Origin of the sequence: Micromonospora sp. NPDC047670, from assembly GCF_043204915.1 — a bacterium.
In the GTDB taxonomy this organism is placed as follows: domain Bacteria; phylum Actinomycetota; class Actinomycetes; order Mycobacteriales; family Micromonosporaceae; genus Micromonospora.
On sequence record NZ_JBIDDA010000003.1, the window covers coordinates 371,296 to 427,364 of the forward strand.

The following is a 56,069-nucleotide window of genomic DNA, read 5'->3' on the forward strand; positions in this document are numbered from 1 at the left end:
ACCCGGCTCACCGGGCGGTCGAAGACGGCTCCGTCGGTGGCGTCGCGCCACTCGGTCCAGCCGCCCGTCCGCCAGCCCCGCACCTGGGCCTCCACGGTCGCGCCGGCGGCGGCCCGGGCGGTGATCTCGGCGCGGACCCGGGTGGCGGGCCGGGCCAGGGTGCGCGGCGCGGCGAGGAACGTCCCCTCGGTGGCCGCGCTGCGGGGCGGGCGGGCGGCCACCGGGCGGGGGTCGGCCAGGCGGAGCCCGGCTCGGGTGTGCCGGACGTTGACGTCGTCACCGTCGACGCGGGAGAGGTCGGTGGTCCACCGCTCGCCGCCTCCGGCGGCGAGCGCGGGGGCCGGGGCGGGCAGGACGGCGGCGGCGAGGACGGCGGTCAGGAGGGCGGCGGGGAAACGACGTCGCGGCATCTTCATGGGCATTCTCCTCAGAACTCCCTGATCCTGCTCTTGTCGGGAGATCAATGGGAACCTCACTACAAATAGCGACACATGCGAATACCGCTCGGGCGAGGGAGGATGGACGGGTGCCCGAAGGCGACACCGTCTGGAACACCGCCCGCGTCCTGCACCGCGCGCTGGCGGGCGCCCGCCTGACCGGCAGCGACTTCCGCGTGCCACAGCTCGCCGCGACCGACCTCGCCGGCTGGACGGTGCGGGAGTCGGCCAGCCGGGGCAAGCACCTGCTGCTCCGCCTCGTCGCCCCGCCGGGCCAGGCGCCGGGAAGCGGCGCACCGGCGACGGACGCCGCGCCGGGAAGCGGCGCACCGGCGACGGACGCCGCGCCGGGAAGCGGCCCACCGGCGACGGGCGGCCCGCCGGGAGGCGACGCCGACGGCCCGGACGGCGGCGGGGCGCGCTGGACGCTGCACTCGCACCTGCGGATGGAGGGCGCGTGGCGGGCGTACGCCCCGGGGGAACGCTGGACGGCCCGGCCGGCGCACCTGATCCGGGTGGTGCTGCGCACCCCCCAGGCGGTGGCCGTCGGCTACCACCTGCACGAGCTGGCGCTGGTGCCCACCGCCGAGGAGGACGCGCTGGTCGGCCACCTCGGCCCCGACCTGCTCGGCGCGGACTGGGACCCGGACGAGGCGGTGCGCCGGCTGACCGCCCACCCGGACGCCACCATCGGCGAGGCACTGCTGGACCAGCGCAACCTGGCCGGCGTCGGCAACCTCTACAAGTGCGAGATCCTCTTCCTGCGCGGCGTCTCGCCGTGGACGCCGGTGCGCGCGGTGCCGGACCTCGCCGGCGTGGTCGCGCTGGCGCAGCGGCTGCTCGCGGCCAACCGGGGCCGCTGGACGCAGAGCACCACCGGGTCGCTGCACCGCGGGCAGACCAGCTACGTCTACGGGCGGCGCGCCCAGCCCTGCCGTCGCTGCGGCACCGCGATCCGCAAGGAGGAGCTGGGCGAGCGGGTCACCTACTGGTGCCCGGTCTGCCAGCCGGAACGCCCGGCCGACTGAGGACGCTCCGGCGCCGGGGCGCGCCGAGGCCCGACCGCCTGCCCGGCACCCGCCCTCGCCCGACCGCCGCCGGGTCGCGCCAGTCGGGCGGGCGCGGGGTGGCTGGCCGGCGAGCCGTCGGCCGGGGCGTCGCCCGCGGGAGCGGCGTGTCGGACGGGACACTCCGCCGCCGGGCCGGGAAGTCGCGTCCCCGCCACAGATACGGACGATTGGGTACTTCCTAACCCCGCCGTCGCGTCGCATGCTGCGGTTGACTCCTCACGCATCGTCAGCGACGCGCGACCGGGCCGCCACGCCGCCGTGGCGACCCACGCGCCCGGACCGGGGAGAGCCATGGACCTGTTCCGCAGACTCCGGATCCCGTGGGCGGAGCGGGCGATGCCCCGCACCGGGGACGACACCGCCGACGGGGCCCGGCCGACGGGGCCCGTCCCCTCGGCGCGCCGCCCGGAGGAGCCGGCCGTGGCGCCGGCCAGCCTCGACCCGGCCGCCGTGCCGCGCTGCTTCGGCCCGGTGCCGAACTACGCCCACAGCCCGCTGCCTGCCGTCGAGGCCGACGGCCGGGTGGTGCCCGGCACCGGCATCCGCAAGTTCGTCGACGCGCTGCCCGGCCTCGGCCCGCTCGGCCGCACCGAGCTGGGCGGGCACCTGCCCGTGGCCGTGCCCGACACCGTCAGCTACCCGGGCTGCGACTACTACGAGATCGTCCTGGAGCAGTACGCGCAGCGGCTGCACCGGGACCTGCCGGCGACCCGGCTGCGTGGCTACCGCCAGCTCAACCTCGGCACGGACGCCAACGGACACAACACCGTCGTGCCGGCCGGGCGCCCCTGGCATCTCGGCCCGGTCATCCTGGCCCGCCGGGGTCGCCCGGTGCGGATCAAGTTCATCAACCAGCTTCCCACCGGCCGGGCCGGGGAACTCTTCCTGCCGGTCGACCCGACCGTCGAGGGCGCGGGGACCGGCCCGCTCGACGGTCCCGCGCCCTACCCGCAGAACCGGGCGGTGCTGCGCCTGGCGGGGGCGCACACCGGGTGGATCAGCGCCGGCAACCCCTGGCAGTGGGTGACCCCGGCCGGCGAGATCACCCCGTACCCGACGGGGATCGGCCTGACCCACGTCCCCGACATGCCGCCGCCCGGCGCGGGCGCCACCACGCTCTACTACCCCAACGAGCAGAGCGGCCGGCTGTGCTGGTTCCACGACAACACGGTCGGCCTGGCCCGGCTGACCGTCTACTCCGGGCAACTCGCGCTCTACCTGCTCACCGACCCGGCCGAGGAGGAACTCGTCGCCGAGGGCGTGCTGCCCGCCGACCAACTGCCCCTGGTGATCGAGGACAAGACCTTCGTGCCGGACGACACCCAGCTCGCCGGGGAGGACCCGACCTGGGACCGGGACCGCTGGGGCGCCCGGGGCAGCCTCTGGCACCCGCACGTCTACCAGCCCCGACAGAACCCGCACCGGGCGGACGGGGCGAACCCGACCGGCCGGTGGGACTACGGCCCGTGGTCGCGTACGGCCGAGGAGGCCGGGCCCCGGGAGCACCGCGGGACGCCGGAGGCCGGCCCGGTGCCGAACCCGCACCACGACCCGGTCGCCGACCCCGACGAGCCGCCGCTGGCGCCCGGCGTGCCGCACCCGTCGGCGGTGCCGGACGCGTTCGGCGACACCATGCTCGTCAACGGGATCGCGTACCCGTACCTGGAGGTCGAGCCGAGGACGTACCGGTTCCGGGTGCTCAACGCCTGCCTGGACCGCGCCCTGAACCTCCAGCTCTACCGGGCCCGCTCCGACGGGCCGATGTGGGACCCGGAGGGCGACCTGGCCGACGCGGAAGCCGGGGAGGTCCCGATGGTGGCGGCGGTGCGCGCGCCGGGCCGCCCGGCGGGCTGGCCCACGGACGGGCGCGACGGCGGGGTGCCGGACCCGCGCGCGGCCGGCCCGGAGCTGGTCCAGATCGGCAACGAGTGCGGCCTGCTCCCCGCGCCGGTGGTCGTGGCGAACCGGCCGGTCGGCTACCGGTACGACCGCCGGGACCCGACCGTGCTCAACGTCGACGGGCACGCGCTGCTGCTCGCCCCCGGCGAGGCGGCCGACGTGCTGGTGGACTTCTCCACCGTGCCGCCGGGCGGCACCCTGATCCTCTACAACGACTGCCCGGCCCCGCTGCCCGGCTTCGACCCGCGCGCCGACCACCACACGGGCGCCCCGGACCGCACCGCCGAGGGCGGCCCGCCGCCGACCCGCCCCGGGTACGGGCCGAACACCCGCACGCTCCTGCAGTTCCGGGTCGCCGGCACCCCGGCGCCGCCGTACGACCTGGCGCGGCTGCGGGACCGGCTCCCCCGCGCGTACGCGGCCAGCCAGCAGCCGCCGATCGTGCCGCAGGCGGCGTACGACGCGGCGTTCGGCACCCGGACCGGCCGGGAGACGGTGGTCCCCGTGCACGCCACCACGGTCAGTTTCGTCCCGACCGCCGGGGCCGCCCCGGTGCTCCTCCCGCTGGCGGACAAGGCGGTGCAGCAGGTCTTCGAGCCGGATCACGGGCGGCTCGTGGGTCGGCTGGGCGTGGGGCACCCGAACGCCGGGCCGCTCTCCCCCGCCACCCTGCCGCTCGGCCCGACCGATCCGGCCACCGAGGTGCTGCACGTGAGCGACCCGGCCGTCGGCGTGGGCGCGCCCGCCGACGGCACCCAGCTGTGGCGGATCCGCGGCAACAGCCGGCAGACCCAGCCGGTGCGCTTCGCCGCCTGCGACGTGCAGGTGGTCAACCGGGTCGGCTGGGACGGCGCGACCCGCCCGCCGCACCCCGCCGAGCGGGGCTGGAAGCAGGTGGTCCGGGTCAACCCGAGGGAGGACGTGATCGTCGCGCTGCGGCCCGTCGCGCCGCCGCTGCCGTTCAAGATCGGCGACAGCGTACGGCTGCTCGACCCGGCCCGGCCGGCCGGCGCCCGGACCGGCTCGACCCCCGTCAGCCCGGTCGACGGCCGGCCGGCGCTGGTGGTGAACCAGCTCGTCAACCTGGGCTGGGAGTACCACTGGCACAGCCAGCTCGCCGGCCACCGCGACCAGGGCATGACCCGGCCGCTGGTGCTGCGGGTCTCCCCGAAGGCGCCGACCGGGCTGACCGCGACCCCGGCCCCGGGCTCGGCGACCGCGCTGCCGGCGATCGCGCTGGCCTGGACGGGCAACGGCAGCCGCCCGGCGGCCACCAGCCACCTGCTCCAGCGGGCCACCGACGCCGCCTTCACGGCGGGCCTCACCGCGATCACCGTGGCGGCGACGGCGACCCGCTACACCGACGCCACCGTCACCCCCGGGGTGACCTACCACTACCGGATCCGGGCGGAGAACGCGGTGAGCTGCTCGACCTGGTCCAACAGCGTGCCGGCGTCGGTACAGCTCGCCGCGCCGGCCGGGCTGACCGCGGCGATCCCGCCGGCCGCGCCGCTGCGGATCGCGCTGCGCTGGACCAACCGCTCCTTCGCCACCGGCATCGACGTGCAGCGGGCCACCAACCCGACCTTCAGCAGCGGGCCGGGCACCACCGCGATCGGGGTGGGCGACAACCACCTCGACGCGGCGGTCGCCCCGGACACCACGTACTACTACCGGGTGCGGACCACCTATCTCGGGGCCGCCTCACCGTGGTCGACGGTGGCCCGGGCGACCACGCCGCCCGCCCCGGGCCTACCCACGGGGATCACCGCCACCGCCACGGCGCCCGGGCCGGACACGGCGACGGTCATCCTCGGCTGGTCGGCGAGCACGCCCACCGGGCCGGGCGCGGGGTTCATCGTCCAGCGGGCGCTGGATCCGGCGTTCAGCCGCGAGGTGGCCACCTTCACCGTCACCGGCCGCGGGTTCACCAACACGGGCCTGGCGCGAGGCGTCACCTACCACTACCGCATCCGGTCGTTCAACGTCGTCGGCAGCTCGCCGTTCACCGGCCCGGTGCCGGTCACCACGCCACCGTGACCGGGGACCGGCGGCGCCGTGACCACGGCACCCCGGCGGCCGCGGCGCGTCGTCGGGACGCGGGCGCGGTGCGGGGCGCCGGTAGCGGTGGGGCCTCGGGCGCGGTGCGGAATTCGGGCAAGGTGCGGAATTCGGGCGCGGTCGAGCGGGCTTGGTCAGGGGGTGCGCAGCGGCGCGTTGACGCCGCGCAGCTCGGCCAGCGCCCCGGCCACCCCGTGCAGCAGGTCGGTGGCCTCGGTCAGGCGGGAGGCGGCCGGGTGGTCGGCGTCGGGGCGCGCGTCCTCCGCGACGTAGCCGGCGGCGGCCACCACCAGCCGCTCGTACGCGGCGACGCCCTGCTCCAGCTGCCCGGTCAGCGCCCGGTGCGCCTCGGCCAGCGGCGGCCGGGCGTCGGGCGGGGCGAGCCGCAGCGCGCGTTCGACGCTCGCCACCCGGCCGGCGAGGTCCCGCAGCGACCGGTCGGCCTCGGCCGCCTCCAGCACGGCGGGCTCGGCCAGCCCGGTCAGCCGGCCGGACATCCCGGCGAGGGTGAGGGCGGCCCGGTCCAGCCGGGCCCACGGCTCGGCGGCGCTGGTGCCGCGCAGCGCCACCCGGGAGCGCACCCGGCGCACCTCGGCCAGCACGCCGGGGCCGGCGGGGAGCCGCTCCACGGCGGCGACCAGCCGGGCGCGGGAGCGCGCGGCGGCCTCGGTGGGGTCGAGCGCCGGCGGCGCCGGCCGGGCGGCCAGGGCGCGCAGGTCGACCCAGCGCCAGGCGGCGAGCACCAGCGCGCCACCCGCTCCGGCCGCCCAGGCCGCGTCGGGTAGTCCGAGCCCGGCGTACGGGGTCAGCACGGCGGCGGCGCCGCCGAGGCCACCGGCCGTGACGCTCCACCGGCGGGCGGACCGCCGCAGCCGTCCCAGCCGCCGGAAGTACCGCGTGCGCTCGTCTGCCACCTCTGCTGCCTCCTCGACCTGACCGCTCAGCCGGCGGCGGTGGTGTCCCCGGTGCCGCGTTCCCGGCCCATGCTGGCCCGGATCTCGTCCAGCCGCGCGGCAGCGGCCGGGTCGGCGGCCGGCGCGGCGGGCTCCGTACGCGCGACGGCCGGACGTTCCTGCTTGCCGCCGAGCTGCTCGCCGGCCATGCTCGACCGGATCTGCTCCAGCCGGGCGGAACCGGCCGAGTCGAGGGTCGCCTTCTGGATCTCCAGCATCCGGCCCTCGACGGAGTTGCCGGCCAGCTCGGCGCGGCCCATCGCGGTGGCGTAGCGCTGCTCGATCCGGTCGCGCACCTCGTCGAGCGAGGGGGTGTTGGCGGGGGCGGTCAGCGCGGACATCGACTCCAGCGAGCGGGCCACGCTCTCCTGCATCTTGGCCTGCTCGAGCTGGCTGAGCAGCTTGGTGCGCTCGGCGAGCTTCTGCTGGAGGATCATGGAGTTGTTCTCGACCGCCCGGCGGGCCTGGGCCGCGGCGCCCAGCGCCTGGTCGTGCAGGGTCTTCAGGTCCTCGGTGGCCTGCTCGGCGGAGACCAGCTGGGTGGCCAGGGTCTGCGCGGACTGCTCGTAGCGGTTGGCCTCGGCCTCGTCGCCCTTCGCGCGCGCCTGGTCGGCGAGGACCAGGGCCTGGCGGGCGTTGGCCTGGAGCCGCTCGACCTCCGACATCTGGCGGGACAGCTTCATCTCCAGCTGACGCTGGTTGCCGATCACGGCGGCGGCCTGCTGGACGAGCGCCTGGTGCTGGCGCTGCGCCTCCTCGATGGCCTGCTGGATCTGCACCTTGGGATCGGCGTGCTCGTCGATCCTGGCGCCGAACAGCGCCATCAGGTACTTCCAACCCTTGACGAACGGGTTCGCCATCTGCGCGGTATCCCCTCAGTAGCGTCGCTCCGCCTGGACCGGACCGGGCGGGACCGGCCGGCTGTGGCGCGGCAGTGACTCCATCGTCCCAGCCGGACGCCACCGGGGCATCCGTACCGGCCAGCGGAGCGAGCGCCGACGCCGTCCGAGATCAACCCTACGCGGCGGTCGCCACAGCGACCACGGACGCGAGCGAGCGGCGGGTCAGGCGGCGCAGACCACGTCGCGGTCGCCCCCGCGGACCCGGGAGGTGCGCAGGGTGGCCTTCAGCGGCGAGTCCTGGCGGACCTGGACGGCGACCTTGCCGTCCGCGCTGACCTGGTGGACGCTCCGGCCGGCGGCCTTGCGCACACCGGCGGCGTCGACCGGCTCGTCGTGCACCGGCACGAGCACGCCCGGCATCTGCTCGGCGAGCGCGACCGTGTCGCTGACCTCGCGCAGCAGCTCGGACAGGCGCGCGCCGAGCGCGTCGCAGATCGCCGCCAGCAGCTCGCTGGACGGCTCCTTCTGGCCGCGTTCGATCTCGGAGAGGTAGCCGAGGCTGACGTTGGCGGCGGAGGAGACCTCGCGCAGGGTGCGGTGCTGCCCCTGCCGGCGCGCCCGCAGTGCGTCACCGATAACCCGGCGTAGCAGGACCATTCGCACCTCCCCTGAGGGACACCACTGTTCCGCACGGCCGGCCGACACGTCGCGCCGGCTCCGACCGTCGGAGCCTTCCCGCAACCGTACCCGTTGCCGGCCCCGCCGACATCCCACCCCGTCTCCCGGATTGCGGTGTCGGGTCACCGCCGCCCGGCACCGGCGGCGTCGGCCCGCCCGCCGTCGACCGCGCCGGAGTCCGCGCCGTGGATCCGCTCGGCGAGCAGCCGCAGCGCCTCGACGACCGCGGCGGAGCGGATGTGGTCACGCCCGCCGTCGAGGTCGAACCGGCGGACGTCGGTACCGTCGGGTCCGGCCACCGCCACGTAGACCAGCCCGACCGGCTTGCCGTCCTGCGGCTCCGGGCCGGCCACCCCGGTCGTGGCCAGGCCCCAGTCGGCCCCGCAGCGCCGCCGCCCGCCCTCGGCGAGGGCCACCGCCACGTCCGGGTCGACCGGCCCCCGGTCGGCCAGCAGGTCGTCCGGCACACCGGCGAGCTGCGACTTCAGCTCGGTGGCGTAGACCACCAGCCCACCCCGGAAGATCCCGCTCACCCCGGCGATCTCCACGATCGAGGCGGCCAGCAGCCCGCCGGTCAGGGACTCGACCGTGGCGAGGGTCTCGTGCCGCTCGGCCAGGCTGTGCACCACGCCCGCCGCCGGGCTTCCCACCGGCCGCGCGCCGTCCGCGTCGCTCTCCATGCCCCAGATCCTTTCCCCGCACCGCAGGCCCTACTCGTCCTCCCCGACCCGAGGTGGTCACGCGGGTGGGGGCACTGGGATCTCCGGAACGCCGTCGGGTGTGGCCGAGGGCGGGTCAGGCGGCCGGACGGCGCAGGCGGAGCGCCTGGGCGACGTAGTCGAAGCCGGTGACCACCGTGACCCCGACGGCCGCGGCCATGATCCACGGGCCGACCGCGGCGAGGGCGTCCGGCATCGGCCACAGGTACCAGGCGATCGCGAGGATCTGGAGCGCAGTCTTGATCTTGCCGCCCCGGCTGGCGGCGATCACCCCGTGCCGGATCACCCAGAAGCGCAGCGCGGTGATGCCCAGCTCGCGGGCGAGGATCACCGCCGTCACCCACCAGGGCAGCCGGTCGTACCAGGACAGCAGCAGCAGCGCGGCGCCGGTGAGCGCCTTGTCGGCGATCGGGTCGGCGACCTTGCCGACCGAGGTGACCAGGGCGAACCGGCGGGCGATCCAGCCGTCGACCAGGTCGGTCGCCGAGGCGACGGCGAAGATCAGGCAGGCGACCATCTGCCAGCCGGCGTGGTGCATCCCCGAGACGACCACGGACACCGCGAAGACCGGTACCAGCACCAACCGCAGCGCGGTGAGCGCGTTGGCCGCGTTCAGCACGGGCACCCGGGCCACCACCGGCGCCGGCGTCGGGTCCGCCGCACCGGTCACCGCCGAGCCCCGCTCCGGCCGCCGCGGCGCACCTGGCACCCCACCACGTGGCTCCCCCGCTCCGTCCGGGCCCGCCGTCACCGTGCCGCGCCGGGCGCAGCCGAGATCATCTCATCCGGGACCGCGACGAGGTCCACCCCTTCGGTGCCCGTCACCGTCGCCCGCACCAGGTCGCCCGGGCGCAGCGCGGCCAGGTCCACCCCGCCGCCGACCGGTGCCACCAGGGTGGTCGAGCCGTCGACCTCGGGGGCCTGGTGGGCCGCCCGCCCCTCGACCACGCCCTCGGAGACGGAATCGACCAGCACCTCGACGGTGGAGCCGAGCCGCTCCTCGGCCCGCTGCGAGCAGAGCTCGTCGGCGAGCGCGCTGAGCTTGTCGTAGCGGCGCTTGACGGTGGCGGCGGAGACCTTGCCGGGCAGCCCGGCGGCCTCCGTGCCGTCCTCGTCGCTGTAGTCGAACACGCCGATCGCGTCGAGCCTCGCCTCGGTCAGGAAACGGACCAGCTCCTGGTAGTCGGCGCGGGTCTCGCCCGGGAAGCCGACGATGAAGTTGCTCCGCGCGCCGGCCTCGGGCGCCAGCGCCCGGGCGCCGGCCAGCAGCTCCAGGAAGCGGTCGGTGGAGCCGAAACGACGCATCCGCCGCAGCACGGGCTCGCTGGAGTGCTGGAACGACAGGTCGAAGTAGGGCGCCACGCCGGGCGTGGTGGCGATCGCCTCGACCAGGCCGGGCCGGGTCTCGGCCGGCTGGAGGTAGCTCGCCCGCACCCGGACGATGCCGTCGATCGCGGCGAGCTGCGGCAGCAGCTTCTCCAGCGCCCGGGGGTCGCCCAGGTCCTTGCCGTAGGAGGTCGAGTTCTCGCTGACCAGCACCAGCTCGCGGACGCCGGTCTTGGCCAGCCACTCCGCCTCGGCGAGCAGCTCGTCCGGGGTACGCGAGACGAAGGCGCCGCGGAACGCGGGGATGGCGCAGAACGCGCAGCGGCGGTCGCAGCCGCTGGCCAGCTTCAGGGAGGCGACCGGGCCGGTGTCGAGCCGACGGCGCAGCACCTGGCGCAGGTGCGCCGGGGTGTGCTCGTCGGTCTCGGTGACGCCCCGCGCCGGGGTGCCGTGGCCGGGCAGCGACACCGCGCTGTCCCGGCGGGAGACCGGGGTCAGCGGGAGCAGCTCGCGGCGGTCCCGGGGGGTGTGCGCGCCGATCCGCTCGCCGGCGACGACGGCGTCCAGCCGGGCGGCGATGTCCGGGTAGTCGTCGAAGCTGAGCACCGCCTGCGCCTCGGGGAGGCTGTCGGCCAGCTCGCGGCCGTACCGCTCGGCCATGCAGCCGGCGGCGACCACCTTCGCGCCGGTGTCGGCGGCGGCCAGCAGGGTCTGGATCGAGTCCTGCTTCGCCTTCTCGACGAAGCCGCAGGTGTTCACGACCACCACGTCGGCGCCCTCGCCGTCGGTGGTGACCTGCCAGCCGTCGGCGTGCAGCCGGGCGGCCAGCTCCTCCGAGTCGACCTCGTTGCGGGCGCAGCCCAGCGTCAGCAGGGCGACGCGGCGGCCGTCGGCGGTAGGGGAGGTGGCAGACACCATCCGAGGGTACCGGGCCGTCCGCGACCCCCACGCACGCCCGCCCGGCGCGCAGGGGCGCCCGGCCGCCGGATGCCGGTGGCGGAGGGGCCCCGACCGACGACCCGTCGCCGGCGGGTGACGGACGCCACGCCGGTCAGACGGTCGCGGCGGCGACCCGGACGAGGCGGTCGAGCAGGAAGACCTCGGTGCCGGCCAGGCCGGTCGAGCAGAAGAGCGAGACCTGGTCCGCGCCGGTCCGGCCCGGCGTCGCGCCGGCCAGCACCGCGCCCAGGTCGCGCAGCCGCCCGGCGTACGACGGCAGGGCCGCGAGCATCGGCGGGTCGTACGCGGCGGCCTGGGCCGGCGAGTCGGTGACCAGCAGGTCCGCCGCGTCCAGCAGGTCCGGGCCGAACTCGTGCCGGTCGACCTGCTTGAAGCCGACCGCGTTGACGTGGGTGCCGGGGGCGAGGTCGGCGGCGTCGAGCACCGGGGTGACGCTGGTGGTGGCGAGCACCACGACGTCGCGGCCGGCCACGGCGGCCCGCGCCGAGTCCACCGCCCGCGCCGGCACGTTCAGCTCGGCGCGGACCCGGGCGGCGAACGCCTCCCGCCGGGCGGCCGAGCGGCTGTGCACGGTCACCTCGCGCAGCGGGCGGACCGCGGCGGCGGCCCAGACCTGGGTCCACGCCTGCCGGCCCGAGCCGATCACGCCCAGGGTGGCGGCGTCCGGGCGGGCCAGGGCGGCCACGGCGGCCCCGCCGAGCCCGCCGGTGCGCCGGGAGCCCAGCTCCTCCCCCACGGCCACCGCCCGCACCGCCCCGGTACGCCCGTCGTGCAGCACCACCACCTGCTCGCTCTGCGGGTGCCCGAAGGTGTCGTACGAGCGGAAGCCGTACCACTCGCCGGTGAGGTGCCCGGCGGTGAGCACCATCCGGCCCCCGTCCAGCGGCGCGGCGGCCCGGGGCGGGGCCACCAGGCGGCCGGCGTGCGCGGCGAGCAGGGCGTCCCGCATCGCCGCCACCGCGGTGGGGGCGTCCAGCGCGGCGGTGACCTCGGCATCGGAGAAGAGCAGCGGCATACACCCATACTGCAAGCTGAAGTTAAGTTGAGGTCAACGGAGGGTGGCCCGCTTCACCCCGCGCGCCGCCCGCCGGTGCTACCGTCGGTCCCGGCGGCCCGAGGGCCGTCCCGGACGAGTCGAGGGCGTACCCGGTCAGGCAAAGACGCCCCGAGGTGAACGACCAACTCGTCCCGGCCCCGGCGGTCCGGGCGCTGACCCAGAGGTGATCTGCCATGGCCTGGATCGTGCTGGTGGTCTCCGGACTCCTGGAGACGGCGTGGGCGATCGCCCTCGACCGCAGCGCCGGCTTCAGCCGGCCCGTCCCGTCGGTGGTCTTCGCGGTGACCCTGGTGCTCAGCATGGTCGGGCTGGCGTACGCGCTGCGCGAGATCCCGGTCGGCACCGGCTACGCCGTCTGGGTCGGCATCGGCGCGGTCGGCACCGCCCTGGTCGGGATGCTCGCGCTGGACGAGCCGGCCAACCTGCCCCGGATCGCCTGCCTGCTGCTGGTGGTCGCCGGCGTCGTCGGCCTGAAGGTCTTCCACTGAGCACCCCTCCGCCCTCCGCATCGGACGGGTGACCGCGTGGACGCTCGGGCGCCGAGGCGTGACGAACGGCCACAGTGGGTAGAGGTCGGCCTGGCAACGCAGGCTCTCACCCACCGGAGGCAGACATGGCCGACATGCACACCACCGCCCGCCCGCGCAGCGGCGCCGCCCGCATCTGCACCATCCTGGGCTTCGTCTTCGCGGTCATCGCGATCCTGTTCCTGCCGCCGCTGTTCGGCCTCGCCGGCCTGATTTTGGGGATCGTCGGAGCCGTGCTCGGCGACAAGCCGCTCGGCTGGTACGCCGCCGTCGCCAGCGTGGCCGGGGCGATCATCGGCATGATCATCGGCGCTGCCCTCTACAACTCCTGACCGCCGCTCCCCCACGCTGACGGGCCCGCCGGAATCCGGCGGGCCCGTCAGCGTCGCCCGGGGCGCGACGCGGCCGGCGGGGTCGCCACCCGGAGCCCCTCGCCCGGCGGCGGCGGGGCGACCTCACTCGTCGTCGCCGCGCAGGCCCGCCAGGACCTCCTCCAGCTCGTCCGGCTTGACCAGCACGTCGCGCGCCTTGGAGCCCTCCGACGGGCCGACCACGCCCCGGGTCTCCATCAGGTCCATCAGCCGCCCCGCCTTCGCGAAGCCGACCCGCAGCTTGCGCTGGAGCATCGAGGTCGAGCCGAACTGCGAGGTGACCACCAGCTCGACCGCCTGCACCAGCAGGTCGAGGTCGTCGCCGATGTCCTCGTCGATCTTCTTCTTGCCGCTGTCCGGCGGGGCGAGCACGTCCGGGCGGAACTCCGGCTCGCGCTGGTCCTTGCAGAACTTCACCACGTCGGCGATCTCGCGCTCGGTCACCCAGGCGCCCTGGATCCGGATCGGCTTCGAGGCGCCCATCGGCAGGAAGAGGCCGTCGCCGCGGCCGAGCAGCTTCTCCGCGCCCGGCTGGTCGAGGATGACCCGGGAGTCGGCCAGCGAGGAGGTGGCGAACGCCAGCCGGGACGGCACGTTCGCCTTGATCAAACCGGTGACCACGTCGACCGAGGGGCGCTGGGTGGCCAGCACCAGGTGGATGCCGGCCGCGCGGGCGAGCTGGGTGATCCGGACGACCGAGTCCTCCACGTCGCGCGGGGCGACCATCATCAGGTCGGCCAGCTCGTCCACGATCACCAGCAGGTACGGGTACGGGCGCATCTCCCGCTCGCTGCCCGGCGGGGCCTTGATCTCGCCGTTGCGCACCTTGCGGTTGAAGTCGTCGATGTGCCGCACCCCGTTGGCCGCGAGGTCGTCGTACCGCATGTCCATCTCGCGGACGACCCACTCCAGCGAGTCGGCCGCCTTCTTCGCGTTGGTCACGATCGGCGTGACCAGGTGCGGGATGCCCTCGTAGCCCGTCATCTCGACCCGCTTCGGGTCGATCAGCAGCAGCCGCACCTCGTCCGGGGTGGCCCGGGTGAGGATGGACACCAGCAGCGAGTTCAGGCAGGACGACTTGCCCGCGCCGGTGGCGCCGGCGATGAGGATGTGCGGCATCTTGGCGAGGTTGGCCACCACGTAGCCGCCCTCGATGTCCTTGCCGAGCGCCACCACCATCGGGTGGTGGTCGCTGGTGGCGGCGCGCGAGCGCAGCACGTCGCCGAGCGCCACGTTCTCCGGGTCGGTGTTCGGGATCTCCACGCCGACCGCGCTCTTGCCCGGGATGGGGCTGAGGATCCGCACGTCCGGGGACTTCACCGCGTACGCGATGTTGCGGGAGAGCTGGGTGATGCGCTCGACCTTGACGCCCGGTCCCAGCTCCACCTCGTAGCGGGTGACCGTCGGCCCCCGGGTGAAGCCGGTGACGGCGGCGTCCACGTCGAACTGCTCGAAGACGCCGGTCAGCGCGGCGATGACCTCGTCGTTGGCCTTGCTCCGGGTCTTCGGCGCCGCGCCGCCGCTGAGCATGTTCGCCGGCGGCAGCGTGTAGTCGCCGGCCAGCCCGGTCAGCGCGAGCTGCTCGGCCCGCGTCGGGGCCGGCGAGTGCTCCGGCGGGTCGACGGGCCGGCGGCTGGCCGGCACCTTGCCGGGCGGCTTGCGGGGCAGCACGAGAGTCTCCTGGAGGTCCACCCCGTCCAGGTCGTCGTCGAACTCCCCCGGGTCGAGCGGCGGCGGCGCCGCCCGCTTCGCCGGGCGCTTGCGGGCGGGCTTGGCGGGCGCCTCGTCCGTCTCCTCGGCTGCCGGCGGGGCGACGAGGGTGCCGGCCAGCAGGCCGAGCCGCTCCGGGACCTTGTTGATCGGCGTCGCGGTGACCACCAGCAGGCCGAAGACCAGCAGCAGGATCAGCAGCGGCACGGCCACCCAGGCGGTGACCGCCCGTTCCAGCAGGCTGCCCACGCCCGCGCCGACCAGGCCGCCCGCGAAGTCGCGCTGGACCGCGTCGACCGGGGCCTGTCCGATGTGCAGCATCGCGGCCGTGGCGACCAGCATCGAGCCCCAGCCGACGAGCCCCCGGCCGCGGTGCTCCGGGTCGGCGGGCTCCCGCATGAGCCGCCAGGCCCCGATCATCAGCAGCACCGGCACCACGATGGCGATCGCGCCGAGGAAGAGCCGGACGGTGTCGGCGAGCTGCTCGCCGACCGGGCCGGCACCGGAGAACCAGATGGCCACGGCGCTGAGCAGGGCGAGGCCGAAGACCAGCAGCCCCGCGCCGTCGCGGCGGTGCTCCGGGTCGAGCCCGCGGGCCGAGGCGGCCTGCCGGCCGGCGGCGCGGAAGGCCCAGCCGACGCCGTGCGCCAACCCCATCCACAGTGCGCCGACCGCGCGCCCGACGAGGAGCCCCGGCCCCGGCCGCGCCGCGGGTCGCCGCCGGGGGGTCGCCCGGGCGGTCTTCTTCGCCGGTTGACGGGCACGGCTGTTCGTGGTGCCACGCGGCGACGCGCCGCGCCGCCGGCTCGCCTGAGAGGTACGGCCCGCCATAGCATCAACTTAACGGCGCGACCCGGCAGATCGCCGCTTTTCCGGGTCGTGTCCGCGCGTCGCAGCGCGGACCCCGCCGCCTCACGTGATATCTGCCTCAGAAGGGATGCCCCATGGCGTCGCCGGGAATCGAGGACGGTCCGGACGGCCCCCTGGCCGGACACCCGGGGGCGCTGCGACCGCTGACCGGCGAACTGATCGCCGCCGTGCTGCACAGCCGGGGGTACGCGGTCCAGGTCGACGCGGACGGTGACCTGGTCGGCCGTTGGGCCGACAGCCTGATCTGGTTCCTGCGGCCGGGCGCCGCCGGCGAGCTGCTCCAGGTGCGCACCCTCGCCGCGCCGACGTTCCCCATCGAGTACGTCCCGGCGCTGCACGCCTTCTGCAACGCCTGGAACCACGACCGGCTCTGGCCGAAGGCGTTCGTGCACGTGGAGGACGACGGACGGGCCCGGGTCTGCGGCGAGGTCATCACCGACCTGGAGCGCGGCGTGACCCCGCACCAGCTCGACCAGCTGCTCGACTGCGGCATCGCCACCGGCTGCCAGCTCGCCACCGAGGTCGCCCGGCTGCCCGGCGGGGTCGTGGCGTGACGGGCCGGGGCGGGGAACCGGCCGGCCGCGGGCCGGACCCGTTCGGGCTGTCCGCCCGGTGGGGCGGGCGGCGGCGCGGGGGCGGCCACCGCGATCCGGCGCTGGCCGAGGCGCTCGCCGACGCCCGCGACGCGCCCGACGGCGAGGCCAGGAGCGCGGAACTGGAACGGATCGCCGCCCACGCCGACGCCACCGGCGACGACCGGTCGGCCGTCCAGGCCCGGTTCGCGCTGATCGAGGCGTACCTGCTGCACGGGGAGCGGTGGCGGCTGGTCGAGCCGGTGCGCCGCTGCCTCGCCGCCGTCGACCGCCGCCCCGACCTGCTGCCCGACGCGGACGCCGAGCTGCTGCCGCGCTACCAGCGCCACGCCGTGGAGGCCCTGCTCGGCAGCCCCCGGGTCGGGCTGGACCAGGCCCGCGCCATGCTCGACGACCTCGCCGCCCGGGCCGGGTCGGGTCCGGACGTGGCGGTGCTCGCCGAGCTGCGCTGCCGGATCGCCGACCATCTCGGCGACGAGCCCGCCGCGCGGGAGTGGTTCGCCCGGTGGTCGACGGCCGGGGCGGGACCGGCCGGCGGCTGCCCGGGCTGCGCGCCGGCCCGGCGGGCGGAGCTGCTCGCCGGGTGGGGCGACGACCGGGCCGCGCTGGACGCGCTGGAGGACGCGCCGGACGACGCGGGAGGCTGCACCGAGCAGCCCGAACGCACGCTGGCCGCCGGGCTGCTGCCCTGGTTGCGGGCCGGGCAGCCGGAGCGGGCGGCCGAGGCGCACGTGCGGGCGTACCGGCGGCACCGGCGGGAACAGGCCGCCTTCCCGTACCTCGCCGCGCACCTGCGGTGGTGTGCGCTGGGCGGGCACCCCGCGCGAGGGCTGGACATCCTCGCCGAGCAGCTGCCCCGGCTGGACCGGCCGCACGACGAGCTGTCCGCGATGGAGTTCGCCGCCGCCGGCGCCCTGGTCTGCGCGCTCGCCGTCGAGGCGGGGCTGGGCGGGCGGACGGTGCACCGGCCCGGATCCGGGGCACGGCCGGCCGCCGACCTCGACGTGGCCGCGCTCGGCACCGTCCTGCTCGGGCTGGCCAACGGGCTGGCCGGCAGCTTCGACGCCCGCAACGGCACCGGCCACCAGTCCGGGCGGATCGCGTCCTGGCTCGCCGAACGGCCGCTCGCCGCACCGGTGCCGCTGCCACCCGACGACGACCCGGGTGACGACCCGGGCGATCCGCCCGACGACGGCGCACCGGCCGACGGGGAGCCGCGCCCGCTGACCCTGGAGATGATCACCGCCGCCCTCGACCGGCGCGGGGACCGCTACGCCGTGGACGCCGGCGGCACCGTGGTCGGCCGGTGGGGCGAGGCGCTGATCCAGTTCCGCCGGGCCGGCGAGCGGGGCGAGATCCTCCGGGCGCGCTCGGTGGCGAGCCGCCGGCTGCCGGCCGACCGGCTCGCCGAGGCGTACGCGTTCTGCAACGCCTGGAACCACGACCGGCTGCTGCCCAAGGCGTACGTGCACGACCTCGGGGGCGAGCTGGTGCTGGCCGGCGACGTCAGCACCGACCTGGCGCACGGGGTGGCCCCGGCCCAGCTCACGGTCCTGCTCGACGCGGCCGTCGACACCGGCGTCGCGTACGCCGACGCGGTGGCCGCGCTGCCCTGACCGTGAGCATGGCGGCGGCCCGCCGATGGGGTCCGAAACCCGCCAGACGATCTCCTTCCGCCCTGGTGGACTGGTGCCCATGACGACGACGCACCAACAGCACGCCGCCCAGCTCCTGCACTCCCTGCACCGCGCCGGATCCCCGCTCGTCCTGCCCAACGCCTGGGACGCGGCCAGCGCCCGGATCGTGGCCGACTGCGGCGCGGCGGCGGTCGCCACCACCAGCGCCGGCGTCTCGTGGAGCCTGGGCGCCCCGGACGGCGACGAACTGGACCGGGAGCGCGCCCTGGCGGTGATCGCCCGCGTCGCCGCGGCCGTCACCGTCCCGGTCACCGCCGACATCGAGAGCGGGTACGCGGCCGACCCGGCCGGGGTCGCCAGCACCGTGACCGGGGTGCTTGCCGCCGGCGCGGTCGGCGTGAACATCGAGGACGCCCCGCCGGCGGGGACGGACCCGCTGCGCCCGGTCGACGAGCAGTGCGCCCGGATCCGGGCCGCCCGGGAGGCCGCCGACGCGGCGGGGGTGCGGCTCTTCGTCAACGCCCGCACCGACGTGTTCCTGCGGGCGGTGGGCGACCCGGCGGACCGGCTGGCGGAGACGCTGCGCCGCGCGGCGGCGTACCGGGCGGCGGGCGCGGACGGGATCTTCGTGCCGGGGGTGGCGGACGCCGAGACCATCGGGGCGCTGGTCGCCGGGATCGACGGCCCGGTCAACGTGCTCACCGGGCCGGGTGGGCTCCCCGTCGCCACGCTGGCCGGGCTGGGGGTGGCCCGGGTCAGCCTCGGCTCGGCGCTCGCCGAGGCCGCGTACGGGCTGGTCCGCCGGGCCGCCACGGAGGCGCTGCGCTCCGGGTCGTACGACTCGCTGGCCGACGCGATGGGCTACGGCGAGCTGAACGCGCTGCTGACCTGAGCCGGCCCGGCCCCGCGTCTCCGCCGCCGCCCGCCGGGACCGGCAGTGCCCGGCCGGCGGCGCGTTCGCGGGGCCGCGCCGCCGGGCCGGGCCCCGCGCCCCACGATCGCGCCGCCAGGTGCGAGGGCGGGCCGCGCTGTCCGGCATTCGACACCGCGCAACCCGGCTCCCCGGTCAGGTGTGGTCTCTGCGTCACCCGCACCTATCCCGGGAGTAGCCGATGATCACCCACCCGCTGCGCACCGGCGCCGCCGTCGCCGTCGCCCTGCTGGCCCTGCCCGCCCTCGCCCCGCCCGCGTCGGCGCACGCCCCCGCGCCGAGCCCGACCGCCACGCCGGCCGCCGGGACACCGACCGTCATCGCCCGGGCGGACCACGTGTTCCTCAAGGGCGACCCGTGGCACCCGTCGGGGTCCATGGAGGTCGCTGTCACCAACATGGGCACGGCGGCGGCGAGGGGGTCCTTCGTGCTGCGCCTGCCGGCCGGGGTCGGCGTCACCTCGGGCGGGGACTGCCGCGCCGACGCCGCGGCGGCCCGCACGTGGGTCTGCGGCGGGACGGAGCTGCCGGCCGGCGGCCGACGGACGTACCGGCTGCGGCTCACGGCGACGGCCGCCGAGCCGGTCTTCGGTGTGCAGGTGTGGGGATCGGTGGCCGGCCGGGACGCCGCCGGTGTCACCGACCGGCCCACCGACTTCCGGATCAACTGGCCGGACCGCACGACCCTGCGGCTGCGGGCCACCGCCACGCCGATCGTCGACGGGAAGGTGACGCTCACGGCCCGGGTGACCAACACCGGCGCCTTCTCGATCGGCGGCTACGCGCTGAACGTGGTCACCCCCGACGGCGTGCGGGTCACCGCGCCCGCCTGCTCGGACAGCGGCCGGATGGCCGGCGTGGGCTGCGAGATCCCGCGCCCCGACGTGCTCGGGGAGGACGCCACGGACACCGTGCGGGTGCGACTGTCGGTGAGCGGCGACGCGCCGACCGTCCGGCTGTACCTCGCCCCCACCAACCGCTACACCAACGAGGACACCTCGATCACCCTGCGGCTCGCGGCGGACGGCGGCGCCACCGCTTCCCCGTCGGCCGACCCGTCCCGTACGGCCACGCCGACGACGTCCGCCACCGGCGGGACCGAGCTGCCCCGCACCGGGCCGGCCGGCGCCGCGTACGCCTTGGCCGGCGCGGCCCTGCTGGCCCTCGGGGCCGGTCTGCTGCTGCTCCGCCGCCGCCTCGTCGGGGGCTGATCGGGCGGCCTGGGCCGGTCGCCGACGTGCACGGGGATGTCGGCGACCGGCCCGTCGCGGCCCGACGGGCTAGGCCGTCGGCGGTCACCGGGTCAGGTCGTTCGCGGCGAGGATCTCGTCGCGCGGCTGGAAGGACGCGCCCGGCCCCGGACGCGGCGACGCCCGCCGGCACCCGAGGGTGCGGGCGGGCGTCGCGGTGGCGCCGTCAGACCTCGACGACGGTGGGCACGATCATGGGCCGGCGCCGGTACGCGTCGTTCACCCACCGCCCCACGGTGCGCCGGACGATCTGCTGGAGCTGGTGCGGGTCGGTGATGCCGTCGGAGGCGGCCCGGTTCAGGGCCTCGGTGACCAGCGGGATCACCGGGCTGAACGCCTCCGGGTCCTCCGAGAAGCCCTTCGCCGAGAGGGTCGGACCGCCCACCACCTTGCCGGTCACGGAGTCGACGACCACCGTGGTGGCGATGAAGCCGCCGTCGCCGAGGATCCGCCGCTCGGTGAGCAGCGACTCGCTGACGTCGCCGACGGCCAGGCCGTCGACGTAGACGTAGCGGCTCTTCACGTGCCCGACGAGGCTGGCCCGGCCCTCGACGAGGTCGACGACGTCGCCGTCCTCGCAGAGCACCACCCGGTCCGGGGCGACACCGGACTCGATGCCGAGGCGGGCGTGCGCGCGCAGGTGTCGCCACTCGCCGTGCACCGGCATCAGGTTGCTCGGGCGGACCACGTTGAGCAGGTAGAGCAGCTCGCCGGCGGGGGCGTGACCGGAGACGTGCACCTTGGCGACGTCCTTGTGCACGACCACCGCGCCGGCCCGGGCCAACCTGTTGATCACCCGGTAGACCGAGGTCTCGTTGCCCGGCACCAGCGACGAGGCGAGCACCACCGTGTCGCCGGGGGCGATGGTGATGTGCCGGTGGTCGCCGCTGGCCATCCGGCCGAGGGCGCTCATCGGCTCGCCCTGGGAGCCGGTGGACATCAGCACGATCTGCTCGGGCGGCATCGTGGTCGCCTCTTCCAGCCCGACGACCAGCCCCGCCGGGATGTTGAGCAGCCCGAGGTCGCGGGCGATACCCATGTTGCGGACCATCGACCGGCCGATCAGGGCGACCTTGCGGCCGTGCTCGGCGGCGGAGTCGAAGACCTGCTGCACCCGATGCACGTGCGAGGCGAACGAGGCGACGATGATCCGGCCGCGCGCCTTCGCGAAGATCGAGTCGAGCACCGGCCCGATCTCCCGCTCGGGGGTGACGAAGCCGGGGATCTCCGCGTTGGTGGAGTCCGAGAGCAGCAGGTCCACGCCCTCGGCGCCGAGCCGGGCGAAGCCGGCCAGGTCGGTTATCCGGCCGTCCAGCGGGAGCTGGTCCATCTTGAAGTCGCCGGTGTGCAGCACCAGGCCGGCCGGGGTGCGGATGGCCACCGCGAGCGCGTCGGGGATCGAGTGGTTGACCGCGAAGAACTCGCACTCGAACGGGCCGAGCCGCTCCCGGCCGCCCTCCCGCACCGTCAGCGTGTACGGCTGGATCCGCCGCTCGGCGAGCTTCGCCTCGACCAGGGCCAGGGTGAACTGCGAGCCCACCAGCGGAATGTCGGGTTTGTGGGCGAGCAGGTAGGGCACCGCGCCGATGTGGTCCTCGTGGCCGTGGGTGAGCACGATGGCCTGCACGTCGTCGAGCCGGTCCAGGATCGGGCCGAAGTCGGGCAGGATCAGGTCGACGCCGGGCTGCTCCACGTCCGGGAACAGCACCCCGCAGTCGACGACGAGCAGCTTGCCGTCGTACTCGAAGACGGTCATGTTCCGACCGATGGCGCCGAGCCCGCCGAGCGGGATGATCCGCAGCCCACCCTCCGGCAGCGGCGGGGGCAGTTCCGCCTCGATGTGCGCCTCGGTCACGCGTCCACCTCATTCTGCGGCGCCGTCACCCGGCGCCCGTCGTATCGTTCGGTCATTCGGGAAGTTCCAGGCCCGCCGCCGCGCAGTCGGCGCGGAGCTGGGCGATCTCGTCGTCGGTCGCGTCGACCAGCGGCGGGCGCACCGGCCCGGCCGGCATCCCGGCCGCCGCCAGGCCCGCCTTCACCAGGATCACGCCCTGGGTACGGAAGATGCCGGTGAACAGCGGCAGCAGCCGCCGGTGCAGGTCCAACGCGGTGGTGTTGTCGCCCGCGTCGTGCGCCTCGATCATCCGCTTGGTGAGCGCGCCGGTGAAGTGGGTCGAGGTGCCGACCACGCCGACGGCGCCCACGGCAAGCGCGGGCAGGGTGAGCGAGTCCTCGCCGCTGTAGAAGGCGAGGTTCGTCCGGCTGGTGACCCAGCTGGTGGCGGTCAGGTCGCCCTTGGCGTCCTTCACGGCGACGAAACGGCCGTGCTCGGCCAGCCGCACCATCGTCTCCGTGTCGATCGGCACGCCGGAGCGGTGCGGGATGTCGTAGAGCATCACCGGCAGGCCGGTGGCGTCCGCGACGGCGGTGAAGTGGCGCAGTAGGCCGCTCTGCGGCGGCTTGTTGTAGTAGGGGGTGACCACGAGCAGGCCGTGCGCGCCGGCCTTCTCCGCGGCGGCGGCCAGCTCGATGGTGTGCCGGGTGTCGTTGGTGCCGACCCCGGCCACGACCTTGGCGCGGTCGCCGACCGCCTCCACCACGGCCCGGATCAGGTGCTCCTTCTCCGCGTCGGTGGTGGTCGGCGACTCGCCGGTGGTGCCGTTGACCACCAGCGCGTCGTTGCCCTGCTCGTCGACCAGGTGACTGGCGAGGCGCGCGGCGCCGTCGAGGTCGAGCGAGCCGTCGGCGGTGAACGGGGTCACCATGGCCGTGAGCACTCGCCCGAAGGGGCGGGACACCGTCCGGGCGGGGGTGTCAGGGTGGTCGTGCGTCATGCCACCAACCTAGCGGACGTCCACCGGCACCCCGCCGGGGAAGGGCCCAGGACTCACTCCCCGTGCGGGGTGGCGGCCACCTCGGTGCCGTCGGGCAGGGTCGAGATGACGAAGTCGGCGAAGACGTTCGGGGCGACCCCCTGGAGCTGCCGCAGGCACTCCACCGCGAGCTCGCGGATCTCCACGTCGGCGGACTCGGTGGCACGCATGGCGATGAAGTGCCGCCAGGCCCGGTAGTTGCCGGTGACCACGATCCTGGTCTCGGTGGCGTTGGGCAGCACGGCGCGGGCCGCCTGGCGGGCCTGCTTGCGCCGTAGGGTGGCGTTCTCCACGTCCGCGAAGCGCTGCTCCAGCCCCTCCAGCAACTCGTTGTACGCGCGCACGCTCGCCTCGGCGGCCTCCACGAACTTCTTGTGCAGCTCCGGGTCCTCGGCGATCACCCGAGGCTCGACCATGGCGGCGTCCCGCTCCGGCACGTACCGCTGGGAGAGCTGGGAGTACGAGAAGTGCCGGTGGCGGATCAGCTCGTGGGTGAACGAGCGGGACACCCCGCTGAAGTAGAAGCTGACCGAGCCGTGCTCCAGCACCGAGAGGTGCCCGACCTCCAGGATGTGCGCGAGGTAGCCGGCGTTGGTGGCCGTGGCCGGGTTGGGCTTCTTCCAGCTCTGGTAGCAGGCGCGCCCGGCGAACTCGGCGAGGGCCTGGCCACCCTCCGCGTCGGTCGACCACGGCACGTCGTCCGGGGCCTCGAAGTGGGTCCACGCGATGAGCTTGACCTGGGGCTGCACCATGTCCGGCATTCCTGGGACTTTAGTGGCGTCGACCCGGGTCGCCCAAGCCAGGCTCGCCCGGTGCAACGTCGATCACCCGGCGGCGATGCCGAGCGACGCGGCGCGCGCCCCCGTTCCGCCGTCGGACGTCGCAGCCGGAGCACGGCCCGGACGGCACCGCCTCCGGCGCGCTGTCGAGCTGAGTCGTCTACGACATCGCTGGGCGGGGACGACTCGCGGGACGCCGGCGACTCCCGGGACGCCGGCGACTCCCGGGACGCCGGCCAGCCCGTTGGTGCCCGTGGCGCGCACCGGTCGGCCGCACCGGTCGACCTGCCCGACCGGCGGGTCCGCGCGACCGCGACGCCGCGCTCGCGCACCCGGACGACCTTCGGCGACCCCTGGCATACGCACCACGCCGGGCAGGGGCTCCGGAAGCGTGATGTCGTGAACGACTCAGCTCGACAGGGCGCGCGTGGTGCCCGGCCGGCGACGCGGGCACGGCGACCGGCTCACGCGACCAGGACGCACGTGACGCCCGGCCCGGCCGGCGAGCGGGCACCGCGACCGGCCCAGGCGACAAGGACGCACGTGACGCCCGGCCCGGCCGGCGACGCGGGCACCGCCCCAGGCTCGGTCAGACGTAGAGGGAGGTGAACGGGGCCCAGGGGAGGTTGCGCAACACCGAGAAGGCCAGCCAGGCGACGAGGAAGCCGCCGATCATCTTCGAACTGAGCCGCAGCTCGGGCAGGCGCCAACCGAACGCCTGCTTCCCCGCCCACGCGACGAAGAGGTAGGCCAGGAAGGGCAGCGCGAAGACGAAGAGGAAGTGGTGCCGGGCGGCGGCCGGCAGGTCGGCGTGCAGCACGTACCAGAGCGCGCGGGTGCCGCCGCAGCCCGGGCAGTCCAGCCCCGTGGTCAGCTTGAGCAGGCAGGTCGGCGCGGCGTCCGGCGCGGCGCGGGTGGGGTCGCTGAGCAGCGCGTAGCCGATGCCGGCGGCGACGCAGCCGAGCGCGGCCAGCGGCACCGCCCAGCGCGGCGAGCGGTCGTAGAGGCGGACGACGAAGCGGGTGAGCCGGTCCGGCTCGGGCACCGGGTAGGGCGGCACCTGACCCGCCGGCCACGCAGCGGGGTGCCCGGCCTGCCCACCGTCGGGCGGGACCGCCTGCCATGCCTGGGGCGGCGCGTCGACCCCGCCGCTCTGCGGATGCGGCTGGGGGGCCGGTCCGTCAACGCTCGTCACGTCGCTCACCGTACACCGGCCACGCCCACCAGCGCGGCGGCCAGCGGCGCGGCCAGGTCGCCGGCGGCGGGCGGCGCCACCGAGTCCAGGCCCAGCCAGCCGGCGAGGCGGTGCAGCTCGGCGGCGAGCGCCAGCGCGGTCTCACCCGGATCGGCCCCCGGCTCGAGCCAGGCCGCCGGCACCAGCAGCACGCCGGCCTTCCGGTCGGCCTTCAGGTCGACCCGGGCGGTGAACCGCTCCCCCTGTAGGAAGGGCAGCACGTAGTAGCCGTAGACCCGCTGCGGCGCCGGCACGTAGATCTCGATGCGGTAGCTGAAGTCGAAGAGCCGCTCGGTGCGGGCCCGCTCCCAGACCAGCGGGTCGAACGGGCTCACCAGGGTGTTGCGGCGCACCCAGCGGGGCAACCGCGCTCCGGCGTGCAGCCAGGCGGGCTGCCGCCAGCCCTGCACCGCGACCGGCAGCAGCTCGCCCGCCTCCGCCAGCTCGGCGATCGCGTGCCGGGCGCCGGCCACGGGCAGCCGGAAGTAGTCGCGCAGCTCCGGCTCCGCGGCCACGCCGAGCGACCGCGCGGCGATCGCCACCAGCGTGCGGTACGCCTCGGCGTCGGTCGGCGTGGGCGCGTCCAGCACGGCGGCGGGCAGCACCCGCTCCGGCAGGTCGTAGCGACGGGCGAACGAGGTGGTGCGCTCGGCGGCGGTCACCTCGCCGGCCCAGAAGAGGAACTCCAGTGCCCGCTTCACCGCCGACCAGTTCCACCCCCAGTTGCCGGTCTCCCGGGGCGCGTCGTGCTCGATCTCGGCGGCGGTGAGCGGCCCCCGGGCGGCCACCTCGTCGCGGACCCAGGCGACCAGACCGGGCTGCTCCTCGGCGATCCGGCGCATCCCGCCCCAGGACTCCGAGTGGGCCCGGGCCATCCGCCAGCGCAGCGCCGGATGCAGCCCGACGGGGACCAGCGACGCCTCGTGCCCCCAGTATTCGAACAGCTCCCGGGGGCGGCGGTAGGCGGCGGAGTCGAGCAGCGAGGTCGGGTAGGGCCCGAGGCGGCTGTAGAGCGGCAGGTAGTGCGCGCGTTGCAGCACGTTGACCGAGTCCATCTGGATCAGCCCGACCCGGTCCAGCACCCGGCGCAGGTGCCGACGGGTGGGCACGCCGGTGGGCGGGGGGTCGGCGTAGCCCTGGGCGGCGAGCGCCACCCGACGGGCCTGGGCGAGCGAGAGCGATTCCGGTGCGGCCATCGTCGGGCACCCTAATCCACGCGTACGACACCCGGAGCGGACGCTGGACCGATCGCCCGCCGGGGCATAGAACGGACGCATGCTCACGATCCGGCGCGAGGAACCCGAGGACGCCGAGGCGGTCGCCCGGGTGCACATCCACGGGTGGCAGTCCGGCTACGCCGGGATCATGCCCGACGAGGTGCTGCGGCGGCTCAACGTCGCGGCGTGGGCGCAGCGCCGCCGGGACCTCGGCACCGCCGACCCGGAGCACCCGTTCACCACCCTGCTCGCGGAGGCCGACGGGACGCTGGCCGGGTTCACCACGTTCGGTCCGTACCGCAACAACCAGGACCGGGGCGACCTCGACCCCGCGCACGGCGAGGTGCTGGCGATGTACGTCGAGCCGGCGCGCTGGGGCGACGGCACGGCGCGGGCGCTGCTGGCGGCGGCCCGCGCCGGGCTGGCGGCGCGGGGCTGGTCCGACTACCGGCTCTGGGTGCTGGCGGAGAACCACCGGGCCCGCCGGTTCTACGAGCGGGCCGGGCTGTCACCGGACGGTGAGCGGTCGACCTACCCGGTGCCGCTGGCCGGCGGGCGCCCGCCGGTCGGGCTCGTCGAGCTGCGGTACGCCGGACGCCTCGGTGGCTGACCCGGCCGGCGTCGCCCGACGGCGGCTGGTCCGGCCGCCGTCGCCCAGGCGGCGGATGGGCAGGAACGCCAGCAGCGCCAGGCTGATCCAGACGTAGGTGTTGCTGCCGAGGAAGCCGTCGACCCCGCTGAAGTCCTTCTCCCAGGCCCAGACGATCCGGCTGATCAGGAAGCCGTACCCGACGATCGCGGCGCCCAGCAGCACGCGGCGCCGGCGGCCGCCGGCGGGCGCGGCCATGCCGTTGTCCACCAGCAGGATCAGCGCGGGCAGCAGCCAGACCAGGTGGTGCACCCAGGTGACGGGGCTGACCAGGCACATCACCGCGCCGGTCAGCGCCAGGCCGGCCGCCTCGTCGCCGGCGGCCACGGCGGCGCGGGAGCGCCAGGCCCACAGCGCCAGCGCGGCGAGCACCAGCGCCAGCCAGGCCAGGGTGCTCGGGTGCTCCGGGTTCAGCCGGGCCACCACCCCGCGCAGCGACTGGTTGGAGACGAACGCCAGCTCGCCCACCCGGCCGGTGTTCCACAGCGCCTCGGTCCAGAACTCCCGCGACGCGTCGGGGAAGAGCGCGGCGGCCAGCAGCGTCGCGCCGGCCGCGGCGGCCATCGAGGTGACCGCGGCCCGCCAGCGGCGGGTGACCAGCAGGTAGACGATGAAGATGCCCGGGGTCAGCTTGATCGCGGTGGCCAGGCCGACGCCGACGCCGGCCCAGCGACTGCCGGCCGGCAGCAGCCGCAGCAGGTCGACCGCGACCAGGAAGAGCAGCAGCATGTTGACCTGGCCGAAGTTGACCGTCTCGCGCATCGGCTCGTACGCGGCGGCCAGGCAGAGCGCCACGGCGAGGGCGAACCAGCGGGTCCAGCCGGCCCGGCGGGAGATCGGGTCGACCAGCCACCAGAACAGCACGGCGGTGACCACCACGCTGGCGGCCACGCTCACCGCTATCGCCGCCGACCAGGGCAGGTACGCCATCGGCAGCATGACCAGGGCGGCGAAGGGCGGATAGGTGAAGCCGTACTGGGTGCCGGGCTTGAGGAAGTCGTAGATCTCCCCGCCGTCGTGCACCCACCAGGTCAGCGCGCCGTAGTAGACCTTGAGGTCGAAGAAGCCGTGCCGGACGGCCGCGACGGACAGGAACGCGGTCACCGCCACGGCGAGCGCGACCACGCCGACGACCTGCTGAACCGTCCGTCGGGGACCCTGCGCCACCGTCGCCTCCCTCGCCCTGCGTAGGCTTCCGTCCCATGGCTCTCGGGTACGTCCGCCCGGCGCGTCCGGAAGACGCCGGCGAGATCGCACGCATCCAGCTCGCGACCTGGCGGGTCGCCTATCGCCGGATCCTGCCCCGGCACGTGCTCGACAACCTGGACGAGGCGTGGCTCGCCCGGCGGTGGAGCGCGGCGGTGCAGGAGCCGCCCTCCGGGACGCACCGGGTGCTGGTCGCCGTCGAACAGGCCGAGCAATCGTATCTGGTGGGGTTCGCCGCCTCCGGTCCGGCCGATGCCGAGGCCCTCGCCCCCGGCGAGCCGGCCGAGGCGCTCGGGCCGGACGTGGCCGCCGTGACCGACCTGTTGGTGGAGCCGCGGTGGGGGCGGCGCGGGCACGGCAGCCGGCTGCTCGCCGCGACCGTCGACCTGTGGCGCGCCGACGGGTTCGTCCGGGCGGTGGCCTGGGCCTTCGACGGCGACGAGGCGACCCGCAAGTTCCTCACCAGCACCGGCTGGGAGCCCGACGGCGCGGCCCGCGCCCTGGACGTCGACGACATGCTCGTCCCGCAGGTGCGCCTGCACGTGGCGGTGCCGACGGAGGCGGACCCGGCGGACGCGACGCCCGCGGAGGCGACGCTCCCGGACGCCCCGCCCGCCGGGTCGGTGCCGTCGCCGGCGGCCCCCACGGACTGACGACACGTCCCGCCTGGCCCGGATCGCCGGACACTGTCGGAGGCGTCGCCTACGGTGGCCCCATGACCGCAGCGACGGCGACCGGCGGGGCGGGCGTGACCCACGGCGGCGAGACCGGCCGCGACCCCGACGGTGCCGCCGCCCCGGCCCACCCGGCGCTCGAGGAGCACCGGGTCGAGCTGACCGGCTACTGCTACCGGATGCTCGGTTCGATCTTCGACGCCGAGGACGCGGTGCAGGAGACGCTGCTGCGCGCCTGGCGCGGGCGGGACGACTTCCAGGCCCGCTCCTCCACCCGCACCTGGCTCTACCGCATCGCCACCAACGTCTGCCTCGACCAGCTGCGGGGGCGCGCCCGGCGGGCCCTGCCGATGGAGTTCGGCGGGCCGGCCGAACCCGTCCCCGCCGCGCTGGGCGCGGCGGCGCCCGACCGTTGGGTGGGGCCCGCCCCCGACGCGGCGGTGCTGCCGGCCGGCGACCCGGCGGCGGTGGCCGAGGCCCGCGAGTCGGTCCGGCTGGCGTTCGTCGCCGCGCTGCAGCACCTGCCGCCCCGGCAGCGGGCCGTGCTGCTCCTGCGCGACGTGCTGCGCTGGCGGGCCGACGAGACCGCGGAGTTGGTCGGCGCCTCGGTCGCCGCCGTGAACAGCGCCCTCCAGCGGGCCCGGGCGACGATGGCCGCCTGCGACGACCGGCCGGGCACCCCGCTCGACCCGCGACAGCGCGACCTGCTCGACCGCTACGTCGCCAGCTTCGAGCGCTACGACATCGACTCGCTCGTCGCGTTGCTGCGGGAGGACGCGGTGCAGAGCATGCCGCCGTTCCCGCTGTGGCTGCGCGGCCCCGGCGACATCCGGCGGTGGATGCTCGGCCCCGGCGCCGGGTGCCGCGGCTCGCGGCTGGTCCCGGTGCCGGCCAACGGCGGCACGGCCCTGGGTCACTACCGCCCCGACCCGGCGGGCGGCCACCGGCCGTTCGGCATCCACCTGTTGGAGGCGTCGGCGGGGCGGATCGTCCGGCTCACCCACTTCCTCACGCCGGAACTCTTCCCGGTGTTCGGGCTGCCGGCGCGCCTCGGTCCCGGGCCCGGCGTCCCCGACTTCGGGCCTGCGCGGCGATGAGTTCCGGCGGGCCGCGCCGTCCACCCCTGCGTACGCCACGACAAGGAGGAAAGGCATGTTCACGGACACGAAGGCGATGAGCAGCTTCGCGGTGGACGACATCGACCGGGCGCAACGGTTCTACGCCGACACGCTCGGCCTGCGGGTGTCGCGGGACGACGCGATGGGCGGCCTGTTGACGCTGCACGTCGCCGGCGACCGGGACATCCTGGTCTACCCGAAGGAGGACCACACCCCGGCGACCTACACGGTGCTCAACTTCCCGGTCGACGACATCGACCGGGCCGTCGACGAGCTGGCCGGGCGCGGGGTGCGGTTCGAGCGCTACCCCGGCATGCCGCAGGACGAGAAGGGCGTCATGCGCGACAACGGGCCGTCGATCGCCTGGTTCACCGACCCGGCCGGCAACATCCTGTCGGTGCTGCAGGACTAGGCCGGGACGGCCGGGCGCAGCTCGGCGACCAGCTCGTCGTCCTCCATCGTGCCTGTGGGGGCGAAGCCGAGGCTGGTGTAGAGCCGGGCGGCCGAGGCGTTGTCGGGGTGGTAGGAGAGCCGGACGGGGTGACCGCCGTCCTGGTCGGCGAGCCAGGCGGCGAGGGCGCGCACGGCCGCCCGCCCGACGCCCCGGCACTGCTCGGCCGCGTCGATCACCATGCCGCCGATCCAGCGCGAGCCGTCGTCGTCCACGCCCCACATGACGTGCCCGGCCACGGTCTCGTCCGCGTACACGGCGAGCGAGTTCCAGACGTCGGAACGCATGGTGAGCAGCAGGTAGCGGGCAGCCAGCGCCGGCACCCAGGCGCGCTGGTCGTCGCGGGGGGCGACGTCGGCCACGGCTCGCCAGTTGTCGTCGTCCACCGGGCGCAGGGTGACCCGGCGGCCCGCCCGGTCGAGGAGTCCAGAGTCGATCATCCGGGCAGCCTAGGGGGCGTCCGGCCCGCGCGCGACGGTATTCCTCCGTCAGTCGAGCAGGGCGTCCAGGCCGACCGTCAGCCCGGGCCGGGTGCGGACCGCGCGGACGGCCAGCAGCACGCCGGGCATGAACGACGCCCGGTCGTACGAGTCGTGCCGGATGGTCAGCGTCTCGCCGACGGTGCCGAAGAGCACCTCCTGGTGGGCGACGAGGCCGGTGGCGCGCACGGCGTGCACGCGTACCCCCTCGATGTCGGCGCCCCGGGCGCCGGCGACCTCGTCCTTGGTCGCGTCCGGCGCCGGGGCGAGCCCGGCCTCGGCGCGGGCCGCGGCGATCAGCCGCGCGGTGTGCGTGGCGGTGCCGCTGGGCGCGTCCAGCTTGCGGGGGTGGTGCTGCTCGACGATCTCGACCGACTCGAAGTGCCGGGCCGCGCGGGCGGCGAACTGCATCATCAGCACCGCGCCGATGCCGAAGTTGGGGGCGATCACCACACCCACCCCGGGCTTGCGGGCCAGCCAGCCGCGCACCCGCTCCAGCCGCTGCTCGGTGAAGCCGGTGGTGCCGACGACCGCGCTGATGCCCTGGTCGATGCACCAGTGCAGGTTGTCCATGACGACGTCCGGGGTGGTGAAGTCGACGACCACCTCGGCCCCGGCGTCGGAGGCGTTGAACAGCCAGTCACCCTGGTCGACCATGGCCACCAGTTCCATGTCGGCGGCGGCGTCCACGGCCTTGCACACCTCGACGCCCATCCGGCCCCGGGCACCCAGCACGCCGACCCGGATCGGCTCGGCCGCGCTCTTCTCCTGCTCGTCAGTCACGGGGCACAACCTATCCCAATCGGGACGCCCGCACCCCGCCGGACCGGCACGTGCCGGGGTCGCCGCCGCACCGGTCACCGCCGCCCCTCGGCGGTGGGTGCGCCCCCGCCCCTCGGCGGTGGTGCGCCCCGACGCCGCGGGCGCACGAGACAGGGTCCGGGGCGGGCCGGAGTCGTGGAACGTCCGGGAGCCGGTGCCGCGCGGGCGGCCGCCGGGCCGGGTGCCCTGCGGACGGTCAGCGGACGGAGAAGTCGTCCTTGCCGAACGGGCCGACCACGGCCAGCGACATCGGCCGGCTCAGCAGCTCGGCGGCCAGGGTGTTCACGTCGGCCACGGAGACCGCGTCGACCCGGCTGAGCAGCTCGTCGACCGGCATCAGGTCGCCGTAGAGCAGCTCGCCCTTGGCCAGCCGGCTCATCCGCGAGCCCGTGTCCTCCAGGCCCAGCACGAAGGAGCCCTTGCTCATCCCCTTGCCCCGGGCCACCTCGGCCTCGGTCAGCCCGTCGGCGGCCGCCCGGGCCAGCTCCGCCCGGGTCAGCTCCAGCACCTCGTCGACCTTGCCCGGCGCGCAGCCGGCGTAGACGGCGAAGAGGCCGCTGTCGGCGTACTGGCTGGCGTAGGAGTAGACCGAGTAGGCGAGGCCGCGCTGCTCGCGGATTTCCTGGAACAGCCGGCTCGACATGCCGCCGCCGAGGACGTTGTTGAGCACGCCGAGGGCGAAGCGGCGCTCGTCGAGCCGGTCGATGCCGGGGCAGCCGAGGATGACGTGCGCCTGCTCGGTCTCCTTCGGCTCCACCAGGGTGGTGGCGGGCTTCGTGCGTACCGCCGGGGTGGCCGACCGGTGCGGCGCCGGCGTCGCGGGGTCGGTGTCCAGCGGGGTGCCGCGCAGCGCCTGGCGGACCAGCTTGACGACGGCGGCGTGGTCCAGGTTGCCGGCGGCGGCGATGACGATCTGCGGGGCGGTGTAGCGGCGGCGGTAGAAGCCCTGGATCTGCCGCCGGGTCATCGGGGTGACCGTCTCCTCGGTGCCGGAGATCAGCCGCCCCAGGGGGTGGTCGCCGTAGACCGCCCGGGCGAAGAGGTCGTGTACCTCGTCGCCGGGCTCGTCGTCGTGCATGGCGATCTCTTCGAGGATCACGCCCCGCTCGGTCTCCACGTCGGCCGGGTTCAGCACCGAGTCGGCGACGAGGTCGCACATCACGTCGATGGCCAGCGGCAGGTCCTCGTCCAGCACGCGGGCGTAGTAGCAGGTGTATTCCTTGGTGGTGAAGGCGTTGGTCTCACCGCCCACCGCCTCGATCTCCGAGGAGATGTCCAGCGCGCTGCGCTTGTTGGTGCCCTTGAAGAGCAGGTGCTCCAGGAAGTGCGCGGCGCCGGCCTGCGGGCCGGTCTCGTCCCGGGAGCCCACCGCGACCCAGATGCCGAACGACACGCTGCGCATCGCCGGGATCGCCTCGGTGAGCACGCGCAGGCCGCTGGGCAGCACGGTACGGCGTACCGTGCCGCCCAGCGGATCGTCGCTGATCGTCCGGGTCACCGCCCGGGAGGCGCCGCCGGAGCGGGCCGCCCCGGCGCCCCGGAAGGACGCCCCCGGGGAGCCCGGGAACGACGCCACCCCCCGTCGATCCGGCGGAAACGGCGCGGAGGCGGCCCGAGTCACGTGTTGCTCCCAGATCGACGAGGGGTGGGTGGTGCGATGGGTGCGGTGCGTCAGCTGTGCCGGGTCCGGCGGCGCGGACGCTCGCCGCCCTCGCCACCACCCTCGCCGCCGCCCTGGCTGCGCTCGCCGCCGCCCTGGCCGCGCTCGCCGCCGCCCGGACCACGGGCGCCCCGGTCGCCGCCGCGCTCGCGGTCACCGCGGTCGCGCGGGCCCCGGTCGCCGCGATCCCGGCTGGCCGGACGCTCGCCACCGGCGGCCTCGCCCGCGGCGGGCGCCTCGGCGCCCTCCGGGCGGACCTTGTCCAGGTAGATCTTGCCGCGGGCGTCGATGTCCGCGATCTCGACCTCGACCTTGTCGCCGACGTTGAGGAAGTCCTCGACCTTCTCGACCCGCTTGCCGTCGCCCACCTTGGAGATGTGCAGCAGGCCGTCGCGGCCCGGCAGCAGCGAGACGAACGCGCCGAACGCGGCCGTCTTGACCACCGTGCCGAGGAACTTGTCCCCGACCTTCGGCAGCGTCGGGTTGGCGATGGCGTTGATCCGCTCGACGGCGGCCTGGGCCGACGGCCCGTTGGTCGCGCCGACGTAGATCGTGCCGTCGTCCTCGATGGAGATCTCGGCGCCGGTCTCGTCCTGGATGGCGTTGATGGTCTGGCCCTTCGGGCCGATCACCATGCCGATCTTGTCGACCGGGATCTTGACCGTGGTGACGCGCGGCGCGTAGTCCGACATCTCGGCCGGGGCCTCGATCGCCCGCTGCATCACGTCGAGGATGGTCTGCCGGGCCTCGTGCGCCTGCTGGAGCGCGGCGGCCAGCACGTCCGACGGGATGCCGTCGAGCTTGGTGTCGAGCTGCAGCGCGGTGACGAAGTCCCGGGTGCCGGCGACCTTGAAGTCCATGTCACCGAACGCGTCCTCGGCGCCGAGGATGTCGGTCAGCGTCACGTACTGGGTCTTGCCGTCGACCTCGTCGGAGATGAGGCCCATGGCGATGCCGGCGACCGGCGCCTTCAGCGGCACACCGGCGCTGAGCAGGCCCAGCGTGGAAGCGCAGACCGAGCCCATCGAGGTGGAGCCGTTGGAGCCGAGCGCCTCGGAGACCTGCCGGATGGCGTACGGGAACTCCTCGCGCGTCGGCAGCACCGGGATCAGCGCCCGCTCGGCGAGCGCGCCGTGGCCGATCTCGCGCCGCTTCGGCGAGCCGACCCGGCCGGTCTCACCGGTCGAGTACGGCGGGAAGTTGTAGTTGTGCATGTAGCGCTTGGACTTCTCCGGGGAGAGGGTGTCCAGCGACTGCTCCATGCGCAGCATGTTCAGCGTGGTGACGCCCAGGATCTGCGTCTCGCCCCGCTCGAACAGCGCCGAGCCGTGCACGCGCGGCAGCACGCCGACCTCGGCGGTCAGCGGACGGATGTCGCGCGGGCCCCGGCCGTCGATGCGGACCTGCTCGCGCAGCACCCGGTTGCGCACCTCGGACTTGGTCAGCGACCGGAAGGCGGCGCTGAGCTCCTTCTCCCGGCCCTCGAAGCGCGGGCCGAGCTCCTCGGCGACCTTGGCCTTGACCCGGTCCAGGGCCTCCTCGCGGTCGGCCTTGCCGGCGATCTTCAGGGCCTCGGCCACCTCGGCGCGGACCAGGTCGGCGACCGCGTCGTACGCGTCGTCCTGGTAGTCGAGGAAGACCGGGAACTCGGCGACCGGCTTGGCGGCCACCTCGGCCAGCTCGCTCTGCGCCCGGCACAGCTCGCGGATGGCCGGCTTGGCGGCCTCCAGGCCGCTCGCCACGACCTCCTCGGTCGGGGCGGGGGCGCCGCCGGCGACCAGCGCCACGGTGTGCTCGGTGGCCTCGGCCTCGACCATCATGATCGCGACGTCGCCGTCGGCCAGGGCGCGGCCGGCGACCACCATGTCGAAGGTGGCCCGGGACAGCTCCTCGTGGGTCGGGAAGGCGACCCACTGGCCGTCGACGTGCGCCATCCGGGTCGCCCCGATCGGGCCGGAGAACGGCAGGCCGGACAGCTTGGTCGACATCGACGCGGCGTTGATCGCCACCACGTCGTAGGGGTGCTGCGGGTCGAGCGCGAGGATGGTCTCGACGACCTGGACCTCGTTGCGCAGGCCCTTGACGAACGACGGGCGCAGCGGCCGGTCGATCAGCCGGCAGGTGAGGATCGCGTCCTCGCTGGGGCGGCCCTCGCGGCGGAAGAACGAGCCGGGGATCCGGCCCGCGGCGTACATCCGCTCCTCGACGTCGACGGTCAGCGGGAAGAAGTCGAACTGCTCCTTCGGCTGCTTGCCGGCGGTGGTGGCGGAGAGGACGACCGTCTCGCCGAGCTGGGCGATGACGGAGCCGGCGGCCTGGCGGGCCAGGCGGCCGGTGGAGAAGGTGATCTCACGGGTGCCGAAGGACCCGTTGTCGATCACGGCGGTGCGGGATTCGGTGCCGAGGTTGGTCTCGGTCATGGTGCTGTCGTGCTCCTTCGCATCGGGGGCCCACGACGCGGGGAGCTGCTCAGACGGCCGGTCTTCGATCGAAGCGCCCGGGTGGCCGGCGAGATGCCGGGGTGCCCGGGGGCCACTACCGGAGACCGGTACGCTGACCGGCTCCCTGTCGGGTGGTCGCACGGCCCGTTTCTTCAGTGGTACCGGATCGGGGGAGCGGCCGCAGGCCACTCCCCCGTCACGTCACCGGCGCAGACCGAGCCGCTCGATGAGCGACCGGTAGCGGTTGATGTCCTTCTTCTGGACGTAGTTGAGCAGCCGACGGCGACGGCCGACCAGCAGCAGCAGCCCGCGGCGGCTGTGGTGGTCGTGCTTGTGCACCTTCAGGTGCTCGGTGAGCTCGGCGATCCGCTTGGTGAGGACCGCGACCTGCACCTCCGGCGAACCGGTGTCGCCCTCGGCGGTCGCGTACTCCGCGCGGATCTTTGCCTTGGCTTCCTGGTCGAGCGCCATGTTCTCCCTGTTTCGTGGGTTGTTCGATGGTGTCCGTCGGATCGGTCAGGAGACCGGAAACGGACCGGTACCTCGCACCCGCGGCGTCGTGCAGGCACGCGAGGCCCCACGTCGGTCAGCCGACGTCCCCGCCAGACTACCAGCACGGCCGGGCGGCGGCCGGTCAAGGGCCGCGACGCGGTCAGCCGAGGGCCCGCCGGGTGCGCTCCACGTCCTGCTCGATCTGGGCGATCAGCGGCTCGATCGCGTCGTAGCGGATCTGCCCGCGCAGGTGCGCCACGAAGTCCAGCGCCAGCCGCTCGCCGTAGAGGTCGCCGGAGAAGTCCAGCACGTACGCCTCCACCCGCCGCTCCCGGCCGGAGAAGGTCGGGTTGGTGCCGACCGACACCGCCGCCGCCAGCGGTTCGGCGTTGCCCCGGCGCACCAGCCGGGCCGCGTAGACGCCGTCGGCGGGCACCGCCGCGTACCGGTGGCAGAGCAGGTTGGCGGTGGGGAAGCCCAGCTCACGGCCGCGCTGGTCGCCGCGGACCACCACGCCCTCCAGCCGGTGCGGGCGGCCGAGCGCGGCGGCGGCGGCCCCGACGTCCCCCGCGTCGACGCAGGAGCGGATGTACGTGGAGGAGAAGACCGTGCCCGCCTCGGCGACCAGCGGCGCCCCCTCGACGCCGAAGCCGAAGGTGCGGCCCAGCCGCTCCAGCAGCGCCACGTCGCCGGCGGCCTTGTGCCCGAAGCGGAAGTTGTCCCCCACCACCACCAGGGCGGCGTGCAGGTGCTCGACCAGGACGTCGTGCACGAACGCCTCGGCGGGCAGCCGGGAGAACTCCGGGGTGAACGGCACCACGCACAGCACGTCCACGCCGAGCGCCTCGATCAGCTCGGCCTTGCGGGCGGGCTCGGTGAGCACCGCCGGGTGCGAGCCGGGCCGGACCACCTCGGCCGGGTGCGGGTCGAAGGTCACCACCACCGACTGCACGCCCAGTTCCCGGGCCCGGGTCACGGCGTGCCCGATGGTCGCCTGGTGCCCCTTGTGCACGCCGTCGAAGACACCGATGGTGACGACCGACCGCCCCCAGCCACCGGGCGCCGCGTCGTACCCCCGCCACCGCTGCATTGCGCTCCTTCCCTGCCTCTCCGGCGGGCCGCGCCGGCCGCCGGTCCCACGATCCGCCCCGCCGTCAGGCGGGGGCGAGCACGATCTCCGCGCGGGCCCGGCCGTCCCGCTCGCTGACGATAGCGATCAGCCCGCCGTCGGGGCCGAAGACCGCGTAGGGCCCGGCGATCCCGGCCGGGTCGAGCGGCCCGCCGTGGGAGAGCACCTTCGCCTCGTCGGCGCCCGCGTCGCGCCGCGGAAAGAACCGGTCGGCCGCCGCGGCCAGCGGCAGGTTCACCACCTCGGGGGCGCGCCCCTCCAGCTCGTCGAGGGTGGCGGCCTCCGCGAGGGCGAAGTTGCCGACGGCGGTACGGCGCAGCGCCGTCAGGTGCCCGCCCACCCCGAGCGCCAGGCCCGCGTCCCGGGCGATGGCCCGGATGTACGTCCCGGAGGAGCAGGTGACGTCGATGTCCACGTCCACCACGTCGGGCTGGTCCCGGCGCACGGCGAGCAGGTCCAGCCGGGAGACGGTGACCCGGCGGGCGGGCAGCTCGACGCTCTCCCCCTCGCGGACCCGCTTGTACGCCCGCTGCCCGTCGATCTTGATGGCGCTGACCGCGCTCGGCACCTGGTCGATGTCGCCGGTCAGCGCGGCCAGGGCCGCCCGGATCGCCTCGTCGGTGACCTGCCCGGCCGGGGTGGTGGCGATGACGTCACCCTCGGCGTCGTCGGTGACGGTGGCCTGGCCGAGCCGGACGGTGGCCGTGTAGCTCTTGTGCGCGCCGATCACGTAGGTGAGCAGGCGGGTTGCCCGCCCGACCCCGATCACCAGCACGCCGGTGGCCATCGGGTCGAGGGTGCCGCCGTGCCCCACCCGGCGGGTCCGCGCCAACCGGCGGATCCGCGCCACCACGTCGTGCGACGTCATGCCGCCGGGCTTGTCGACCACGATCAGACCGTCTGCGCTCACGACACCCAAGCCTGCCAGACCGGGTCGGACGCCCCGTCGCCGCCGTACGGGGTCGGGTGGACGGCCGGCCCGGCGTCCGCCGGTCGGACAACGTTGCCGCCCGGGGGCCGGACGGGACCCCGCCGGGGCGGACGGGGTGCGAAGATCATGCGCCCCTCCGCGTACCCACCATCCTGGACAGCCGAATGAGCACCGAGCCGCGACCGAGCGACCCGACCCCACCCTTCGACCCGTACGCCCAGTCCGAGGAGCCGATCCGCGTCCCGTCCTGGATGCGCGAGCCGGAGGCGGACCGCGAGCTGACCCGCTCGGAGCGGTTACGGCTGGGCTGGGCGAAGCACAGCGGAAAGCTGCTGGGCGGCTTCGCCGCCCTGGTGACGCTGTCGCTCCTCGCGGTGCTGGGCACCATCGGATCCGGCCTCTACGAGCGGGTCCGCGACAACAAGCCCATCCTGCCCGAGCGCCGGGCCGCTCCCGGCCCGGTCCGTCCCACCGACGCCGACGGCAACTCGGTGAGCCCGTGGGCGGCTACCCCGGCGGAGCCGTACGCCGCCGGGAAGGACGCCATCGTCCTGCCGCCGGCGAAGGCGGCCGCGCCGTTCACCGTGAAGCAGGTCACCCAGGGTCTGGCGAAGGTTCGGCAGGCGCTCGTCGAGGGGCGCGTCGACAGGTCGATGCTGGTGGTCAACGACCCGGAGCCCTTCCTCGGGCTGATCGCGCCGGACAACCGGGACGAAGTCCGGCGCGACCTGGCCGACGGCGCGGCGCTGAACTACGTCACCCGGGTGGACGACAAGGCCGACCCGCGGCTGGACAACGCCGACACGGTGCGCGCGCGGGGCACCGTCACCTACCGGGCGACCACCGACCCCGACGGCATCCGGGTGCTGGAGATCACCACCAGCTTCATCTGGGTCTACCACTTCGACCTCTGGCGGGCGCAGGAGTACCCGCCGGGGGCGGAGCTGGTCACCGTACGCGACGAGGTGGTCTGGCACGTCCCGCACCCCGACGACGTCCGGTCCTCGTCCCGCGGGTTGTGGGTGCACGAGGCGGCGAGCACCCTCTACAACGCCGACTGCGCCGGGATCAAGCGGGGGTTCCTGGCCCTCGCCCCCGAGGAGCCGCTACGCAGCCGGCCCTCGGCACGGCCGACCGGCGACGTCTACGACCCGGGCTGGCGGCCGGGCGACGGCGAGAGCTGCTGACGCGCAGCGCCGGGAGCACCCCGCAGGGGCGTGGTCAGCGCACCGCGCCGACCACGGCCCAGGCCCCGGAGCGCAGCCGCAGCAGCAGAGCGACCAACCGGATCACGACGAACAGCGTGAGCCCGGCCCAGATGCCGCCGAGGCCGAGGTCGAGCCCGTACGCCAGCCAGATGGCGGGCAGGAAGCCGCCGAGGGCGGCCACGATGGTCAGGTTGCGCAGGTAACGGACGTCCCCGGCGCCGATCAGCACGCCGTCGAGGGCGAACACGACGCCGGCCAGCGGCTGCATCGCCACGAACCACGGCCAGGCGAGCATCGCCTGGTCGCGTACCTGCGGATCGGAGCTGAACAAGCCGGGGACCACGCCGGCGCCGGCGGCGATGAGCACGGCGAACGCCACGCCGCAGGCGCCACCGAGCAGCCCGATCCGGCGGGCGAGGGCCCGCGCCCCGGCGTCGTCGCCGGCGCCGAGCGCGGCGCCGATCAGCGACTGGGCGGCGATGGCGAGCGCGTCGAGCACCAGCGCGGTGAAGAACCACAGTTGCAGGGCGATCTGGTGGGCGCCCACGGCGGCGGCGCCGAAGCGCGCGGCCACGGCGGTGGCGGAGAGGAAGCTGGCCTGGAACGCGACGCCACGGATCAGCAGGTCCCGGCTGAGCACCAGTTGCTGCCCGATCAGCCGCGGCCGGGGCCGCAGCGACACCCGCTCGGCGACCAGCGCACCGGCGAAGAGCAGGCCGGACACGGTCTGGGCGACCGCGTTGGCCACCGCGGAGCCGACCAGGCCCAGCCCGGCCGGATAGACCAGCAGGGGGCAGAGCACGGCGGAGAGCAGGTTCGGGCCGAGCACGAACGCCAGCGGGCGACGGGTGTCCTGCACGCCGCGCAGCCAGCCGTTGCCGGCGGCGGCGAGCAGCAGGCCCGGGGCGCCGAGCGCCGCGACCCGCAGCCACTGCGCGGCGGCGTCGGCCACCTCGCCCGGCCCGCCGGCGAGCGTACGCGCCAGCGCCCCACCGCCCACCTGCATGCCGACCGCGACCAGCACACCCACCCCGAGGGCCAGCCACGAGGACTGCACGCCCTCGGCGACGGCTGACGCGCGGTCGCCGGCCCCGAAGCGTCGGGCCGACCGTCCCGTGGTGCCGTACGCGACCACGGTGCCGAGCCAGGCGACGAGCGTCAACACCGTCCCGCCGACGGCGAGGGCGGCCAGCGGCACCCGGCCGAGGTGCCCCACCACCGCCGTGTCCACGAGCACGTAGAGCGGTTCGGCGGCCAGCACCACGAGCGCCGGCAGGGCGAGCGCGGCGATCCGGCGGGCGGCGGCCCGGGAATCGGAAACGGTGGACTGACTCATCGCCGCCGATCATGGCACGCCCGGCGTAAGGATCGCAAGATGAGTTACCGCTTACCGCACCGTGACCGGCGCGAATGACTTCCGACAACGGGTCGTACCCGTCGACGCTGTGGAACTGATGTCGCAGACGACTCAACCCGGGCAGACACCGGCGGCCGGCCCGGCGACGCGGGCCCAACCCATGCCGGGCGGCGGGCGGCGGACGGCGCGGCGGCGGACGGCGCGGCGGCGGGCGGCGGACGGCGCGGCGGCGGGCGGCGGGCGGCGGGCGGCGGGCGGCGGGCGGCGGGCGGCGGGCGGCGGGCGGATCTTGGCAGGAAAGTGCCCCTGGTGGGGCCGTCGGGTACCAAGATCGGCAGGACGGCGGCGATTTCCGGCCGTCAGGCCGTTCGAGGCGGTTCGCCGTCCAGCTCGACGGGTCGCCACCGGCTACGTGGCGTCGTCAGTGGGGGCGGCCGGGCTACGCGTGGTGCCGGTCGGATGGATCAGCGCGAGGTCGAGCCGGCGCGCGCGGGTCGCGCGGGAGAGGGACTCCTGCCGACGCCCGGATCGGCCGTCACCAGGGACCGGCGCGCAGGAAAGGTGGCGGCTCGGGCGCAGGGCCGCCACCCGAGGCCCGACGCCGGCCGGCCGGGCGGCGATGCTGTCGGCGTAACCCCGCTCCGGGGCGCGATGCCGGCTCATTGCCGCGCGGGCGACAACGCTACGGGCGTGAAACCCCAATCGGGACGACTCCCTCTCGGGCCAGGCGGGCGGTGACGCTGTCGGCGTGGGACGCCGGCCGCGTCACCGCCGGGCGGCCTGGGTCACTGACGGGTGTCCATCGACGTCTGCAGCGCGCGGCGCATCTGCTCGCGGGCCTCGTCGGTGGTCTCGGGCTTGGGCTTGTTCGGCATGGTGGTCCCCTTCCAGGGCATGGGCCACCGACTCGACGGCGGCCCGCACGGGCGGCGTGCTGAGCGCCCGGCAGCGGTCCGGGGTCACCGGAGCGGCTGGTGGGCAGCGTGAGCCCGGGTCGATCGACCCTGGAGGGAGGTGTTGCCGGGTGTGGCCGCACCGCCCACGGCCAGCGCCGCCACACGACGCCGGCCGATTCCCAAGCTATCGTTCAGGTCCACATGCTGCCCACGGTTCCCGCGATCTGGACTCACGTTGGCCGCTCGGGCCGGGGCGGCCCGCGAGACGGGGGATGCGGGGGCGGCGATCAGCGGGCCAGGAAGTGCCAGCCGAGCCACCACCAGAAGCCGAAGAGACCGATCCGGCCGACCGGCACCGAGCCCACCTCGTAGCGCATCACGTACGCGCAGACCTCGCCGAGGGTCGGGATCCGGGATCCCTCGCGCCGGGCCGCCCACTCGACGGCGGCGAAGAGCACCAGGGCCGCCAGGAAGCCGCCGATCGCCAACGCCCGCATCATCGCCGCACCAACCCCCAGAACGCCGACAGCCAGGCCAGCCAGGCCGCCGAGCGGACCAGCCGGTCCTCCAGCAGCGGATCGGCCAACCGGGAGAAGGTGGGGAAGTCGTCCCCCACCGCCAGCACGAACGTGGCCCCCTCGAAGACCCCGAAGACCACCACCGGCAGGGCCCACCAGGCCGCCGGGGCGCCGAGCCGGCGCGGGGCGGGTCGCCGGGGCACCCGGTTGCTCAGGCCCAGCCAGATGAGTACGCCGCCGGTGCCGACGGTCCAGAGGTTGGCCTCCGTCGAGAACGACGCGAACCGGCCGCCGACCAGCGAGAGGCAGACAAGCACCGGCACGGTGACGACGGGACGGTCCCAGGCGCGGGGCGCCTCGACGGTGAGCTCGTGGGGCTGCTCCATCCCGCGATTCTCCCCGTACTCGCCGGGCCCCGGAAGACGGACACCCCCCGGAGCTGACCCTGATCTTCGGTCGCCGGGGGTCGGCTCAGCGCCGGCCGGTCTCCGTCAGCGCGCCGTCGAGCTCCGCGCGGATCCGGCCGACGACCTCGTCGACGGTCCCGCGTCCGGTGAAGCCGGCGGCGAAGCGGTGCCCGCCGCCGCCCAGCGCGACCGCCACCCGGCTGACGTCCACCGCGCCCTTGCTGCGCATGGACACCGCCCAGTCGCCGTTCGCGGTCTGCTTGACCACGCAGCTCACGTCGGCCTCCGCGGTGCACCGGACCGAGTCGATCAGCGCCTCCAGCACGTACGCCCGCTGGTCGTGCCGGGCCAGGTCGTCCTGGGTGGCGTACGTCCAGACCAGGCCGTGTCCGGCGGCCGCGGCCGGCTCCAGGCACGCGCGGCCGAGCACCTCGCCGAAGAGACGCACGGCGCCGAACGGCCGGGTGTCGAAGATCCGCCGGGAGATGTCGCCGGGGCGGATGCCGGTGGCGAGCAGGCGCGCCGCGAGCTGGTGCACGGCCGGGGTGGTCGCCTCGAACCGGAACGAGCCGGTGTCCGTGCTCAGTGCGACGTAGAGGCACTCCGCGATCGCCGCGTCCAGCGCGACGCCGAGCCGGGCGAGGAGCCCTTCGGCGACCACGGAGGTGGCCGCCGCGTGCGGGTCCACCAGGTTGACCCGACCGAAACGGGTGTTCGAGGCGTGGTGGTCGAGCACGAGCACGCCGCCGGCGGTGTCCAGCCGGTCGACCAGCTCGCCGAGCCGGGACTCGCCGGCCGCGTCGAAGCAGATCACCAGGTCCGGGTCCGGATATGCCTCGGTCGCCGGCACCAGCAGGTCGAGCCCGGGCAGTTCGCGGAACGGCTCGGGCACCTCCGGCGGGCCGGGGAAGGTCGCCTGCATCCGGCGTACGCCCAGCCGACGCAGCCCGAGCCCGAAGCCGAGCATGCTGCCCAGCGCGTCCCCGTCCGGGTTGACATGACAGATCAACAGCACCCGCCCGTCCGGCGGCAGGGCCCGCACCGCCGCGACGGCAGCCGCCCAGTCCGCCTCGGCCGGGCCGGATTCGGCCGGTGGCGTCGCCTCCGCGAGGGCGCCACCGGCCGGCCCGCCGGCGGGCTCGGTCACCGCCGGTCCCCGCCCCGGGGCTGGGTCTCGTCCTCGTCCTCGTCGTGCGCCTCGTCGTCGGCGTCCTCGTCCAGCCGGTACGGCTGGGGCTCGCCCGCGTACTCGGCCCTGGCGGCGAGCCGCTGCACCTCGGCGTCGGCGCTGCGCGCCTGGGCGAGCAGGTCGTCGATGTGCTTGACCTGGTCCTGCACGTCGTCGAGGACGAAGGTCAGGGTCGGCGAGTGCCGCAGCCCCAGGGCCTTGCCGACCGTGCTGCGCAGCATGCCCTTGGCGCTCTCCAGCGCCGCGGCGGTGCCGGACTGGGCCGCCGCGTCGCCGAGCACCGTGTAGAAGACGGTCGCGTCGCGCAGGTCGGCGGTGATCCGGGCGTCGGTGATGGTGATCATGCCGAGCCGGGGGTCCTTGATCTGGCTCCGCACCACCGACGCGACCAGTTCACGCACCCGCTCCGCGTGCCGGCGTACCTTGGCCGGATCCGACATATCGCCACCTCCACGGCGTCCTGCTCCCAGCCGTCACCGGTGACGCGGAGCGCCCCGGAGCCGGCCGGCCAACATCTCGAACACTACCCGCGCGGCAACTGCCGCCGCGCGCCGCCGGCATGCGCCGGCCCGGTCACGACAGCCCCCGGCGTACCCTCGCCGACCGGCGTCGTCACCACCCGCCGGACGCGCGCGACCGCGCCGCCCGGCCGCGTCGGTACGTCCCGGACGCGGGCGTGCGGGACGCGGTCCGTCGCCACGTCCCGCGCGTCGCCCGGTCAGTCCTCCTCGCCGTAGAGCCGCCGGCGCACCGAGAGCAGCTCGGTCTCCGGCCGGCCGGCCACCAGGCGCTCGCAGGAGTCCAGCACCTCGCGCACGTGGGACGCCTCGGCGGCCACCACGGCCACGGCAATCTCCGCCCGACCGTGCAGGTCGAGCGCCCCGACCTCGGCGGCCGAGACCTCGAATCGGCGCAGCGCCGCCACGATCGGGCGTACGTATGATCTCTTGGCCTTGAGCGACCGGGAGTCGCCCGGCAGCAGCAGGTCGAAGACCGCGGTTCCGGTGAACATCGCCCCGGACGATACCCGGCCGTCCCCCCACATGATCAAGGGGTTTACGCCTTTCGGCGTAAACCCCTCGATCAGTGGTTCACCGGATCAGGCGCGAGCCTTCTCCCGCATCTCGAAGGTCTCGATGATGTCGCCGACCTGGACGTTGTTGTAACCACCCAGGGTCAGACCACACTCGAAGCCCTCGCGCACCTCCGTGGCGTCGTCCTTGAACCGCTTGAGCGAGCTGATGGTGAGGTTGTCCGCCACCACCGACCCGTCCCGCAGCAGGCGCGCCTTGGCGTTGCGCCGGATGATGCCCGACCGGACGATGCAACCGGAGATGTTGCCGATCTTGGACGAGCGGAAGACGTCGCGGATCTCCGCGGTGCCCAGCTCGACCTCCTCGTACTCCGGCTTGAGCAGCCCCTTGAGCGCGGCGTCGATCTCCTCGATGGCCTGGTAGATGACGGTGTAGTACCGGATCTCCACGCCCTCGCGGTCGGCCATCTCGCGGACCTTGTTGGCGGCCCGCACGTTGAAGCCGATGATCGTGACCGCCTCGGACGAGGCGCTCGCGAGCATGACGTCGCTCTCGGTGATCGCACCCACGCCCCGGTGGATGATCCTGAGCTGGACCTCCTCCGGGATGTCGAGGTTGAACAGCGCGTCCTCGAGGGCCTCCACGGAACCGGAGACGTCGCCCTTGAGCACCAGGTTGAGCGAGGTCTTCTCGCCCTCCTTGAGCTGCTCCATGAGCGTCTCGAGGGTGGCCCGGCCACGGGAGTTGGCAAACGCCGCCGCCCGCCGCCGTGCCTGCCGCTGCTCGGCGATCTGGCGCACCGTGCGGTCGTCCTCGGCCGCCAGGAAGGTGTCACCCGCACCCGGCACCGCGGTCAGACCGAGCACCAGGACCGGACGGGCCGGACCCGCCTCGGCGACCTGGTTGCCGTTCTCGTCGAGCATCGCCCGGACCCGGCCGTGCGCCCCGCCGGCGACGATCGAGTCGCCCGCCCGCAGGGTGCCCTTCTGCACCAGCACCGTCGCCACCGCGCCGCGGCCCTTGTCCAGGTGCGCCTCGATGGCCACACCCTGCGCCGGCCCGTCGATCGGAGCGGTCAGCTCCAGCGACGCGTCGGCGGTCAGCAGGACCGCCTCGAGCAGGTCGTCGATGCCGATACCGGGCTTCGCCGCCACGTTGACGAACATCGTGTCGCCGCCGTACTCCTCGGCGACCAGCCCGTACTCGGTCAGCTGCTGGCGGACCTTGTCCGGGTTGGCCTCCGGCTTGTCGACCTTGTTGACCGCTACCACGATCGGCACGTCGGCCGCCTTGGCGTGGTTCAACGCCTCGATCGTCTGCGGCATGACGCCGTCGTCGGCCGCCACCACCAGCACCACGATGTCCGTCACCTGGGCACCACGGGCACGCATGGCGGTGAACGCCTCGTGACCCGGGGTGTCGATGAAGGTCACCGCCCGGTCCTCGCCCTCGTGCGGGACGTGGACCTGGTAGGCGCCGATGTGCTGGGTGATGCCACCCGCCTCGCCGGCCACGACGTTCGCCTTGCGGATCGCGTCGAGCAGCTTGGTCTTACCGTGGTCGACGTGACCCATGACGGTCACCACCGGCGCACGGCTGACCAGGCGGTCCTCCGCGACCTCGGCGTCGAGGTCGATGTTGAACTGCGCGAGCAGCTCGCGGTCCTCGTCCTCCGGGCTGACGATCTGCACCTCGAACCCGAGGTGCTCACCCAGCAGCAGCAGGGTGTCGTCGGAGCACGACTGGGTCGCGGTGACCATCTCGCCCAGGTTGAACATCTCCTGGACCAGCGAACCCGGGTTGGCGTTGATCTTGTCGGCGAAGTCCGACAGCGAGGCGCCACGGGAGAGCCTGATGACCTGACCCTGACCCCGGGGGGCACCCGAGCTCATGGTCGGGGCCGACAGGTTGTCGAACTCCTGTCTGCGCTGCTTCTTGGACTTGCGACCACGGGTCGGCCGGCCGCCCGGACGCCCGAAGGCACCCGCGGCGCCGCCGCCACGGCCACGACCGCCGCCACCGGGACGACCACCGCCACCGGCCGGGGCACCCGGACGGAAACCGCCGCCGGGAGCACCGCCGCCGCCACCGGGGCCACCACGGTAGCCACCGCCACCGCCGCCGCCACCGGGGCCACCGCGGAAGCCACCGCCACCGCCGCCGCCACCGGGACCGCCGCGGAAGCCACCGCCACCGCCGCCGGGACGGCCCGCGCCGCCACCGGGGCCGCCACGCCCGGCACCGGGACCGCCGGGGCGACCGGTGGTGGGCCGCTGGCTCGGCATGGAGGCCGGGCTGGGCCGCGGCGGCATGGAGGCCGGGCTCGGCCGCGGCGGCATGCCCGCCGGGCTGGGCCGGGGGCCGCCGGCACCGGCGGCCGGGGGCCGCTGCTGCTGACCGCCCTGGATGCCGAACGGGTTGTTGCCGGCGCCGCGCGCCGGCGGACGACCGCCCGGCCGGGCACCCGGGCCCGGCTGCGGACCGCCGGGACGACCCGCGGCCGGGGAACCCGGACGGGGCGGCACGGCGTTCGGGCCGGGACGCGGACCCGGACGGGGACCGCCCTCGGTCGGGGGCTCCCGTCGGACGTTCTCCCGCTGCTGCTGGCGGGCGGCCTGCGCGGCCTTGACCGCGGCCTCCTGCTCAGCCTTCAGCGCGGCGGCACGCGCCTCGGCGGCCGCCACCTCGATGTCGTGGGCACTCGCCGGCTTGGCGACCGGCGCCGCGGGCTGCGGCGGACCGGGCACCGGGCCCTTGGGCTTCGGGCCGGGGGTCGGCGCGGCCGGCCGCCGGGGCGGCATGGGCTTGGCCGACACCCGGGGCCCACCGGGGGCCGGGGAGGGCGTCGGGGTCGGGGCCGGGGCCGGTGCGGCCGCCGGCGGGGCGGCCGGCGCCGGCGATCCGGCGGATGCGACGAATGCGCTGCGCAGCCGTCGGGCGACGGGCGCCTCGACGGTGCTGGACGCGGACTTCACGAACTCGCCCATCTCCTTGAGCTTGGCGAGAACGGTCTTGCTTTCGACCCCGAGCTCTTTTGCAAGCTCGTGTACGCGGGCCTTACCTGCCACTGCACTCCTCACTCCGAGGTCGTGCGGGCAGCACCCGCAGCGACCTCACTCGTGCACTTGAAGCCTGGTCATTTCAGGGACTTCATCGTGTGCTCATGTCGGTCGTCCTACCCTGCTAGCGACCCTCGCCCGGTCGGGCTGACCGGACGTAGTGGTTGGCGCATCGACGTGCTCCGCGAGCTCACCGTGGTCGAGGACCCCGGTGACGCGCAGCGCCCGCCCGAAGGCGCGTCGCCGCACCGCTTGCGCGAAGCAGGCCGGATCCGGGTGCATGTTCGCTCCCCGACCCGGCAGCCTGCGGGCCGGATCGGACCGAAGGCTGTGACCAGCCTCGTCACCGACCGCGACGATCCGCAGTAACTCGCTGGCCGGCGCACGACGCCGGCAGCCCACACAGGTGCGCTCCGGCAGCGCGCGTCGTACCACTGGAGAAAGTCTACCCCTAGGCGCCCGAGATCGCGCCGCCCGGCTCCCGGACGTGATCAGCCCCGCCCCGGCCGGTCGCGCCGGCCTGCTCCGCGTCGGACCGGATGTCGATCCGCCAACCGGTCAGCCGGGCGGCAAGCCGGGCATTCTGCCCCTCCCGGCCGATGGCGAGGGATAGCTGGAAGTCCGGGACGGTGACCCGGGCCGTCCGGCTGGCCAGGTCGACCACCTCGACCCGCAGCGCCTTGGCCGGGGACAGGGCGTTGCCGACGAAGGTCGCCGGGTCGTCCGACCAGTCGATGATGTCGATCTTCTCGCCGTGCAGCTCGCTCATCACCGCGCGGACCCGCTGGCCCATCGGGCCGATGCAGGCGCCCTTGGCGTTCACGCCCTGCGTCGTGGAGCGGACCGCGATCTTCGTGCGGTGACCCGCCTCACGCGCGATCGCGCCGATCTCGACCGTGCCGTCGGCGATCTCCGGCACCTCGAGCGCGAAGAGCTTCTTGACCAGCGCCGGATGGGAGCGGGAGAGGGTGATCTGCGGACCGCGCATCCCCTTGGCCACGTGCACCACCACGCAGCGGATCCGCTCGCCGTGCGCGTACCGCTCGCCGGGCACCTGCTCCGACTGCGGCAGGACGCCCTCCAGCTTGCCCAGGTCGACGCTGACGATGCCCTTCTCGGCCCGCGCCTCGTGCGCCTGCACCACGCCGGTGACCAGGTCGCCGTCGCGGCCGACGTACTCGCCGAAGTGCACCTCGTCGGTGGCCTCCCGCAGCCGCTGGAGGATCACCTGCTTGGCGGTCATGGCGGCGATCCGACCGAAGTCGTGCGGGGTGTCGTCCCACTCCCGCACCACGGTGCCGTCGTCGTCCAGCTCCTGCGCGTAGACCAGGGCCGCGCCGGACTTGCGGTCGATCTCCACCCGGGCGTGCGGCTCCGCACCCTCGGTGTGCCGGTACGCGGTCAGCAGCGCGGTCTCGATCGCCGCGAGGATCGTGTCGAACGGGATCTCCCGCTCGCGCTCGAGTGCGCGCAGCGCCGCGAGGTCGATGTTCACCTCTCCTCGTCCTCCACATCATCTTCGTCGTCGAAGTCGTCGGTGTCGTCCATGTCGTCGGGTTCGTCCGTCTCCTCGATCTCGTCGAGGCGGTGGAACTCGACCTGCACCCGGCCGGGGCCGAGCTCGGGGTAGGCCCACGCGGCGCGGCCGGTGTCGGTCTCCAGCACCACGCGCTCGTCGTCGGCCTCGACCACCCGGCCGGTGACCTGCCGGTCACCCACGGGCTGTTCGGCGCGCTGCCCGGGCAGGGCGCCCGCGCCGCGCGCGGTCACCTTGACCAACCGCCCGACGTTGCGCCGCCAGTGCCGCGGCAGGGTCAGCGGCCGGTCCACGCCCGGGGAGCTGACCTCCAGCTGGTATTCCCCGGCGACGATGTCGCCGCCGGCCTCCTCGGCCGCGTCGAGGGCCGCGGAGACGGCCCGGGAGACCTCGGCGACGGCGTCCAGGTTGATCCCGCCGTCGGCGTCCACGATCACCCGCACCACGTGTCGGCGGCCGGCCCGGGAGACGGAGAGGTCCTCCAGGTCGTAGCCGGCGCCGGCGACCACCGGCTCGATGACCTCACGCAGCCGGGCCCGCCGGGCGGCGAGGTCGCCGCGCGGGCCGCCGGCGCGTTCCCCGCCCCGGGGGGCGTCGGCGCGCCGGGGTCTGCCCGCCGGACCCGTCGACCTCGTGGCACGGCCACGCTGCGTCATCTCCGCACCCTTCTCGTGATCGACGGCGGCCCGATCGGTCGCCATGCCGGCACGCCACCGGGGCTGACGCGCCGGTGGCTGCGCAGAGCGTAACGCGCCTGCCGGGCGCGGGACCGGGCGGCGCACCGACGCCGGTGGCCCACGTACGACCGGTCATGGTGTTGACTTGTCCGGTGGCGACGGGCAGAACGACGCAACACGGCAGAGCAACCGGGCATTCCCGGCGAACGGTGCTGCGCGCCGGGGCACTCCTGGCACTCGGCGGCGCGGCGGCGCCGCTGACCGGCTGTGATCTTCTCGACCGCGACGCCGATCCCACCCCGGGCCCCGACCCACTCACGCCGCTGCTCGACGAGGCGCTCCGGCTCGCCGCCGGGCACCGCGACGCCGCCGCGGCGCATCCCGCGCTGGCCGGCCTGCTCACCCCGATCGCCGAGGCGCACGGGGCACACGCGGCCGAACTGGCCCGGGTGATCGGCGTGCCGCCGCCCTCGGCACCCGCCGCGGCCACCCCCGCCCCGGCGGGCGACCCGGCCGCGGCGCGGGCCGCGCTGCGCGAGCGCGAGCGCGCCGGTCGGGAGACGGCGACCAGGGCCTGCGCGGCGGCGCCGGCGGAGCGGGCCGCGCTGCTCGCCTCGATCGTCGCCGCCCGGGCCACGCACGTGGAGGCGCTGAAGTGACCGCACCGACACCGTCCGGGCCGGCCGGGGCGCTCGGCGCCGCGCTCACCGCCGAGTACGCGGCGATCTGGGCCTACGGTCCCATCGGGGTGCGCCTCACCGGCGCGGCCCGCAGCGCCGCCCGGGAGGCGGAGGCCGCGCACCGGCGCCGCCGCGACGACCTGGTGGTGCAGCTGAGCGCGGGCGGCGGCCCCGTCCCGCCGGACCGGGCGGGCTACGCCCTGCCGTTCCCGGTGACCGACCGGGCGAGCGCGTTGCGGCTGGCCGTCGAGGTGGAGGAGCGTACGGCGGCGTTCTGGCGCGCGGCGGTGGCGGCCACCACCGGCGCCGACCGGGACAAGGCGCTGGCCGCCCTGGTCGAGTACGCCCTGCGGGCGACCCGCTGGCGGCGGACGGCCGGGATCACCCCGCTGACCGTGCCGTTCCCCGGCCGGCCCGCCTGACCGCTGCTCCCGAGGGTCACGCTCCGGTTGCGGCCCGCATACCAGGTATGCATACTCCCTTCACATGTCCATCCGTCACGGGCTGCTCGCCCTGCTCGAACGCGGCCAGATGTACGGCTACCAGCTCCGCGCCGCGTTCGAGGAGTCGACCGGCTCGACCTGGCCGCTGAACATCGGGCAGGTCTACACCACCCTGTCCCGTCTGGAGCGGGACGGGCTGGTCCGCTCGCTTCCCGAGAGCGAGGCCGGGCAGCGCCCGTACGAGATCACCGACGCCGGACGGGCGGACCTGGCGCTGTGGTTCGCCACCCCGATCAGTCGCTCCGACCGCCCCCGCGACGAGCTGGCGATCAAGCTGGCCCTCGCGTTGACCACCCCCGGCGTCGACGTGCGGTCGGTGGTGCAGACCCAGCGCAGCGCGACCATGCGCACGTTGCAGGAGTTGACCCGGCTGAAGTACGCCAGCGACCGCCCGGAGGACCTGCCGTGGCGGCTGGTGCTGGACGCCATGCTCTTCCAGACCGAGGCCGAGGTCCGCTGGCTGGACCACTGCGAGACCAGCCTGGTGCGCTACCGTCCGGCGGAGCCCGGCCGGCTGCCGACGACGCCCACCGGGGCGGTGGACCGGGCGGACGAGGAGGCGCGACGGTGAACGCGGGCGGCGGACCGGCGGGCGGGAGCCCGGCCACGGCCGTGCTCGACGTACGCGACGTGCACCGCACCCACGGCACCGGGCCGGCGGCCGTGCACGCGCTGCGCGGGGTGAGCCTCGCCGTCCACCCGGGCGAACTCGTGGCGGTGATGGGGCCCTCCGGCTCCGGGAAGTCGACCCTGCTGGCCCTCGCCGGCGGGTTGGACGGCCCGACGGCCGGCGAGGTGTACGTGGAGGGCGAGCCGCTCGGCGCGCTGGACCGGCGCCGCCTCGCCCAGGTGCGTCGCCGCCGGATCGGCTACATCTTCCAGGACCTCAACCTGCTCGGCAGCCTCACCGCCGTGGAGAACGTCGCGCTTCCCCTGGAGCTCGACGGGACCGGCGTCCGGCGGGCCCGCCGGCTGGCGCTGGACGCGCTGGCCGAGGTGGGCCTGCCCGAGCTGGGCGACCGGTTCCCCGACCAGCTCTCGGGCGGCCAGCAGCAGCGGGTGGCGATCGCCCGCGCGCTGGTCGGCGAGCGGCGGCTGGTGCTCGCCGACGAGCCGACCGGGGCGCTGGACTCGCAGACCGGCGAGGCGGTGCTGCACCTGCTGCGCCGGCGGGTCGACGCGGGGGCCGCCGCGGTCCTGGTCACCCACGAGGCGCGGCACGCCGCCTGGGCCGACCGGGTGGTCTTCCTCCGCGACGGGACGCTGGTCGACTCGACCGCCCCGCTGGGCAGCGTGGAGCAGCTGTTGAGCGGCAGCGGTCGGTGACGGCGGGCCGGGGCGGCCGGCTCGCCGGCGCCGTCGGCTCCTGGTGGGCGGCGCTGCGGATCGCCCGGCGGGAGGCCCGCCGGGCGCGGGGGCGTACGGCGCTGGTGCTCGCGATGATCACGCTGCCGGTGCTGGTGCTGACCTTCACCGCCGTGAGCTGGGACATGGCCGAGCTGACCCGGGCCGAGCGGAACGGGCGCCAGCTCGGCGTCGCCGACGCGGAGCTGCTCTGGGTGGCGCGGGGCCCGGTCTTCCAGGACGCCTGGGGTGAGGGCTGGGGGTCCACCGAGGACGACCCGCTCCCGACCGGACCGGTCACCGCCGGGCAGGTGACCGCCCTGCTGCCGGCGGGGAGCCGGGCGATCCCGCTGCGCCGGTGGGTCTCGTTCGACGCCCGCGTCGGCGACCGGGTCAAGGACGGCTTCAACGGGCGCGCCGTGGACCTCGCCGACCCGCTCGGCCGTGGGCTGGTCCGGTTCCGCTCGGGCCGGGCGCCGGCCGGGCCGGACGAGATCGCGGTGAGCCCGGCGGCGCTGCGCCGCCTCGACGTCCGCCCCGGCGGCACCGTCACCTCCGGCGACGGCTCCCGCTCGTGGCGCGTGGTCGGGGTCGTCGAGTACCCCGACGACCTGGGCCCGGTGGTGACGCTGCACCCGGCGGCCCCGAGCCCGGCGGACCCCGAGCCCGAGACGAGCTGGCTGGTCGACCTGCCCGGCGCCGTCGACGAGGACACGTTCGGCCGGCTCAACGAACACGGCCTGGTGGTACGCGCCCGCACCCCGGCCCCGCCGTCGAACGCCGGATCGGTGCCGCCCCCCGACGGCTCCCGGGTGGACGTCGAGGGGATGAGCGTCTCGGTGCTCGTCGGCGGGCTGGGGCTGCTGGAGGTGGTGCTGCTCGTCGGGCCGGCCTTCGCGGTCGGCGTACGCCGGCGGCGGCGGGATCTCGCGCTGATCGCCGTGGCCGGCGGGGACGACGCCCACCTGCGCCGGATCGTGCTGGCCGACGGCGTGGTGCTGGGCGCCCTCGGAGCCGCCGCCGGGGTGTCGCTCGGCATCGCCGCCGCGTTCGCCGGCCGGCCGCTGGTGGAGCAGCACCTCTACGGGGCGCGCTTCGGCGGGTACCGCTGCTGGCCGGAGGCCCTCGCGGCGATCGCCGCCGTCGCGGTGCTGGCCGGGGTGCTGGCCGCGCTGGCCCCGGCCTGGACGGCCGCCCGGCAGGACGTGGTGGCGGGGCTGGCCGGCCGCCGCACCCCGCCGGCGCACCGGCGGCGCTGGCTGACGGCGGGGGTCGCCCTGGTCGTCGGCGGTGCCGGGGTGGCCGCGCTCGGCGCCGCCCGGACGGCGCCGACGGTGATCCTCACCGGCCTGGTCCTCGGCGAGCTGGGACTGGTCTTCGCCACCCCGACGCTGGTCGGCCTGCTCGCCCGGCTCGGCCGGTCGCTGCCGCTGGCCCCGCGGATCGCCCTGCGCGACGCCAGCCGCAACCGGTCCTCGACCGCACCGGCGATCTCCGCCGTGATGGCGGCGGTCGCCGGCAGCGTCGGCGTCGGCGCCTACCTGGCCAGCGACCAGACCCGGTCGGCCGCCGCGTACGAGCCGAGCCTCCCGCCCGGCACCGTGCTGGTGACCCTGCCCGACCGGGCGGACCGGGCCGGGCCGGTTCTGGACCAGATCGCCGGGCCGGCCCGCGAGCATCTGGGGGCCCGGACGGTCGCGCCACTGGTCGACGCCGGGTGCGCGACCGCCACCGGACCCTGTTCGGTCTCGCCGGTGCTGCCGCCCGAGCGGGCCTGCCCCTGGCAGCCGCACGACGGGCTCAGTGAGTCCGACCGGCGGCGGGCCCGCGCCGACGCCCGTTGCCGCGGCGGCCCCGACGACCGCCTCGGCCCGTTCTTCCAGGCGGTGGTGGACGACGGCGCGGCGCTGCCGGTCCTCACCGGCGCCGGTCCCGCCGACGTCGCCGCCGCCACCGCCGCGCTGCGGGCCGGTGGCGTGGTGGTCACCGATCCGCGCTACGTGGTGGCCGGCCGGGTCGACATCGTGGTGTCCCGCCCCGGGCCGGAGGGGCCCGTCCCGTCCCCGCCCACCACGATCGACGCGTACGCGTTCCACACCGGCCTGGGCGTGCGGCAACTGCTGGTCTCCCCCCGGGCGGCCGACCGGCTCGGGCTGACCGCCCGCCCGCTCGGCTGGGCGGTCGCCGCCGACGGGGTGCCCGACGAGGACCGGCAGGACAGGTTCCGCGCCGCCCTGCGACCGCTCGGGGCGCAGGTGGAGGTCGAGTCGGGCGGCCCGACCGGCGACGACCGCCCGGCGCTGTTCCTGCTGGCCGCCGCGGCGGGGATGATCACCTTGGGCGCCGCCGGCATCGCCACCGGGCTGGCGGCGGCCGAGGGGCGCGCCGACCTGTCCACCCTGGCCGCGGTCGGCGCCGGTCCGGGCCTGCGCCGGCTGCTCTCGCTCTGCCAGGCGGGGGTGATCGCCGTACTGGGCTCGGCGCTCGGCATCGCCGCCGGCCTCGGCTCGGCCGTGATCATCCTGACCGCCCTCAACCGCCGGTACGCCGGCACGTGGCCGGTCCAGGACCCGTACCCGGTGGTGGTCCCGTGGACCACGCTCGGCGTCCTGGTGCTGGTACCGCTGGTCGCGATGCTCGGCGCGGGGTTCTTCACCCGGTCCCGGCTGCCGGTCGAGCGACGCCTCGACTGACCGCCCGGGAACGGGCACACTGGTGCCCGTGCCCGTCCTGGGAGCCCTCACCCGCCGCGTCGGTCACCACCGCTGGTTCGGCGCCGCCGCCCGCCTGCTCGTCCCCGCCGACCGGGTGGTCGGGCGCCTCACCCGGGGTCGGGTGGTCGCGCTGGGCCTCGTCCCGTCGCTGGTCGTCACCACCACCGGCCGGCGCTCCGGCAAGCCGCGCAGCAACCCGCTGCTGTACGTGCCCGACGGCGACGCGTACGTGGTGGTCGGCACCAACTTCGGCCAGGCCCGCCAGCCGAGCTGGGCGTTGAACCTGCTCGCCGACCCGGCGGCCGAGGTGGCGGTGAAGGGCCGCCGCGTCCCGGTGCGCGCCGAGGTCGCCACCGGCGCCGAACGGGAGCGGCTGTGGCGCCTCCTGGTCGAGGAGTGGCCGGCCTACGAGGCGTACGTCCGGCGGGCCGGCGGCCGCGAGATCCTCGTCTTCCGGCTGGTTTCCGACGGGCGCGGCGTGCCGGGCGGGTCGGGCGGGCGCGACTAGGGTGAGGTGGTGACCCGCGTCGACGGCGGCCCGCCGGCCGGGTCGCGACGGGCGGCCCGGTTGCGAGGGCGTGAGGTGGTCGGCGTGGACGTGGACGGCGGAGCCGCCGACGGCGACGTGCGCCCGGACGATCCACGGTGGGCGGTGGCCGAGCGGGTCTCCGACGCCGCCCGCCGGCGCTTCCCGGCCGGCGTGCTCGCCGTGGCGGTGCACGGCCCGCTCGCGCACGGCGACGACGACGGCGGCGGGGACGGCGAGGTCGGGCTGCTGGTGGTGACCTACCGACCCGGCGGCGGCCCGCCCCCGGCGACCCGGCGGGTCGACGGCGTGCTGGTCGACCTGACCGTGGCCGGCGCGGACGACTACCTGCGCCAGGCCCGGGTGATCTCCCCG

51 protein-coding genes, 1 pseudogene and 1 riboswitch (2 of these 53 only partly in view) are annotated in these 56,069 nt (G+C 75.5%); of the genes and pseudogenes, 20 read left to right on the forward strand and 32 right to left on the reverse strand.

The features are described 5' to 3' along the window. Positions 1 to 416: the start of a hypothetical protein gene (locus tag ACGF7U_RS09690; protein WP_393104806.1), read on the reverse strand. 802 nt of this gene lie to the left of the window's left edge; the window shows 416 of its 1,218 coding nt (coding positions 1–416); the start codon lies at positions 414 to 416; the stop codon falls past the left edge of the window. 110 nt (positions 417 to 526) lie between these two features. Between ACGF7U_RS09690 and ACGF7U_RS09695 the strand changes: the two genes are divergently transcribed. Together ACGF7U_RS09695 and ACGF7U_RS09700 are read left to right on the forward strand one after the other, a co-directional pair. Next, positions 527 to 1,465 carry a zinc finger domain-containing protein gene (locus tag ACGF7U_RS09695; RefSeq protein ID WP_393104808.1) on the forward strand — a complete coding sequence of 313 codons (939 nt, stop codon included), beginning with the start codon at positions 527 to 529 and terminating at the stop codon, positions 1,463 to 1,465. 333 nt (positions 1,466 to 1,798) lie between these two features. Further along, complete coding sequence (locus tag ACGF7U_RS09700) at positions 1,799 to 5,446, forward strand: hypothetical protein (protein WP_393104810.1); 3,648 nt, start codon at positions 1,799 to 1,801, stop codon at positions 5,444 to 5,446. Positions 5,447 to 5,601: 155 nt separating this feature from the next. Here ACGF7U_RS09700 and ACGF7U_RS09705 read toward each other — a convergent pair whose 3' ends face one another. The 7 genes from ACGF7U_RS09705 to ACGF7U_RS09735 all read right to left on the reverse strand — a co-directional run bounded on the left by ACGF7U_RS09705 (position 5,602) and on the right by ACGF7U_RS09735 (position 11,960). Next, on the reverse strand, positions 5,602 to 6,381 hold the full coding sequence (locus ACGF7U_RS09705) for a hypothetical protein (protein WP_393104812.1): 780 nt from the start codon (positions 6,379 to 6,381) through the stop codon (positions 5,602 to 5,604). 26 nt (positions 6,382 to 6,407) lie between these two features. Beyond that, positions 6,408 to 7,280: a PspA/IM30 family protein gene (locus ACGF7U_RS09710; protein ID WP_393104814.1), complete on the reverse strand. Its 873-nt coding sequence runs from the start codon at positions 7,278 to 7,280 to the stop codon at positions 6,408 to 6,410. A gap of 204 nt (positions 7,281 to 7,484) precedes the next feature. Beyond that, the gene (locus tag ACGF7U_RS09715; protein ID WP_393104816.1) at positions 7,485 to 7,919 is read right to left on the reverse strand and encodes a helix-turn-helix domain-containing protein; all 435 of its coding nucleotides are present in this window, start codon (positions 7,917 to 7,919) and stop codon (positions 7,485 to 7,487) included. A 143-nt stretch (positions 7,920 to 8,062) separates the two neighbouring features. Further along, positions 8,063 to 8,620 carry a CinA family protein gene (locus ACGF7U_RS09720; RefSeq protein ID WP_393104818.1) on the reverse strand — a complete coding sequence of 186 codons (558 nt, stop codon included), beginning with the start codon at positions 8,618 to 8,620 and terminating at the stop codon, positions 8,063 to 8,065. Positions 8,621 to 8,735: 115 nt separating this feature from the next. Next, the gene (gene pgsA, locus ACGF7U_RS09725) at positions 8,736 to 9,329 is read right to left on the reverse strand and encodes a CDP-diacylglycerol--glycerol-3-phosphate 3-phosphatidyltransferase (RefSeq protein ID WP_393104820.1); all 594 of its coding nucleotides are present in this window, start codon (positions 9,327 to 9,329) and stop codon (positions 8,736 to 8,738) included. Between the two features lie 77 nt (positions 9,330 to 9,406). Then, complete coding sequence (gene rimO, locus ACGF7U_RS09730) at positions 9,407 to 10,903, reverse strand: 30S ribosomal protein S12 methylthiotransferase RimO (protein ID WP_393104822.1); 1,497 nt, start codon at positions 10,901 to 10,903, stop codon at positions 9,407 to 9,409. Positions 10,904 to 11,036: 133 nt separating this feature from the next. After that, a complete protein-coding gene (locus tag ACGF7U_RS09735; protein ID WP_393104824.1) occupies positions 11,037 to 11,960 on the reverse strand; it encodes an ornithine cyclodeaminase family protein in 924 nt (307 codons plus the stop codon). A gap of 89 nt (positions 11,961 to 12,049) precedes the next feature. Further along, positions 12,050 to 12,115: riboswitch (guanidine-III (ykkC-III) riboswitch) on the forward strand. Positions 12,116 to 12,175: 60 nt separating this feature from the next. Here ACGF7U_RS09735 and ACGF7U_RS09740 point away from each other — a divergent pair. Next, entirely contained in the window at positions 12,176 to 12,490 is a 315-nt protein-coding gene (locus ACGF7U_RS09740) for a DMT family transporter (protein ID WP_393104826.1), read from the forward strand. Between the two features lie 125 nt (positions 12,491 to 12,615). Then, positions 12,616 to 12,861 carry a hypothetical protein gene (locus tag ACGF7U_RS09745; RefSeq protein WP_393104828.1) on the forward strand — a complete coding sequence of 82 codons (246 nt, stop codon included), beginning with the start codon at positions 12,616 to 12,618 and terminating at the stop codon, positions 12,859 to 12,861. A 123-nt stretch (positions 12,862 to 12,984) separates the two neighbouring features. Here the strand turns inward: ACGF7U_RS09745 and ACGF7U_RS09750 are convergent, their stop codons facing one another. After that, positions 12,985 to 15,441 carry a DNA translocase FtsK gene (locus ACGF7U_RS09750; protein WP_393104830.1) on the reverse strand — a complete coding sequence of 819 codons (2,457 nt, stop codon included), beginning with the start codon at positions 15,439 to 15,441 and terminating at the stop codon, positions 12,985 to 12,987. A 113-nt stretch (positions 15,442 to 15,554) separates the two neighbouring features. Between ACGF7U_RS09750 and ACGF7U_RS09755 the strand changes: the two genes are divergently transcribed. The 4 genes from ACGF7U_RS09755 to ACGF7U_RS09770 all read left to right on the forward strand — a co-directional run bounded on the left by ACGF7U_RS09755 (position 15,555) and on the right by ACGF7U_RS09770 (position 19,851). Further along, positions 15,555 to 16,034, forward strand: a complete 480-nt coding sequence (locus tag ACGF7U_RS09755) for a YbjN domain-containing protein (protein ID WP_393104832.1) — start codon at positions 15,555 to 15,557, stop codon at positions 16,032 to 16,034. After that, positions 16,031 to 17,689 carry a YbjN domain-containing protein gene (locus ACGF7U_RS09760; RefSeq protein WP_393104834.1) on the forward strand — a complete coding sequence of 553 codons (1,659 nt, stop codon included), beginning with the start codon at positions 16,031 to 16,033 and terminating at the stop codon, positions 17,687 to 17,689. Before ACGF7U_RS09755 ends, ACGF7U_RS09760 begins: the two co-directional genes overlap by 4 nt. A 79-nt stretch (positions 17,690 to 17,768) precedes the next feature. Continuing rightward, entirely contained in the window at positions 17,769 to 18,602 is an 834-nt protein-coding gene (locus ACGF7U_RS09765; RefSeq protein WP_393104836.1) for an isocitrate lyase/phosphoenolpyruvate mutase family protein, read from the forward strand. A gap of 220 nt (positions 18,603 to 18,822) precedes the next feature. Further along, positions 18,823 to 19,851 (forward strand): LPXTG cell wall anchor domain-containing protein, encoded by a 1,029-nt coding sequence (locus ACGF7U_RS09770; RefSeq protein WP_393104838.1) that lies wholly within the window; start codon positions 18,823 to 18,825, stop codon positions 19,849 to 19,851. A gap of 205 nt (positions 19,852 to 20,056) precedes the next feature. Here the strand turns inward: ACGF7U_RS09770 and ACGF7U_RS09775 are convergent, their stop codons facing one another. From ACGF7U_RS09775 to ACGF7U_RS09795, 5 genes are all read right to left on the reverse strand, one after another. Continuing rightward, entirely contained in the window at positions 20,057 to 21,745 is a 1,689-nt protein-coding gene (locus ACGF7U_RS09775) for a ribonuclease J (protein WP_393104840.1), read from the reverse strand. Positions 21,746 to 21,797: 52 nt separating this feature from the next. Beyond that, positions 21,798 to 22,724 carry a 4-hydroxy-tetrahydrodipicolinate synthase gene (gene dapA, locus ACGF7U_RS09780; RefSeq protein ID WP_393104842.1) on the reverse strand — a complete coding sequence of 309 codons (927 nt, stop codon included), beginning with the start codon at positions 22,722 to 22,724 and terminating at the stop codon, positions 21,798 to 21,800. 53 nt (positions 22,725 to 22,777) lie between these two features. Continuing rightward, positions 22,778 to 23,515: an FAD-dependent thymidylate synthase gene (thyX, locus tag ACGF7U_RS09785; RefSeq protein ID WP_393105294.1), complete on the reverse strand. Its 738-nt coding sequence runs from the start codon at positions 23,513 to 23,515 to the stop codon at positions 22,778 to 22,780. 616 nt (positions 23,516 to 24,131) lie between these two features. Further along, entirely contained in the window at positions 24,132 to 24,746 is a 615-nt protein-coding gene (locus ACGF7U_RS09790; RefSeq protein ID WP_393104844.1) for a DUF2752 domain-containing protein, read from the reverse strand. Further along, on the reverse strand, positions 24,743 to 25,972 hold the full coding sequence (locus ACGF7U_RS09795; protein WP_393104846.1) for a winged helix-turn-helix domain-containing protein: 1,230 nt from the start codon (positions 25,970 to 25,972) through the stop codon (positions 24,743 to 24,745). Before ACGF7U_RS09795 ends, ACGF7U_RS09790 begins: the two co-directional genes overlap by 4 nt. A gap of 79 nt (positions 25,973 to 26,051) precedes the next feature. Between ACGF7U_RS09795 and ACGF7U_RS09800 the strand changes: the two genes are divergently transcribed. Beyond that, complete coding sequence (locus ACGF7U_RS09800) at positions 26,052 to 26,603, forward strand: GNAT family N-acetyltransferase (RefSeq protein ID WP_393104848.1); 552 nt, start codon at positions 26,052 to 26,054, stop codon at positions 26,601 to 26,603. Here the strand turns inward: ACGF7U_RS09800 and ACGF7U_RS09805 are convergent. Continuing rightward, positions 26,502 to 27,809: a glycosyltransferase 87 family protein gene (locus ACGF7U_RS09805; RefSeq protein ID WP_393104850.1), complete on the reverse strand. Its 1,308-nt coding sequence runs from the start codon at positions 27,807 to 27,809 to the stop codon at positions 26,502 to 26,504. The genes ACGF7U_RS09800 and ACGF7U_RS09805 overlap by 102 nt on opposite strands. Before the next feature lie 35 nt (positions 27,810 to 27,844). Here ACGF7U_RS09805 and ACGF7U_RS09810 point away from each other — a divergent pair. The 3 genes and pseudogenes from ACGF7U_RS09810 to ACGF7U_RS09820 all read left to right on the forward strand — a co-directional run. After that, positions 27,845 to 28,432, forward strand: a pseudogene (locus ACGF7U_RS09810) (GNAT family N-acetyltransferase); the annotation flags it as partial. A 131-nt stretch (positions 28,433 to 28,563) separates the two neighbouring features. Beyond that, positions 28,564 to 29,619 (forward strand): sigma-70 family RNA polymerase sigma factor, encoded by a 1,056-nt coding sequence (locus ACGF7U_RS09815; protein WP_393104852.1) that lies wholly within the window; start codon positions 28,564 to 28,566, stop codon positions 29,617 to 29,619. A gap of 55 nt (positions 29,620 to 29,674) precedes the next feature. Continuing rightward, entirely contained in the window at positions 29,675 to 30,052 is a 378-nt protein-coding gene (locus ACGF7U_RS09820) for a VOC family protein (RefSeq protein WP_393104854.1), read from the forward strand. Here ACGF7U_RS09820 and ACGF7U_RS09825 read toward each other — a convergent pair. The 7 genes from ACGF7U_RS09825 to truB all read right to left on the reverse strand — a co-directional run bounded on the left by ACGF7U_RS09825 (position 30,049) and on the right by truB (position 38,024). Next, positions 30,049 to 30,531 carry a GNAT family N-acetyltransferase gene (locus ACGF7U_RS09825; protein WP_393104856.1) on the reverse strand — a complete coding sequence of 161 codons (483 nt, stop codon included), beginning with the start codon at positions 30,529 to 30,531 and terminating at the stop codon, positions 30,049 to 30,051. The genes ACGF7U_RS09820 and ACGF7U_RS09825 overlap by 4 nt on opposite strands. 48 nt (positions 30,532 to 30,579) lie before the next feature. After that, a complete protein-coding gene (gene dapB, locus ACGF7U_RS09830; RefSeq protein ID WP_393104858.1) occupies positions 30,580 to 31,353 on the reverse strand; it encodes a 4-hydroxy-tetrahydrodipicolinate reductase in 774 nt (257 codons plus the stop codon). 235 nt (positions 31,354 to 31,588) lie between these two features. Next, positions 31,589 to 33,013: a M16 family metallopeptidase gene (locus ACGF7U_RS09835; RefSeq protein WP_393104860.1), complete on the reverse strand. Its 1,425-nt coding sequence runs from the start codon at positions 33,011 to 33,013 to the stop codon at positions 31,589 to 31,591. 50 nt (positions 33,014 to 33,063) lie between these two features. After that, positions 33,064 to 35,472 (reverse strand): polyribonucleotide nucleotidyltransferase, encoded by a 2,409-nt coding sequence (locus ACGF7U_RS09840; RefSeq protein WP_393104862.1) that lies wholly within the window; start codon positions 35,470 to 35,472, stop codon positions 33,064 to 33,066. A 222-nt stretch (positions 35,473 to 35,694) separates the two neighbouring features. Then, positions 35,695 to 35,964 carry a 30S ribosomal protein S15 gene (gene rpsO, locus ACGF7U_RS09845; RefSeq protein WP_043962418.1) on the reverse strand — a complete coding sequence of 90 codons (270 nt, stop codon included), beginning with the start codon at positions 35,962 to 35,964 and terminating at the stop codon, positions 35,695 to 35,697. A gap of 181 nt (positions 35,965 to 36,145) precedes the next feature. Further along, a complete protein-coding gene (locus ACGF7U_RS09850; protein WP_393104864.1) occupies positions 36,146 to 37,075 on the reverse strand; it encodes a bifunctional riboflavin kinase/FAD synthetase in 930 nt (309 codons plus the stop codon). 64 nt (positions 37,076 to 37,139) lie between these two features. Further along, positions 37,140 to 38,024, reverse strand: a complete 885-nt coding sequence (gene truB / locus ACGF7U_RS09855; RefSeq protein ID WP_393104865.1) for a tRNA pseudouridine(55) synthase TruB — start codon at positions 38,022 to 38,024, stop codon at positions 37,140 to 37,142. Positions 38,025 to 38,209: 185 nt separating this feature from the next. Here truB and ACGF7U_RS09860 point away from each other — a divergent pair, with 185 nt between their 5' ends. After that, a complete protein-coding gene (locus tag ACGF7U_RS09860) occupies positions 38,210 to 39,232 on the forward strand; it encodes a hypothetical protein (protein ID WP_393104867.1) in 1,023 nt (340 codons plus the stop codon). A 34-nt stretch (positions 39,233 to 39,266) separates the two neighbouring features. Here ACGF7U_RS09860 and ACGF7U_RS09865 read toward each other — a convergent pair whose 3' ends face one another. The 10 genes from ACGF7U_RS09865 to rimP form a co-directional block, all read right to left on the reverse strand. Then, complete coding sequence (locus ACGF7U_RS09865) at positions 39,267 to 40,589, reverse strand: MATE family efflux transporter (protein WP_393104869.1); 1,323 nt, start codon at positions 40,587 to 40,589, stop codon at positions 39,267 to 39,269. Positions 40,590 to 41,793: 1,204 nt separating this feature from the next. Next, entirely contained in the window at positions 41,794 to 42,003 is a 210-nt protein-coding gene (locus tag ACGF7U_RS09870) for a DUF6186 family protein (RefSeq protein ID WP_289281016.1), read from the reverse strand. Further along, entirely contained in the window at positions 42,003 to 42,410 is a 408-nt protein-coding gene (locus ACGF7U_RS09875; RefSeq protein WP_393104871.1) for a hypothetical protein, read from the reverse strand. Before ACGF7U_RS09875 ends, ACGF7U_RS09870 begins: the two co-directional genes overlap by 1 nt. An 85-nt stretch (positions 42,411 to 42,495) precedes the next feature. Continuing rightward, on the reverse strand, positions 42,496 to 43,578 hold the full coding sequence (locus tag ACGF7U_RS09880) for a bifunctional oligoribonuclease/PAP phosphatase NrnA (protein WP_393104873.1): 1,083 nt from the start codon (positions 43,576 to 43,578) through the stop codon (positions 42,496 to 42,498). Next, positions 43,575 to 44,060: a 30S ribosome-binding factor RbfA gene (rbfA, locus tag ACGF7U_RS09885; protein ID WP_393104875.1), complete on the reverse strand. Its 486-nt coding sequence runs from the start codon at positions 44,058 to 44,060 to the stop codon at positions 43,575 to 43,577. The genes ACGF7U_RS09880 and rbfA overlap by 4 nt, the downstream gene beginning before the upstream one ends. Before the next feature lie 278 nt (positions 44,061 to 44,338). Continuing rightward, positions 44,339 to 44,632 (reverse strand): DUF503 domain-containing protein, encoded by a 294-nt coding sequence (locus ACGF7U_RS09890; RefSeq protein ID WP_101414636.1) that lies wholly within the window; start codon positions 44,630 to 44,632, stop codon positions 44,339 to 44,341. 87 nt (positions 44,633 to 44,719) lie between these two features. Then, positions 44,720 to 47,722 carry a translation initiation factor IF-2 gene (infB, locus tag ACGF7U_RS09895; protein WP_393104877.1) on the reverse strand — a complete coding sequence of 1,001 codons (3,003 nt, stop codon included), beginning with the start codon at positions 47,720 to 47,722 and terminating at the stop codon, positions 44,720 to 44,722. Positions 47,723 to 47,815: 93 nt separating this feature from the next. Further along, the gene (locus ACGF7U_RS09900; RefSeq protein WP_393104879.1) at positions 47,816 to 48,148 is read right to left on the reverse strand and encodes a YlxR family protein; all 333 of its coding nucleotides are present in this window, start codon (positions 48,146 to 48,148) and stop codon (positions 47,816 to 47,818) included. Positions 48,149 to 48,164: 16 nt separating this feature from the next. Further along, positions 48,165 to 49,208, reverse strand: a complete 1,044-nt coding sequence (nusA, locus tag ACGF7U_RS09905) for a transcription termination factor NusA (RefSeq protein WP_393104881.1) — start codon at positions 49,206 to 49,208, stop codon at positions 48,165 to 48,167. Next, positions 49,205 to 49,906, reverse strand: coding sequence for a ribosome maturation factor RimP (gene rimP, locus ACGF7U_RS09910; RefSeq protein WP_393104883.1), 702 nt, complete (start codon positions 49,904 to 49,906; stop codon positions 49,205 to 49,207). The genes nusA and rimP overlap by 4 nt, the downstream gene beginning before the upstream one ends. A 230-nt stretch (positions 49,907 to 50,136) precedes the next feature. On the opposite strand from rimP, the gene ACGF7U_RS09915 reads away from it, so the two are divergent. The 7 genes from ACGF7U_RS09915 to ACGF7U_RS09945 all read left to right on the forward strand — a co-directional run. Next, the gene (locus ACGF7U_RS09915; RefSeq protein ID WP_393105296.1) at positions 50,137 to 50,586 is read left to right on the forward strand and encodes a hypothetical protein; all 450 of its coding nucleotides are present in this window, start codon (positions 50,137 to 50,139) and stop codon (positions 50,584 to 50,586) included. Next, entirely contained in the window at positions 50,583 to 51,029 is a 447-nt protein-coding gene (locus tag ACGF7U_RS09920) for a ferritin-like domain-containing protein (protein ID WP_393104885.1), read from the forward strand. The genes ACGF7U_RS09915 and ACGF7U_RS09920 overlap by 4 nt, the downstream gene beginning before the upstream one ends. A 64-nt stretch (positions 51,030 to 51,093) precedes the next feature. Next, positions 51,094 to 51,681 (forward strand): PadR family transcriptional regulator, encoded by a 588-nt coding sequence (locus ACGF7U_RS09925; protein ID WP_393104887.1) that lies wholly within the window; start codon positions 51,094 to 51,096, stop codon positions 51,679 to 51,681. After that, the gene (locus ACGF7U_RS09930; protein WP_393104889.1) at positions 51,678 to 52,436 is read left to right on the forward strand and encodes an ABC transporter ATP-binding protein; all 759 of its coding nucleotides are present in this window, start codon (positions 51,678 to 51,680) and stop codon (positions 52,434 to 52,436) included. The genes ACGF7U_RS09925 and ACGF7U_RS09930 overlap by 4 nt, the downstream gene beginning before the upstream one ends. Beyond that, entirely contained in the window at positions 52,433 to 55,147 is a 2,715-nt protein-coding gene (locus ACGF7U_RS09935) for an FtsX-like permease family protein (RefSeq protein ID WP_393104891.1), read from the forward strand. Before ACGF7U_RS09930 ends, ACGF7U_RS09935 begins: the two co-directional genes overlap by 4 nt. Before the next feature lie 28 nt (positions 55,148 to 55,175). Continuing rightward, entirely contained in the window at positions 55,176 to 55,676 is a 501-nt protein-coding gene (locus tag ACGF7U_RS09940) for a nitroreductase/quinone reductase family protein (RefSeq protein ID WP_393104893.1), read from the forward strand. A 90-nt stretch (positions 55,677 to 55,766) separates the two neighbouring features. Then, on the forward strand, positions 55,767 to 56,069 hold the beginning of the coding sequence (locus ACGF7U_RS09945; RefSeq protein WP_393105298.1) for a nucleotidyltransferase domain-containing protein. Its footprint extends 429 nt past the window's final position; only the first 303 of its 732 coding nucleotides appear in the window; it begins with the start codon at positions 55,767 to 55,769; its stop codon lies beyond the right edge, outside the window.

What these genes read in the sequence shown, in the direction of transcription:
- ACGF7U_RS09745 (WP_393104828.1), top strand. Translation starts at nt 12,616, where the DNA reads ATGGCCGACATGCACACCACCGCCCGCCCGCGCAGCGGCGCCGCCCGC.
- ACGF7U_RS09850 (WP_393104864.1), bottom strand. Translation starts at nt 37,075, where the DNA reads ATGCAGCGGTGGCGGGGGTACGACGCGGCGCCCGGTGGCTGGGGGCGG.
- ACGF7U_RS09890 (WP_101414636.1), bottom strand. Translation starts at nt 44,632, where the DNA reads ATGTTCACCGGAACCGCGGTCTTCGACCTGCTGCTGCCGGGCGACTCC.
- thyX (WP_393105294.1), bottom strand. Translation starts at nt 23,515, where the DNA reads ATGGTGCAGCCCCAGGTCAAGCTCATCGCGTGGACCCACTTCGAGGCC.
- ACGF7U_RS09815 (WP_393104852.1), top strand. Translation starts at nt 28,564, where the DNA reads ATGACCGCAGCGACGGCGACCGGCGGGGCGGGCGTGACCCACGGCGGC.
- rbfA (WP_393104875.1), bottom strand. Translation starts at nt 44,060, where the DNA reads ATGTCGGATCCGGCCAAGGTACGCCGGCACGCGGAGCGGGTGCGTGAA.
- ACGF7U_RS09740 (WP_393104826.1), top strand. Translation starts at nt 12,176, where the DNA reads ATGGCCTGGATCGTGCTGGTGGTCTCCGGACTCCTGGAGACGGCGTGG.
- ACGF7U_RS09875 (WP_393104871.1), bottom strand. Translation starts at nt 42,410, where the DNA reads ATGGAGCAGCCCCACGAGCTCACCGTCGAGGCGCCCCGCGCCTGGGAC.
- ACGF7U_RS09765 (WP_393104836.1), top strand. Translation starts at nt 17,769, where the DNA reads ATGACGACGACGCACCAACAGCACGCCGCCCAGCTCCTGCACTCCCTG.
- ACGF7U_RS09870 (WP_289281016.1), bottom strand. Translation starts at nt 42,003, where the DNA reads ATGCGGGCGTTGGCGATCGGCGGCTTCCTGGCGGCCCTGGTGCTCTTC.
- dapA (WP_393104842.1), bottom strand. Translation starts at nt 22,724, where the DNA reads ATGACGCACGACCACCCTGACACCCCCGCCCGGACGGTGTCCCGCCCC.
- ACGF7U_RS09710 (WP_393104814.1), bottom strand. Translation starts at nt 7,280, where the DNA reads ATGGCGAACCCGTTCGTCAAGGGTTGGAAGTACCTGATGGCGCTGTTC.
- ACGF7U_RS09820 (WP_393104854.1), top strand. Translation starts at nt 29,675, where the DNA reads ATGTTCACGGACACGAAGGCGATGAGCAGCTTCGCGGTGGACGACATC.
- ACGF7U_RS09840 (WP_393104862.1), bottom strand. Translation starts at nt 35,472, where the DNA reads ATGACCGAGACCAACCTCGGCACCGAATCCCGCACCGCCGTGATCGAC.
- rimP (WP_393104883.1), bottom strand. Translation starts at nt 49,906, where the DNA reads ATGACGCAGCGTGGCCGTGCCACGAGGTCGACGGGTCCGGCGGGCAGA.
- ACGF7U_RS09770 (WP_393104838.1), top strand. Translation starts at nt 18,823, where the DNA reads ATGATCACCCACCCGCTGCGCACCGGCGCCGCCGTCGCCGTCGCCCTG.
- ACGF7U_RS09720 (WP_393104818.1), bottom strand. Translation starts at nt 8,620, where the DNA reads ATGGAGAGCGACGCGGACGGCGCGCGGCCGGTGGGAAGCCCGGCGGCG.
- ACGF7U_RS09865 (WP_393104869.1), bottom strand. Translation starts at nt 40,589, where the DNA reads ATGAGTCAGTCCACCGTTTCCGATTCCCGGGCCGCCGCCCGCCGGATC.
- ACGF7U_RS09735 (WP_393104824.1), bottom strand. Translation starts at nt 11,960, where the DNA reads ATGCCGCTGCTCTTCTCCGATGCCGAGGTCACCGCCGCGCTGGACGCC.
- ACGF7U_RS09825 (WP_393104856.1), bottom strand. Translation starts at nt 30,531, where the DNA reads ATGATCGACTCTGGACTCCTCGACCGGGCGGGCCGCCGGGTCACCCTG.
- ACGF7U_RS09755 (WP_393104832.1), top strand. Translation starts at nt 15,555, where the DNA reads ATGGCGTCGCCGGGAATCGAGGACGGTCCGGACGGCCCCCTGGCCGGA.
- ACGF7U_RS09925 (WP_393104887.1), top strand. Translation starts at nt 51,094, where the DNA reads ATGTCCATCCGTCACGGGCTGCTCGCCCTGCTCGAACGCGGCCAGATG.
- ACGF7U_RS09700 (WP_393104810.1), top strand. Translation starts at nt 1,799, where the DNA reads ATGGACCTGTTCCGCAGACTCCGGATCCCGTGGGCGGAGCGGGCGATG.
- ACGF7U_RS09860 (WP_393104867.1), top strand. Translation starts at nt 38,210, where the DNA reads ATGAGCACCGAGCCGCGACCGAGCGACCCGACCCCACCCTTCGACCCG.
- ACGF7U_RS09750 (WP_393104830.1), bottom strand. Translation starts at nt 15,441, where the DNA reads ATGGCGGGCCGTACCTCTCAGGCGAGCCGGCGGCGCGGCGCGTCGCCG.
- ACGF7U_RS09715 (WP_393104816.1), bottom strand. Translation starts at nt 7,919, where the DNA reads ATGGTCCTGCTACGCCGGGTTATCGGTGACGCACTGCGGGCGCGCCGG.
- rimO (WP_393104822.1), bottom strand. Translation starts at nt 10,903, where the DNA reads ATGGTGTCTGCCACCTCCCCTACCGCCGACGGCCGCCGCGTCGCCCTG.
- ACGF7U_RS09795 (WP_393104846.1), bottom strand. Translation starts at nt 25,972, where the DNA reads ATGGCCGCACCGGAATCGCTCTCGCTCGCCCAGGCCCGTCGGGTGGCG.
- ACGF7U_RS09800 (WP_393104848.1), top strand. Translation starts at nt 26,052, where the DNA reads ATGCTCACGATCCGGCGCGAGGAACCCGAGGACGCCGAGGCGGTCGCC.
- rpsO (WP_043962418.1), bottom strand. Translation starts at nt 35,964, where the DNA reads ATGGCGCTCGACCAGGAAGCCAAGGCAAAGATCCGCGCGGAGTACGCG.